Source organism: Halosolutus sp. YCN4 (assembly GCF_059736495.1).
On the sequence record NZ_JCASSM010000002.1, the window covers coordinates 1 to 57133 of the forward strand.

The following is a 57133-nucleotide window of genomic DNA, read 5'->3' on the forward strand; positions in this document are numbered from 1 at the left end:
CTGCTACGAGTCTGAACTCGTGCAACTAGCATGGCTAAATCGGACTCCACTAGCAATGACCTCCGGCAGGATCAACCGGAATGCTATGTACTCCCCCCTGTGGGGGAGGGTCTGTTGGCGGTGAATGTTCGCACACACTCACACAGTTGGGTCCACACGTTCGATGACACTGATCGGAATCGCCGACCGATCGGGCGTCACCGAACTGTCGAAGCTAACATCAGATCCCATCTGTACGGCGGACCGCAGGGGTAGGATCCTCATTTCCTTCGGATCTAAACGTAGGCCGTCTGGGGTACATAACCCCTTCGAACCTCGTTCGATCCGGGCGACGGGACGCGTCGAGCGCCCCGCCGTTCACATCACATCCGAATCCCCTCGTACACTTAAGGGCAACGGATCGCTCCCGCGCCGGAAACCGCATCCGGCGAGGACGTTTTGCGATCCGATCCGAATGCCCGAACGCGTATAAGGCAACGGATCGTCGCGACCGGCTGAGCCGGCCACGAGCACGATCCGAGTCGAACGCCCGTACACGGGTACGATCGTCGGATCGAACCGACGATCGGGACGAGGGTGGATGCAGTGCCTGCCTCCGCGCTGGAATACAGCCGGAGGGAACGTGGCGGCGTGCGCCACGTCGTTCGCATTAGTTTCGAACGCCCGGTTCACATATAAGGCCGTCGAACGAGAGCCGCATCGGAATCCGGTACCATGAGACGATTTTGCACTGGACAGTCACCCGGGTGATACTTATAAAGAAACCAGTAGCTCGACTCATCAGTACGATGGGAGTCGTCGCAGGGACAGGAGTATCACGCGGGCGGAGGTCGGCCGGTCATTCCGCCCTCGCAGACACGGTCGGGCCGAATGAGACCCGCGCGGTTCGCACTCTGGCGTGCACGCGCAAGAAGGCTTCGTGTCCACCGAGGCCAGCGGAGCGCGGACGCAACCGACAACGTGTCACGAGCGTCGATCGACCCGAACTGGTTCGGGGACGGGTCGAGACACCGGCAATCGGGACTTCGCATCGATGCCGATAAACCGTGTGCGTCACAAGGGGCAGGTGAATGGTCCGGGACCCGATCGGTGCGGAGTCGATGCCGTCAGCGGAAGAGATCTGCGCTGCGCTCGACGATCCCGATTGCCGTGAGATTATCCGGAATCTCGAGGACCCAATGACGGCTTCAGAGCTCACTTCCCGGTGTGATATCCCACAGTCGACGCTGTATCGAAAGCTCGAGCTACTGACCGACGCGACGTTACTCGAGGAGTCGACCGAGATCAGGCGCGATGGCCACCACGCGAGCAAGTACTCGGTCGCGTTCGACGAGATCACGCTGGTGCTCGACGACGACCGATCGCTGGCGGTAGAGATCGAACGACCCGCCCGGACGGCCGACGAGCGCCTCGCCGAGCTGTGGTCGGAGGTGCGCAAGGAGACATGAGCCCACTCCCGGGCGGGACGGCCGAAGCGGCGCTCGTACTGGCAGTCGTCAAGACGCTCGTACTCGTGGTCGGCAGCGTCATCACCTTCTTCGCGTTCAAGGCCTACCGACGGACCCGTCAGCGAGCGCTCGGGTTTCTCGCGGCCGGGTTCGGGATCGTAACGCTCGGGCTGGTCCTGGCGGGAATGCTCTACGAAGTGCTCGGCGTTCCCCTCGCGATGGGCGTCCTGCTGGAGAGCCTGCTCGTCCTGATCGGCTTCCTGGTAATCGCCTATTCGCTGTACGTCCAGTAGCCCTCGTACTCAAACTCGTCCGTGACCGCGGCGCATTCGTCGATGTCTATCGCCTCTTCGGAGACGGAACGAGATCCGCCCGGAACGTGCGTACCGTACTGCCAGAACAGCGAGACGGGCCGTCGACCGGCCGTCCCGGGTCGGCGATCGATCGGGAACGCAGATCAGCGGTTCAGCGTGTGGATCGCGTGTCCGAGCGCGTTCTCGGCGGCCTCCATCACCGACTCCGACAGCGTCGGGTGGGTGTGGACGGTCGCCGCGACGTCCTCGACGGTCGCGCCGAGTTCGATCGCCAATCCGAGTTCGGCGATCAGTTCCGACGCTTCGGGCCCGACGATCTGGGCCCCGAGGACGTACCCCTCGGACTCGTCGGCGACGATCTTGACGAAGCCGTCGGTGTCGCCGGTCGTCAGCGCACGACCGCTGGCCCGGAAGGGGAATTGCCCGACGATCGTCTCGAAGCCGGCCTCGGCGGCCTCGGCCTCGGTCATCCCGACGGTTCCGATCTCGGGATCGGTGAAGATCGCGGCGGGCATCGCCTGGTAGTCGATCGCCGCGGGTTCGCCGGCGATCACTTCCGCGGCGACCTGGCCCTCCATGCTCCCCTTGTGGGCGAGCATCGGTTCACCTGCGACGTCGCCGACCGCGAAGACGTGGTCGACGTTCGTCCGCGCGCGCGAATCGGTGTCGATGAAGCCCCGATCGTCAGTTTCGACGCCGACTGCCTCGAGATCGAGCGCGTCCGAAACCGGTTCGCGGCCGACGGCGACCAGCACCTTCTCGGCGTCGAGTTCGAGCGGCTCCGCCTCGACGGCTTCCGCCTGGCCACCATCCGTCGCGGCCTGCTCGGCGGGCTCCGCCTCGATCCGGATGCCGTCGCCGTGGTCGTACCACTTCGAGGCGGTGTAGCCGAAGTGGAACTCGATCCCGAGATCGGAAGCTCGCTGCTTGACGGGCCGTTTGAGATCGTCGTCGTATCCCGGGAGGATGCCGTCGAGCATCTCGATGACGGTCACGTCGGTCCCGAGTTTGGCGAACACGCTCGCCAGTTCCATCCCGATGTAGCCGGCCCCGACGACGACCAGCGAGTCGGGCACCGAGTCGAGCGCGAGCGCCTGTTTCGAGTCGAGCACGGGCTCGTCACTGTAGTCGAAGCCCGGAATCTCGATCGGGCGCGAACCGGTCGCGACGATCGCGTGTTCGAACTCGATGCTCTCCGAGCCCTGTCCCTCACCGCTGTGGGAGATGCGGGCGGTGTTCTCGCCGTCGAACGTGGCCGTTCCCTCGAGCAGGTTGACGCCGTTTGCCTTGCAGAGCTTCTCGACCCCGCCCGTCAGCTGGTCGACGACGCCGTCTTTCCAGTCGACCATCTTCGCGAGGTCGACGGCGGGATCGGCGTGGATCCCCATCTCTTCCGCGTTACCGGCCTCGTGGGCGACGTCGGTCGCGGTGATCAGCGCCTTCGAGGGGATGCAGCCGTGGTTCAGGCAGGCCCCGCCGTAGGCGTCTTTTTCGACGAGCGTTGCGTCCAGATCGAGCTGTCCGGCGCGGATCGCGGCCACGTAGCCGGCGGGTCCGGCCCCGATGACAAGCACGTCCGTCCCGGTGGTGACGTCTCCGACGACCATCAGTTCGCCCCCGTTCTCGTAGTCTTCGTCGTATTCATATTCGTAGTCGTAAGTGGTGTTCGATCACTCGAGCAATAGCAGTTCGGGGTTCTCGAGGTACTCCATCACGGTGTTCGTAAACTGTGCGCCGACCGCGCCGTCGATCAGCCGGTGATCGAACGACAGCGACAGGGTCATCACCGATCGCGGCTCGATCGTCTCCTCGCCGTCCCGCTCGACGACGCGGGGCTTGCGCTTGATCTCGCCGATCGCGAGGATCCCCGACTCGGGGTAGTTCAGGATCGGCGTGGCGTACTCGCCGCCGATGCCGCCGACGTTCGTAATCGTGAACGTCGACCCCCGGAGTTCGTCGGGGCTGATCGATCGCTCGCGGGCCTTCTGGACGAGTTCGTTCATCTCCGAGGACAGTTGCAGGAGCCCCTTCCGATCGGCGTCCTCGAGGACCGGGACCATCAGCCCGACGTCGGTCGCGGTGGCGACCCCGACGTTGTAGTAGTCGCGGTAGACGATCTCCTCGCTCTCGTCGTCGATGACCGCGTTCATCTCGGGGAACTCCTTCAGCGCCGCGACGACGGCCTTCATGATGAACGGCATGTAGGTCAGCCGGATGCCCTGGTCCTCGGCGCGGGACTTGAGTCGATCGCGAGCCTCGACGAGCGCCGTCACGTCCACCTCGTCGTGGTGGGTGACGTGGGGCGCGGTGTACTTCGACTCGACCATCGCGTCCGCGATCGTCTTGCGGACGCCGCGGAACGGTTCGCGGCGTTCGCGCTCGCCGGGTGCGAACGCCGCCCCTTTCTCGCCGACCGGTTCGCCGGCCTCGATCGCCTCCCGGTCGGCCTCCTGGGCCTGTCGCTGGGCCTCGGCGTACTCTTTCACTGCTTCCGGCGTGACGAACGCCTCGCCGTCGCGCTCCTCGTCGGTCGGAACGGCGTCGATGTCGACGCCCTCCTCCTCGGCGAGGCGTCGAGTCGCGGGCGCGGCCAGGGTTTTGTCCCGATCGGCCGATTCGATTCGTGCCGGCCGAGTCTGGGTCCCCTGACCGGTACCCGCGCCACCGGTCGCTGCGCCGCCGGACTCGGTCGCGGACGTGTCCGCGGTCGATTCGGATTCCGCCGTCGCGCCGTCGTCCGGCGCGGCGGTCTCCGTCCCGGCCGCGACTGTACCGCCGCTCGCTGCGGCCTCGACGTCCGCCGCGGTGATCCGCCCGCCGGGACCGCTCCCCTCGATCGTCGAGAGGTCGATCCCCTGCTCGCGGGCCAGCCGGCGCACGCGCGGGGGTGCGAAGACGCGATCGTCGGGCGTTTCGACCTCGGCGGTCTCCGCGCCGGGGTCGCCGGCGACGTCGCCCTCGTCGGTGGCCTCGACCTCCTCGTCGACGGCGGGTTCGGCCGCGGCCTCGTCCGCACCGCTTCCACCCTCGCCCTCGACGTCGAACGTGACGAACACCTCGCCGACGGGGATCACGTCGCCCTCTTCGTAGTGCAACTCGTTGACGGACCCGTTGACCGGCGCGGGCACCTCTACGAGGGCCTTGTCGGTCTCGACCTCGGCGATCGGCTGATCTTCGCTGACCTCGTCGCCCGGCGCGACGAGCCACGAGACCAGTTCGCCCTCGGCGACGCCCTCACCGACGTCGGGGAGTTTGAACTCGCGGACCATGTTAGAACTCCACGGCGTTCCGGATGCCGTCCTCGACCCGCGCGGCCTCCGGCAGGTAGTAGTCTTCGAGCGCGTACAGCGGGAACGGCGTGTCGAAGCCGGTGATACGCTCGATCGGTGCCTCCTGGTGGAGCAGGGCGTTCTCCTGGATCGTCGCGGTGATCTCTCCAGCCAGTCCGCCCGTTTTCGGGGCCTCGTGGACGACAGCGGCGCGGCCCGTCTTTTTGAACGAGTCGACGATGGTGTCCTCGTCCAGCGGCGAGAGCGTCCGCAGGTCGACGACCTCGACGTCGATCTCGCCCGCGAGGTTCTCCGCGGCCTCGATGGTCGGCCGGGTCATCGCGCCCCACGTGAACACCGAGATGTCCGACCCCTCGCGGCGGACGGCGGCCTCGCCGATCGGCACCTCGTAGGGGTCGTTCGGCACCTCCTCGCGGAAGGCCCGGTAGATGAGTTTGGGCTCGAGGAAGACCACCGGGTCCGGCGATCGGATCGCGCTCGTAAGTAACCCCTTCGTGTCGTACGGCGTGGAGGGGATGACGACCTTGAGCCCGGGCTGGTGGACGAACATCGCCTCCGAGGACTCGGAGTGGTGTTCGGGCGCGCGGATGCCCCCGCCGTAGGGTGCCCGGACGACGAGCGGACAGGTGTATCGACCGCGCGAGCGCGTCCGCAGGCGCGCGGCGTGAGAGACGATCTGGTCGAACGCCGGGTAAATAAAGCCCAGGAACTGGATCTCGGGGACGGGGCGCATCCCGTAGGCGGCCATCCCGATCGCGGTCCCGACGATACCCGACTCGGCCAATGGCGTGTCGATCACGCGATCCTCGCCGAACTCGTCGTACAGTCCCTCGGTGGCGCGGAAGACGCCGCCGTTCTTCCCGACGTCCTCGCCCATGACGACGACGTCGTCGTCGCGTTCCATCTCGCTGTGCAATCCGTCGCGTACCGCCTGTACCAGGGTGAGATTTTCCGATTCTGCAGCCATGTTAGCCCTCCAGTAGCGCGTCGTCTCCGTGGCGTTCGCGTACCGATTCGAACCACTCGAGCTGTTCCTGTAATCGTTTGGGCATGCCGTCGTAGACGTGCGCGAAGATCTCCTCTGGATCGGGTCGTTCGACGGACTCCGCCTCGTCGATCGCGTCGGCGACCTCGTCCCGGATCCGCTCCTCGATCGCGTCGACGCGCTCGTCGTCAAGGAGGCCGTGATTCCGCAGGAACGTCTCCATCCGCGGGATCGGGTCCTTCTGCTTCCAGCGTTCGACCTCCTCGTCGTCGCGGTAGACCGAGGGGTCGTCCGCCGTCGTGTGCGCGCCAAAGCGGTACTGGACGGCCTCGATCAGCGTCGGCCGGGTCGCACTCCCGGGCGACTCGTCCCGGACCGCGTCCGGGTTCTTCGCCTTCTCGACGGCGTCGCGCGTGACCTTGTACACCGCGAGCGGGTCCATCCCGTCGACCTGAACGCCCTCGAAGCCGTAGGCGGTGGCCTTCTGGGCGATCGTCTCGCTGGCCGTCTGGCGTTCCCGCGGGACGGAGATGGCCCACTGATTGTTGTTACAGAAGAACACGTTCGGGGTGTCGAAGACGCCGGCAAAGTTCAGCCCCTCGTGGAAGTCGCCCTCGGACGTCGCGCCGTCGCCGAAGTAGCAGATGAACGCCTTCTCCTCGTCCCGGAGTTTCGAGGCCCAGGCCGCGCCCGTCGCGTGGGGGATCTGGGTCGCGATCGGGACGGCGACGGTGAAGATGTTGGCGTCGTCGGGGATCTGGTTGCCTCGCTCGTGGCCCATCCAGTACAGCAGGGTCCGCTTGAGCGACATGCCGCGAACGAGGGAGACGCCGTGTTCGCGGTAACTGGGGAAGAGCCAGTCCTCCTGATCCAGGGCGTGGGCGCTGCCGATCTGGGACCCTTCCTGGCCGGACAGCGGCGGATACGTTCCCATCCGCCCCTGGCGCTGGAGGCTGACCGCCCGCTCGTCGAAGTGGCGTGCCAGGCGCATCTGTTCGTACATCTCGACCAGTGTGTCGTCCGCCAGGTCGGGGACGTCGGCACCCTCGAGAACCCGGCCGGTGTCGTCGAGGATCTGTACTCGTTCTCGGGGGTCGCGCTGTATCGTACTCACGGGTATACCCACCTGCACATACCCAAACGAATTATCGCTCGCGTTAAAGGATTTTCGTAAATAGTTTACTATCAAAGAGATTCTTGCGCCGCATACTGGGAGGTGTCCGGTGATACGATCTCGAATAGCTCGTTCGTCAGAAAATACGACTTCCCGGCGCGGGTTCTCGGAATGTTCGTGAACTAATTATCGGAATAGTGGACGCACGGTCGGTCACGTGAGGCGTACAGGCCACCGATACCGCCGGCAACGCCGGCCAACGTGTCGAGAAGGCGGCGAACTTGGTACGAGACCGTCGATAGTCAGCCGTTACCCGCGCGGTTCAGAAGCGACGCCGGAAGCCACTCCGGGACACCGGGAACCGACGACGGGAGACGCTACTCGGGAACGCCGGTCGCCGTGGATCCGGCGGAGTCGTCGCCACGCGCGTCCGCTCTGGCCTCCTCGACGCTCTTCCCTTCGCGGAGCACGGCGTCGACGAACAACTCCCCGGCCTTGTACGACGATCGAACCATCGGCCCGCTCGCACAGTACAGGAAGCCTAACTCCTCCTCGGCGACCCGTCGCCACGTCTCGTACTTGTCCGGGTGATCGTAGCGCTGTACCTCCAGGTGGGACCGCGACGGCCGGAGATACTGGCCGAGCGTGACGACGTCGACCCCCCGCTCGCGACAGTCGGCCAGCGTCTGGTAGACCTCGTGGTCGTACTCGCCGTGACCGAGCATGATCGAGGTCTTGGTGTAGATGTCCGATTCCCGATCGACCTGTTCGAGCACCGACAGCGACTGTTCATAGCCCGCGCGCCGATCGCGGACGGGGAACTGCAGGCGCTCGACGGTCTCGACGTTGTGCGCGATCACGTCCGGGTCGGCGTCGATGATCTTCCGGACGAGTCGTTCCTCGCCCTGGAAGTCCGGGATGAGGACTTCCACGAGGATGCCGGGGTGGCGATCCTTGATCTCCCGGATCGTCTCGGCGAAGTGGCCCGCACCCTGGTCGGGCAGGTCGTCCCGATCGACGCTCGTCAGGACCACGTAGTCGAGGCCGATCTCGGCGATGGCCTCGGCGACGTTCGCGGGTTCGTCGGGGTCCAGCGGTTCCATCCCGCCGGTTTCGACGTCACAGAAGTTACAGGCGCGCGAACAGCGATCGCCCATCAGCATGAACGTGGCCGTCCCGCCCTCGCCGTTGCCGGTCCCCGCGCCACCGGACCAGCACTCGCCGAGGTTCGGACAGTTCGCCTCCTCGCAGACGGTGTGGAGGTTCCGCTCCCGGAGCGTCTCGCGGATGCCGGTGAATTCCCGTCCCGACGGTGGCCGCATTTTCAGCCAGTCGGGCTTGCGGGCGGTGTTCATACCCGAAAATGGCCGCCGAAGGTGAAAAACCATTGCGATCGGCGGGTCGATGCGAACGGTCACGCAGAAGTCGTCTGAACAGTTCAATCGTCGGAACTATTCGCGTGAACAGTTCGAACGGCAGGAAGATTTATTTAATGCGTTTATGTTGGCGTAGTAGTAGATGCTCGATCTCGATCGCGACGAGATCACGGACGGGCCCATTCCGAAGACCCTCGTGATCCTGGCCGTACCGTTGCTCGTACAGAACCTCGTTCAGGTTCTCCAGCAGGTGATCGACACGCTCTGGCTCGGTCGCCACAGTCTGGAAGCGGTCGCCGCGGTCGGGGTGACGTTTCCGGTCGTGGGCCTGGTGACCGCGGTGGCGGTCGGTGCCGGCGTCGGCACCCAGGTCCTCGTCTCCCAGCGCGTCGGCGCCGAGGAACTCGCACTCGGCCGCCGGGCCGCGGTCAACGGCACCGTCGTCGGCCTCGTCGGCGGCGCGATCGTCGGGCTGGCGGTCTGGGCGCTCGCCGGACGAATCGTGGGCATCTTCGGCGCGCCCGACCTCGTCACCGAGTACGCCACCATCTACCTCGCGACGATCGCGCTCGCGGTCCCCATCCTGAGCGCGAGCGAGGCGATCGAGTCGAGTTTCATCGGCTGGGGCGACACGCGGGCCGCCCTGTACATCAACGTCCTGGCGATCGCGGTGAACCTCGTGCTCGACCCGTTCCTGATCTTCGGCTGGTGGCTGTTTCCCGAACTCGGCGTCGCGGGGGCCGCGGCGGCGACTGGCATCGGCTACGGCGTCGGGATCGGGCTCGGGATCGGCATGGCACTGCGCGGGCGCAGCGGGTTCGCCCTCTCGCGGGCGGACGTCGACCTCCACCTCGACGACTGCCGCGAAATCGTCGACGTCGGCTGGCCGACCGCCGGTCAGTACGTCTCGAGCCAGTCCGCACGCGTCGGGATGGTCTGGCTCGTCGCCCTCGTCGGCGGCGCGGTGGGGTTGGCGGCGTACACGATCGGTGCCCGGGTCGCGACCGTCTCGTTCGTCCCCGCGATCGGGCTCCAGCAGGCCGCCCAGAGCATGATCGGGCAGAACCTCGGGGCGGAACACCCCCTCCGGGCGCGGCGAACGACGTGGACCGGCGTCGCCATCGCGAGCGTCGGACTCACGGTCGTCGGTGCGATCCAGTGGGCGATCCCCGGCGCGCTGTCGGCTGCCTTCGTCCCCGACGCGACGCCGACGGAACTCGCGGTCGCGGCGGAGTACCTGCGAATCCTCGCGTACGGCTACTGGGCGATCGGCGCGACCTACCTCCTGCAGGCGGGGTTCAACGGCGCGCGGCGGACGCGAACGAGCCTGGTCGCCACGCTGTTGCAGTACTGGATCGTCCGGATCCCGGTCGCTGCGGGCGCGGCGTTCCTCCTGAACATGGGCGTGACCGGCGTCTTCTGGGCCGTCACCCTCTCGAACGTCGCGGCGGCGATCGGGCTCGGGGCCTACTACTGGTCCGAGACGTCGACCGGGATGAACGAACGCGCCGCGAAGACCGCCGCCGAGGGAGCCGGAGCCGCGGATTGATCGGTCTGCTGTACCGACGTATCGGTGCAACCGCGATCGTCCCGCGTTGTACCGGAACTGACGCACAGTAGTCCGTCCGACCGATCGTCGGCAACTGACGCGCTGCAATAGTTTTACGGCGACGAACGGAATAGCAGGGGCCCATGTCCCCGACGACCTCGGACTGGCTCCACCTCTCGGACGACGAGGAGATCGTCTGGGAGCGTCGCCCGCACCCGATCGCGATGGGGACCGGCCTCCCGATCGGAGCCGGACTCGTAACGATCGGCGTTCTCCTGCTCGGCTGGGGCGCGATCGCGGGGATCGACCTCCTGACGCTGGTCGGGATCCTCGTCGCGTTCGCCGGCACCGCGCTGGTCCTCGCTCGCTACGTCGTCTGGACGAACACGCGCTACGTCATCACGTCCGACGAACTGTACAAGAAACGCGGCGTCGTCTCGCGCGAGGTCACCCAGTTTCGCCTCGACCGGGTCCAGAACACGAGCCTGCAACAGCCGCCGCTCGGCCGCCTGCTGGGCTACGGCGACCTGACGGTCTACACCGCCGGCTCCGGCGAACCGGAACTGACGTTCGAGCGGCTCCCGAATCCCGATCGGGCCGCGAGCCACCTCAACGAGCAACTCGGCCGACCCGCTGCGGACAGGGACCGGACGACTGTCTGATCCGGTCTGCTGTACCGACGAACCGGTGCAACCGCAAGACGATCGCGATTGCACCGGAACCGACGGACAGGAGTCCGTATGACGGCGATTCCGGAGTCCGACACCGATCCCCGCTGTCTGACCCCGATCCGGCGTCCAGATCCGGCCCCGGTACGTGATCCCGTCCCGATCCCGGACCGAATGACAAGGCCCATTACGGGGAGTGTGGTCCGTCTCCGACACGATGGCACAACAGTCACTGTCGACGACGGGTCGCGCGCGATCGAACACCGCGAGCGTCGCGGCCAGTGCCGGGACCGGCGTCCTCGCCGCCGCGATCGGCTACCTCCTCACGTACGTCCTGATCGCCAGCGAGGTCGGCGAGGAGTTCGGCGACGGCATCGCCGAGTGGAAAGCCGTCGCCTGGTACTTCTACAACGCGCACATGGTCGACGTCGAGGCCAGCGGCGCGATCGGGGGCCTCGGCGGGACGGACACCGTCGACTTCATCGCCCAGTCGAGCAGCACGAGCGCCACGTTGCTGTACCTCGTGCCGCCGCTCGTACTCGTCGTCGTCGGAGCGATCCTCGCCTCCCAGTGGGACGTTCGCGACCTCGGCGCGGCCGTCGTCGCCGGCGCGCCGGTCGCGATCGGCTACGCCGTGGTCGCGGGTCTCGGCGCGGTCGTGGCCGAGTCGAGCGCCGAGCGAACCTTCTTCGGCATCGAGGCGAGCGGGTCGATCGCGCCCGACCTCGTGCCCGCGATCGTGCTGGCCGGCATTCTCTACCCGCTCGTGTTCGCGACCGCGGGGGCGGTCCTGGTGGCGCTCGTGCGATCGCGGTGATCGAGTTACGAGGACCGCCCGACCGACCCACGACTCGAAGGAAACGCCTTTGACCGGTCGCTTCCCGTGTCCGTACGATGGAGGTCGCCGAGGTTCTCCCCGAGTTCGCCGACGCCTTCGCCTTCGAGGAGTTCAACCGGATGCAACGCGAGGCCCTGCCGGCCTTGCTCGAATCGGACGAGAACGTGGTCGCGAGCGCGCCGACCGCCTCGGGCAAGACCGCGCTCGCGGAACTGGCGATCTGCAAGGCGCTCGCCGACGGCGGCACCGCGCTCTTTATCGCGCCGTTGCGAGCCCTGACCAACGAGAAAGAAGACGACTGGGACCGCTTCGAAGAATTGGACTTCTCGGTCTACGTCGTCACCGGCGAGCGGGACCTGAACCCGCGGCGCGCGCGTCACGCGGACATCCTCGTGATGACGCCCGAGAAACTCGACTCGGCGACGCGCAAGCACGACTCGCGCCGGTACGACTTCGTCACCGACGTCGACGTCTGCGTCATCGACGAGGTCCACCTGCTCGACGCTGATCGGCGCGGATCGGTGCTCGAGGTGACGATTTCCCGCCTGCGACGGCTCTGTGATCCCCGGATCGTGGCGCTGTCCGCGACGATGCCGAACGTGGACGACGTGGCGGCGTGGCTGGAGGCCCCCGCGGAGACGACCTTCGAGTTCGGCGAGGAGTACCGTCCCGTCGACCTCAACGCGGGCGTCAAGACCTACACGCACGGCGAGAACACCTTCGCCGACAAGTACCGGCGGCTCTACCGGGCGCTCGACCTCGCAGAGCCACACCTCCGGGAGGACGGCCAGACGCTCGTGTTCGTCTCCTCACGACAGGACACGGTGCAGGCCGCCAAGAAGGCCAGGGACGAGATCGCCGAGCGCGACCTCGAGATCGGCCCGCGCGGCGACTACGACTTCCACGCCGAGTCGAAGGAGGCGCTCGAGAACGACACGCTCCGGAAGTCCGTCCTCGACGGCGTCGCGTTCCACCACGCGGGCCTCTCGAAGAACGATCGCGACCTCGTCGAGGAGTGGTTCAAAGAGGGCCGGATCGAACTCCTGTTCTCGACCTCGACGCTCGCGTGGGGCGTCAACCTCCCGGCGCGCTGCGTCGTGATCCGGGACACGAAACTCCACGACCCGCTCGAGGGCGAAGTCGACATGAGCCCCCTGGACGTGCTCCAGATGCTCGGACGCGCGGGCCGGCCGGGCTACGACGACGTCGGCTACGGCTGGGTCGTCTGCGACACCGCGGAGGCCGACAAGTACCGCCGCCTGCTCCGGGACGGCAAAGAGATCGAGTCGCGCCTCGCCGAAAGCCTCGAGACCCACCTGAACGCCGAAATCGCGATGGGGACCATCGCCGACCTGGAGGACGTGATGGACTGGCTCGAGACGACCTTCTACTACGTGCGAGGCCAGTCCAGGCCGGAGGAGTACGACTTCCCCAATCTCCGCGCGCGCGTCCGAGACTGTCTCGAGGACCTCGTCGATCGCGGCTTCGTCGAGATGGACGACTCGGACCTCTCGATCGAGGCCACGGCGCGGGGGATGCTGGCCTCGAAGTACTACCTGCGTCTCGAGACGGCGGCGGAGTTCGCGGCGCTGTGCGACCGAGTGTCGGAGAAGGGAGACGACCTCGAGACGGGCGATATCCTCGAGACGGTCGCGACCGCCCAGGAGTTCGACTCCGTCTCCGCCCGCCAGTCCGAACGGGACGCGATCGACGCGGTGCTGGTCGGTCAGGACACCGGCGACCTCGACGCGGGCGATCGGAAGGTGCTCGCGATCCTCCGGAGCGGTGCTAACGGCTCGATCCCCCCGGAACTGCGAAGCGACGCGTGGGTGATCCGCCGGAACGCGACGCGACTCGTCTCGGCGCTCGGCGCGTTCCTCGATCGGTTCGCGGGCCCGCACGCGGCGAACCTCGCCCGACGGGTCGAGGCCCGCATCGAGAACGGCGTCGCCGAAGACGCGGTCGGACTGGTCGCGATCGACGGGGTCGCCGCCGGCCGGGCGAGCAAACTCTCGAAAGAGGGACTGTCGACTCCCGGCGACGTCGTGGCGGCGGGCGTCGAGGGCCTCGTCGACGCCGGCCTCTCGGACGGGGTCGCCGAGAGCGTCTACGAGAGCGCCCAGTCGCTCCCCGCGATCGAACTCGAGTGGGGCCAGTTCCCCGACGCGATCGGGACCGGCGAGAACGAGGTTCGCGAGGTCACCGTCAGGAACGTCGGCGAAGCCGCCCGCGCCGGGATCCGGGTGACCGTCAACGGCGTCGAGATGACGAGCACGAACACCTACCTCCGCGACACCGAGACCGTCCCCGTCGGCGTCTTCGGGGCCGACGCCGACGTACTCGAGTTCACCGTGAGCGTCGCCTTCCCCGAGGAACCGCTCGTCCCGATCGCGGAGACGCGGACGGTCCGGGTCGAGTGAGTATCCACCGCGCGATCGATCCGGCCACGAACCGTTTTGACGACGGACCGTCTAGGTTCGCCCGGGTGCTACGATGGACCGAAACGTCGGCGGTATCGACCGTTTAGGGCGGATCGTCGTCGGTGCACTGGCTACGATCGCCGGACTCGCCGCGCTCGCGGGCTACTGGACCGTCGGACTCGTCGGCGGCGTGCTGGCGCTCGCGATCGGGGTGATCCTCCTCGCGACCGGGACGACCCGGAAGTGCCCGATCAACGAGGCCGCCGGGATCGACACGACCGAGAAGTGACATCCTCCCCGCCCTGAAGGGCGGGTTTCCTCACTACCGCGAGATGAAGCGGCCGACCGCGTTCGATCGATAACTCAGTCGGCCAGTCGAAGCACTTCCTCGCGGAGTTCCGCCGCGTCGTCGACGACGACGTCGGCCGGCGAGAGATCGATGTCGCCGTGGGCGTCGATCCGGTAGGCGACGACGATCGTCCCCGCTCGCGCGGCCGCCTCGATCCCGTTTTCGGAGTCTTCGACGACGACGCACTCCTCGGTCGGGACGCCGACCTCGCTCGCGGCGTACTCGAAGACGTCGGGCGCGGGTTTGCTCGCGGCCTCGATCTCGTCGGCGCTGATGACCTCGTCGAACGCGCCCGCGAGGTCGAACCGATCGAGCACCAGTCCGATCCAGTCGTGGGGCGAGGAGGAGACCAGCGCCGTGGGAACGTCCCGATCGTCCAGTTCCGCGAGCAGGTCGTGGAGGCCATCGAGGGAGTCGACGCGCTCGGTGTAGAGCGTCTCCGCGAAGGCTTCGAACCGATCGATCCACTCTTCGCGCGTGATCGCCGTCTCGTACTCCGAATCGAGGTAGTCGTAGATCTCGCGGAAGTTCATCCCGCTCACCTCCGCGAGGTCGACGTCCGCGTCCGGAACCGCGACCGGGAGCAGTTCCTCGCGCTCGAACTCGACCCAGTAGTCTTCGCTGTCGACGAGCACACCGTCCATATCGAACAACACGGCAGTCATGTGGGAACGGCTATTCGCCGCGATCGGATAGCCGTTTGGCCCTATTCGAAGCAGGACGTCTCGGAGGGTGTGAACGAGACGCGTACTCCGATACCGCCGCGAAAGCCCCTTTCACACCCGCCAACGTAGTTTGCCGATCGGCCGATACGGAACGGACGTCCGAGGTGTCTACGGGTACCGGACGGTGATCTCCGCTCCGCGCGGTCGATTACCGACCCGACTTATCCGAAGACCCCACCACGGCGCTCGTGTTCCATCTCCGTCTCGACCGCCGAGGCGATATCGTCGCCGAACTCCCGTTCGAGCAGCCACAGCGCCAGATCGATCCCCGCGGTAACGCCGCCGGAGGTCAGAACGTCGCCGTCGTCCGCGTGCCCGCTGGCACGCGCTGGACTGGCGGCGGTAGCCGCCCCGTCAACCACGCGTTCCTCGACCACGTTCGCCGCGTACTCCTCGAGGTCCTCGATCGCGACCTGGTGCGTGGTCGCCGGCCGGCCCTCCAGCAGCCCCGCCTCCGCGAGGATCATCGCGCCGGTGCAGACCGAGGCGATCGTCGCCCCGTTCGCGTAGCGCTCTTCGACCGCGTCCGGAAGAATCCCGTCCTCGACGACGGCCCGGACGCCCTCGTTCGCGGTCGTCCATCCGCCGCCCGGCACGATCAGCAGGTCCGGGTCCCCGAGCGTGCCATCGGGTTCCACCCGTAGCTCGTGGCTCGCCGTCACCAGATCGGTCTCATCGAGCGTGACCAGTCGGACGTCGATCGACGCACCGGCGCGCGCGCCGTTCTCGAGCACCTCGTAGGGACCGATCGCGTCGAGTTCGTCGAAGCCGTCGAACAGGACGATTTCCGCGGTGATGTCGACCATGTTCGCCTATCGGTCGATCGAGGAATACGTGTTTCGTGGCGTGTGCAACGGCCGCGCGGATCGAGCCGATCGATACGAGCGCGCTGGTCGGCCGATCGAAACCCGCCGGCCGAGAGCGCTCACACGCACGCCGGGCGATCAGAACGCGCTGTCCGGGTGTTCCCAGTCCTCGTAGTACTCGCGCTGGCGATCGGTGAGGTCGTCGACGTCGACGTCCAGCGTCTCGAGTTTCCGGTTGGCGACCGCGCGATCGAGGCGATCCGGCATCGCGTACAGTCCCGGTGTGAGTTTCTCGCCGCGGCCTTCTGCGAGCATGTCGCGTGCGGCCACGAACATCATCGCGAACGTCGTGTCCATCACCTCGGCCGGGTGGCCGCTGCTGTGCGGCCCGGTGAGATTGACGAGGCGACCTTCGGCGAGCAGGTTGATCCGGCGCCCGTCGGCCATGTGGTAGCGAGTGACGCCGTCGCGGGGTTTGGTGACGCGATCGGCGGCGTCCTCGAGGGCCGCGACGGCGATCTCGACATCGAAGTGGCCGGCGTTCGCGAGGATGACGCCGTCGTTGAGTTCATCGAAGTGCTCCTCGCGGACGACGTCGCGGTTCCCCGTCGAGGTGATGACGTAGTCGGCCTCCGAGGCGGCGTCGGCCATGCTGGCGATCCGGTGGCCGTCCATGTGCGCCTCGAGGGCCTTCCGTGGATCGACCTCGGTGACGATCGTCTGTGCGCCCATCCCGCGGGCCTTGCGCGCGATGCCGCGGCCGCAGTAGCCGTAGCCGCCGACGACGACGGTCTTGCCCGAGAGCATCGTGTTGGTCGTGATCATCACGTTCGACAGCGACGATTCGCCGGTACCGTGGACGTTGTCGAAGTAGTGTTTCATCGGCGTGTCGTTGACGCCGTAGACCGGGAACTCGAGCACGTCCTCGTCCTCCATGGCCTCGAGTCGGGTGATTCCGGCCGTCGTCTGCTCGCCGCCCCCGATCACCTGCCGGGCGACGTCGGGGTGGTCAGCGTGGACCTTCGCGATAAGTTCACAGCCGTCGTCGAGGATGAAGTCGGGTTCCGCCTTCAGCAGTCGGTGCTGGCCGTCGGCCCACTCCTCCTCGGTCATGCCGGCTTCGACGAACGTCTCGATACCGTCCTGATCGCGAAGGGCGTCAACTACCTCGCCCTTGGTACTGTAGGGTTCGCTCCCGGTGACGAGGACCTCGGCGCCCGCGTCCCGCAGGGTTTCGATCAGTACGCCCGTCTTTTGCTCGAGGTGAGAGGCCAGCGCGACGCTGTACCCGGAGAGGGGTTCTCGCTCGCCGTACTCGTCGGCGAGCGATCGCAGGATGGGCGTGTAGTCGCGCGTCCAGGCGAGCGGATCGGTCTGGTCTGACATACCGTGGTCAACGTCATTGCACGATCATAAATCCCGCTGACGGACAGTACGATCACCCGACTGCTCGGCGACGAACGAGCGCGTTCAGACGGTTCCGTACCCCTGCAACCGGAGCCAGACCGACGCGACCGCGACCGCGAGACCGAGGACGAGGACCAGCCAGTCGGCCCCACCGAACGGCTGGGTATTGTAGAACGAGCGCTCGCCGCGGGTATCGAAGCCACGCGCCTCGAGCGCCATCGACTGCGTCTGGACGTTCCGGATCGCGGTCATGAACACCGGGATCAGGAGCGGCACGTAACTTCGGAGCAGGGTGATCGGGTTGCGTCCGCCGACCTCGTGGCCGCGCGCGGCCTGGGCCTGTCGCACCGTGTTGGCCGATCCGAGAAACGTCGGGAACAGTCGCAGGGCGGTGCCGACTGCGAAACAGAACGCGTACGGGATGCCGATCGATCGCATCCCGGCGACGATTTCCTCGTTGGAGGTGGTCGTCACGAACAGCAGGCCGCCCACGATGAACGCCGCGATCCGCTGGGATCGGCCGAGCGCGAACAGCACCTCCCGTTCGGTGATCGATCCGAGCGGCGTCGAGAGCAACACGTCCCCGCCGGGATCGGTGAACGCCGGCCAGACGGCGAACCCGACGAGGAACAGCGCGATCACGATGAACGAGAGGCGTTTAAAGTTCGGCCAGCCGCCGACCGCGACGAGCGCGAGAAACGAGGCTGCGAGCGGGACGAACACCCACAGCGGGTCGCCGAAGACGTAGGCCGCGACGAACACGCCCAGAAGCAGCCCCATCTTCGAGCGCGCGTTCAGGCGATGGAGGAACGTCTCGCGATCGACGTACAGCGAGGGTGACGAACTCACGCACCCTCACCCCCGGTGGCGTCGTCAGGGTCGTGTGCCCCGCCGTGGGTGTCATCGTCGGAGCCACCCTCGCCGACGTCGTCGCTGCCGCCGTCGGCGCGACTGTCTGCGTCCCCGCTCGCCACGGAGTCGGCGGCGCGAGCCGTTTCGGACGCCTGCGCGCCGCCGAGCCCCGCGACGACTTCGTCGACCGAGAGCGCGGGCAACGCGTCGTCCTGACCGGTCTCGGCTGCCAACCGGTTCGAGAGCGCGACCGGCTGCGGCGGTTCGAGTTCCCACCGGTCGAGGAGCGACTCGTCGGCGAACAGTTCCCGCGTCGATCGATCGAAGACCTTCTCGCCGTCGGCCATCACGACCGTCCGCGGTGCGTAGCGGGCGACCGTGTGCATGCTGTGGGTGACCATCACGACGGTCACCCCCGACTCCCGGTTGAGACGTGCGACGAGGTCCATAAACCGATCGCGCTGGGTCGCGTCAAGGCCGGTCGTCGGTTCGTCGAAGACGATCGCGTCGGGGTCGGTCGCGAGGATCGACGCCAGCGCGACCCGCTGGCGCTGCCCTTTCGAGAGGGCGAACGGGTCCGCGTCCTCCAGCCCGTCGAGTTCGACGGTCTCGATCGCGTCGGCGACCGCCCGCTCGAGTTCCTCGTCCACCATCCCGAAGTTTTCGGGGCCGAACGCGACCTCCTCGCGGACGGTGTCGGCGAAGATCTGATGGTCGGGATTCTGGAAGACGTAGCCGACCGAGCGGCCGACCTCGCTCATCGAGCGGTCCGAAACCTCCTCCCCGCGCCAGCGCGCGCTTCCCGCATCGGGTTCGAGCAATCCGTTCAGGTGCTTCGCGAGGGTCGTCTTCCCGCTACCGTTGTGGCCGACAATCGCGACGACCTCTCGCTCGTCGATCGTGAGGTCGACGCCGTCGACCGCCCGCACCGTCTCCCGATCGGTCTCGTACTCGTGGACGATTCCCTCGAGTTCGAACAGCGGTCCGCCGGTGTCGCGTCCGGTGTCGGCCGGTGCGCCGGGGAGCGCCGCGTCGCGACGCGCGGGCGGCGTCCACGCGAGGTCGCGATCGAGGATGGCGTCGACAGCCTCCTCGGGGTACAGCGGCAGGTTCTCGCGGGCCCAGCCGAGTCGATCGAACACCTCGACGACCGGCGGCACGGCAACGCGTGCGTTCCGGAGGGCCTCGACGTCGGTGAACACCTCGCGGGCCGGCCCCTCGTGATACACGCGGCCGGCGCGAAGCAGGACGGCCCGATCGGCCAGTAGCGCCTCCTCGATCTCGTGGGTGACCAGCACGATCGTCTCCGGGCCGGTCCATCCCTCGGGAGCGCTCGAGTCGTCGGCGTCCGCGAGCGAGCGGATCACCGACAGCGTGTCGTGACTCCCCGCCGGATCGAGGTCGCTGGTCGGTTCGTCGAGCAACAGCAGGTCGGGGTGGTTCGCGACGACGCCGGCGAAGACGAGGCGTTGTTTCTGTCCGCCCGAGAGGGCGTCCGGCGGGCGTCTGCGCGCGAGGTCGTCGAGTCCCGCAACCTCGAGCGCGTGATCGACCCGGGGATCGATGTCGGCCGGCGGGACCGCGAGGTTTTCGGGGCCGAAGACGACCTCGCTCTGGACGCTCGTCCCGAACAGTTGCGCCTCGTAATCCTGCAAGACCATCCCGACGGCGGCGGCCATCTCCGGCACTCGAGCGGCGGTCGCGTCTCGACCGAGGACCTCCACGTCGCCCGCGAACGAGCCGGTGATGAAGTTCGGGATGATCGAATTGAACGTCCGCAACAGCGTCGACTTGCCGCCACCGCTGGCACCCATTACCACGGTGAATTTCCCGGCGGGAACGTCGAGGTCGAGGCCGCGAAGGACGGCCCCGCCGCGCTCGTCCGGGTCGTAGTCCTCGACGTCGGCGAACGAGTCCGCCGGCGGCAGATCCAGCCCGCGCTCGTAGGCGAAGACGACGTCCCGCAGGACCGCCGCGTCCTCGTCGGTCGAGTCAGTGTCCATGATAACGAATACAGGTAGATTATAGGTTAAAACAGCGTGGTTAGTCGATCAGTTCGGAGAGTCGCTCGCCGGAGATCGAAGTCAGTCCGAGGACGATCAGGAACGCGATCGCTCCGAGAACGATCTGGACGGTCGCACCGCCTTGGCCGAACGTCGCCCCCTGACCCGCGGCGAATGCGACGTCCTGTACGCCCATCGAGATGGCGATCCCGACGACGACCCAGGCGATCGCGACCGCCAGCAGTCCGAGCGCGGCCGTCTGGGCCTGCCCCGAGCCGGTGTCCGGCAGATCCTCGTCGTGGAGCAGATCGGTGTAGAGAAGCCCCATCCGCTTGATCCGCGGGTACGTCAGGTACAGCAGCGGCGGCCCGAGCACGACCGTCGCGAGCGTGTTGTTCAGGAAGATCAGCGTCCCGAGCACCGAGAAGGGGAACAGTCCCAGCACCTCGAGTCCCCAGGCGATGATCGCCGCACAGGCCGCCGACGCCGCGATGGCGACCGCGACGAACTCGACGAACTGGCGACTGGCGTTCTCGCGGAAGTCCGGTTCGACGCCGCTCGAGAGGGGACCGAGGTTCCCCCAGAGCTTGTAGCCGAGCATGCCGAAAAAGAAGTTTCCGATAAAACCGAACAGGCTTCCCGGACCGAAGGTACCGGCGAAAATGTCGTTGATCAGGTTCCCGATCGCCGACCCCCAGGCCGCCGCCGGGCCGAACATGAGCCCAAAGATCACGGGTATGACGTTTCCGGGTCGAACCGCCGTGATCCCCGGAACGAGCACCAGCCCGGCGAAGGGGATCAGCAGTGCGGCGTATACCGCCGCTACGACCGCGACTAGCATGATCATCCGCGTGTCCCGCCACATCGTGACAAGCTCTCGCATTGCATTACAAACCACAGAACTACCACTTAAGCGTACCTATTGTTTGTATTATAGGTTGGTCGGGTTGGGGGGAGATATCGAGCCCGATCGACGCGAGTGCCCGACGGCCACGAGCACGATCGGGTGTCACGAGACGCGTTCGGAGACGAGATCGACGAGTTCCGCGCGCCGATCGGCGGTCACGGCACCGACGAACCAGTCCTCACCACTCGCCGTCCGGAGCCCGCTCTCGGCCGCGAAGAGTTCCCCCAGGAGCTGTTCCTCCCGATCGGGTCGGTAACAGACGACCCCGTCCAGTCGTCCCCGGGCGAGTAGTCCCCAGTGAACCGTCGGACTCCAGCTCTCGAAGCGACGCTTGCAGCGGTCCTCGATCGCGCGGTTGATCGCGTCGGAGACCGCCCGCCGATCGGGCTGGCGTTTCACATCGTGGCCGATGACCGAGACGACCGTGGCGGTCGCGGAATCGACGTCGGGTTCGGCATCGTGGTCGGCACTGACCGGGTGGCCGTTGTACCTGACGCCCTCGCCGCGCCGCCCCACGTACATATCGTCGAGCATTGGGACGTAGGCGACGCCCAGAACCGGGTCGTCGTCGGCGAGCACTGTCACCGCCGAGCCGAACGACGGGAGCCCGGATTCGAAGTTGTTCGTCCCGTCGTGCGGGTCGACGAGCCACTCGTACGCGCCGTTCCCGTCGTGAACGCCGGACTCCTCGGCGTCGATCCGGTGGTCGGGAAACGCCGATCGGACGACCGCGAGCATACGCTCTTCCGCGCCCGTATCGGCGCTCGATTTCACGTCGTGTGCGGACCGATCGGCGGTCGTCCGTCCGGTCCGGTAGCCCTCCCGCAGGTACCGTCCGCCGACGGAACAGGCCTCGATCGCGGAGAGTGACGGCTCCACGAGTTCGGTGCTTGACCGGTACGCCACCATGAATGTTTCTTTCGACAGGTAGAAATCGTGTCATTCTTCGGGCGACCGATCCTCGAACGGGTATGGAAGAGCACCAGCGACAGGTTGCGGACTTCGTCGAGGCGCACGGACTCGAAACGCCACCCGCGTACCGCCTCCTCGATCTCGTCTCGGAGGTCGGCGAACTCGCGAAGGACGCCAACGAGTCGACCGACTACGGGGCCACTCCGGAAACCGTCGCGATCGAACCCGACGAGATCGGCGACGCGCTGTTCGCCCTGCTGGCGCTCGCCGACTCGCTCGATATCGACGCCGAGGACGCGCTCGAGACGGCCATGGCGAAGTACGACGCCAGGATGGACGACCGCGGGTCGCCGGGATCGGGAGCCTGACGGCGAGCGGGCCGATGCGAGTCAGGGCGCAGGGTCGCCGTCGACGTCGAGCGCGTCCCGGACCGCCCGGGCGAGTCGCTTCTCGGCGTGGGTGTAGACGGGAAGACTCCGCTTTACCGGCGCGGGGACGTCCGAGAGGTCCGCCTCCGGGGCGTCGTGGAGCAGGCCCCAGCGCTGGCGGCCCGACTCCCCCCGCGCGCCTCGACCTCGCGACTCACGTGCACCGAGTGGCGTGCGACGCTGTAGAAGCGCGTTCCCTGGCCGGTGAACCGACTGACGTTCGACAGTGCGTGGGCGACGTCGTCCAGGTCGATCGCCGCCGGATCGGGATCGAGCGGGGTAATCGTCTCGCCCGAAATCGTGTCGATCGCGCCGTGACCGCCGTTCGCGGCCGCGAGGAGGTCCTGTAACTCCCCCGCGACGGCCTCGAACCGGGCCCGGAACTCGTGGTCGCCCCCGTCGGCCGCGCGGAGGTCCTCGCGCAACGCTCCCAGTTCCGCCTAAAGTTCGCCGATCCGACGGGAGAGGGACTCGGCGTCGTCCGGTTCGACCATACCGATCGTCAGCGAAGACAGTCAATAAATGTGTTTCGTCACCGGGACCCCAACGTCACCGGGTCGCGGCCGGCCACACCTCCGCCCGCGGGTTTAAGTACCATACCGCGGCCAAACGTCCCATGATCGACGACGCGATTCGCGTGCTCGCCGGCGACTGCACCGTGATCACGGACGGACCCGATCGCCAGGAGTACCGCGGCCGGGTGACCACGATTGTCAAACCCGACAACACCGTGCTGGTCCACGACGTCGACGGCTACCAGCCCGTCGCGTGGCTCACCCGCGCCGACGCGGTCTCCAGCGATCGGGCCGACGGCTTCACCCTCGTCGCGACGAAGGACACCCAGACGCTCCGGATCGCCGCCCACGAACAGGACGGGTTCGCCCACTACCCGAGTTCGGCGGCCGGCACCCCCATCGGCACCTGTCCGTCGTGTGACGGGGCGCTCGTCCGCTCGTCCGGCGTCCACTGCGTCGGCTGTGGCGACCGCTACGGCGTCCCGTCGGATGCGACGATCCGGGACGAGCGCTGTGGCTGCGACTGCGGCCTCCCGAAGATGCGCGTCGAGCGCGGCCTCGCGTTCACCGTCTGTCTCGACCGCGACTGCGAGTCGCTCGACGACGCCGTCCGCGAGGCGTTCGATCGGGAGTGGACCTGTCCCGAAACGGACTGTGACGGCGACCTGCGGATCCTCCGTCGCGGGGGCCTGATCGCCGGCTGCGAGCACTACCCCGACTGTGACACCGGCTTCGCGATCCCCGCCGGTATCGTCGACGGCGAGTGCGCCTGCGGCCTCCCGACGTTCGAAACGCCGAACGGGGCACGCTGTCTCGACGCCACCTGCGAACTGGTGATCGAGGGATCGATCGGGGCCGCGGATGACGATTGAGCCAGGACTGAGCGCCTTCCGGACTGGAACCGATCGTCCACCTGACTGAAACCGCCCGTCCGGTCCACCGCGGGCTTTCGATGTGGTCGGTCACGATCCGGACGATCCATCGAGCGAAGGAACGCGTGGAATCGATCCGCAGTCACTTAGTGCCCGACGGCAAAGCCACTGGTATGTCACTCGAGGGGCGGTTCGACGAGGACGACGGCGTCGTCCGCGTAGGCGGCAACGCACGCCAGCGGTTCTACGATTCTCGGGGCTACGGCTACCCGCTGGAGGGCAACGAGATCGCCCTCGCACCCGTCGAGGCGGCCCACCTGCTCTTTCGCGGGGACCTCGCGGCGGTGGTCGCCGGCGGCGACCGGCTGGATTTCCAGTCGTTCGTCGCCCGCGAACCCGGGACGGACTTCGGGGTTCGGTTCCTGGTCTACGCGGATCTCCGATCGCGGGGCTTCTATCTCTCGCCGGCGGCGGAACCGTGGGTCGCGACTCCCCCGGACGCCGACTTCGCGGTCTTCCCGCGCGGGAAGGGACCGACCGACGGCGAGATCGAGTACCCGTTGCGAGTGCTCGGCGAACGGACCGACGTGCCCGCGAGCGCGCTCTCGGAGGGCGTCCTCGCCGTCGTCGACGAAGAGAGCGAGATCACCTACTTCGAGGTGGGCCGGCGCGACCCCTCGGGCGACTCCGCGACCGCGCTCCCCGAAGGCTGTGAGGCCGCCCTGCTCGCCGATCGAGTCGTCGTCTGGGAGCCGCCGCTGTCCCTGTACGAGGAGACGTTCTACGGTCAGCCCCTGGAGGGCCGGGAGTACGATCGGCCGACGCTCCAGTGTTCCCTGCTCGAGGCGACGTATCTCGCCGAACGCGGCGCGATCGACCTCGACCCGGCGACGGTGCGCGACCGGGGGCGCGACGTCGAGGGCGAGCGGTTCGATCGCCGCCTGCGCGTCTACACCGAACTGCGCGAGCGCGGGGTCGTCCCCAAGACGGGGTACAAGTTCGGCGCGGACTTCCGGACCTACGCGACCGTCGAGTCGGTCGACAACCTCGGGCACTCGGAACTGCTCGTTCGCGTCCACCCCGCCGACGTAGTGTTCGAACCGCGCGATCTGGCGCTCGACGTCCGCCTCGCCCACGGCGTCCGGAAGACGATGGTCTTCGCGCTCGTGGCCGACGACGGGATCGAGTGGTGGTCGATCGAGCGGGTGACGCCCTGAGGGAACCGTTCCAGGGTCCGTCGGCGAGGTCGATTACGGTAGGCGACGAGTCCGGTGAGCGGAATTATAAAAACCCCGACGGACCAGTATCGTCGCATGCAACTCGAGGCGATCGGTGTCGGTGGCGCGGGCTGCCGGATCACCGACGCGATCCAGGCCGCAGAGCCAGCGACGCAGACGTTTCTCACGGACGCCTTCGTGTTCGATACCGACGAGCCGGATCTGCAACGCGGGGTCGTTCCCGAGTCACATCGCCACCAGTACGGACAGGGGACCGGACTCGACGATCCGACCGGGTTCGACGGGAATCTCGAGCGGGGGTTCGAGTTCGGCCCGACGGTCGCCGAGGAACTGCTCGAGGTACTGGAGCGCGGAACGCCGGCGGCGGCCGACGCGTTTCTCGTCACGGTCGGCCTCGGCGGCGTGACGGGTGGGATCACCGCACCCGCGCTCGTCGCGGCACTGCAGCGGCGGTACGACGCGCCGGTGTACGCTCTCGCGACGCTCCCGGCCGATCGGGAGTTCGATCCCGACCCCGCCACGTCCGGAGCGGGATCCCGCGTACGGACGACGACGGGTGCCGAGGGACCACCGCGGCCGAACGCGCCCGCCAACGCGATCCGGACGCTCGAGCGACTGGACGGACTCGCGAACGCGATCGTCCTGTTCGACAACGACGCGTGGCTCCGTCCCGGCGAGACGCTCGCCGACGCCCGCGATCGGTGCAACCGGGAACTGGCACGGCGAATCGCGACCGTCTTCGCCAGCGGCACCGGGGCTGACGGGACGAGATCGCAAACCGTCGTCGATGCGAGCGACATCAACCGGATCGTCGGCAACGAGTCGGACATCGTCACGCTCGGCTACGGGGACCAGGACGTCGAGACCGGCGGCTCGCGGTTCGGTCTCGGACTCCTCTCGTCGGAGGCGGACGTCGAGACGAGCGCGGCGGTCAGCGCCGTCGAGACCGTCGTCCGAAAGGGAATCCGTGGCAAACTCACCCTCGAGTGCGAAGCCGAGAGCGCCGAGCGCGCGTTACTGATCGTCGGCGGTCCGCCCGCGTGGCTCGACCGGCAGGCGATCGCCGAGGGGCGTCGCACGCTCCAGTCGATCGTGGGTGGCAACGGCGTCCTCGGCGGCGATGCGCCGCGACCCGACGGCGAGTCGGTCTTCGCGGCCGTCGTCCTCGCCGACGTCGAACCCGATCGGCTCGAGGCGTTGCGGGCCGCGGCCGGTCGGACGGCGTAATCTCGCGGGCGATCGGGGGAGCCGTCCGTCGAAGACCGCGCGCGATTCGCCGGGCCGGAAGTCACTCGGCCGTTCCGGCGGTCGGTTCGCCCGGAATCGCCGCCCCTTCGTGTTCGAGGAGCCGCCGCTTCAGCGCCAGTCCGCCGCCGTAGCCGGTGAGCGACTCCGCGCCCACGACGCGGTGACAGGGGACGACGACGGGGATCGGGTTCCGACCGCAGGCCTGACCGACCGCGATCGGCGCCGTGTCGAGTTCGGCCGCGATGTCGCCGTAGGTTCGGGTCTCGCCGTGCTGGATTCGGGCCATCGCGCGCATGACGGTTCCCGTGAAGTCGTCGGGGTACTCGATCCCGAGGTCGAACGCGGTGCGCTCGCCGGCCTCGTATTCCCGCAGTTGCTCGCTGACCGTCGCCGGGTCCGCCGTGAGCCGCGACTCGTCGACAGTCAGTTCGGCCCCGAATATGCGAACGCGCATCGGCGCTCACGTTCGCCCCGGACGGACTTAACCGTGCCCCGCGGCGGCCGAAACTCGGCGGCGACGTCGAAGGCGAAGGCTTTTGCGCTCCGGCGCGCCAAAACGCACCTAATGACCGGAGACGACCCACTCGAGGAGTCCGAGTCAGGGGAACCGATGACCGACGGCGGGGCCGCAGGCGCAGACGACGTCGCGCTGGATCCCTGGGGTTCCTCGAGCGTCTCCGACTACCGCAAACTGTTCGAGGAGTTCGGCATCGAGGAGTTCGACGAGGTTCTCGAGGAGGTGCCGAACCCCCACTACCTGATGCGCCGGGGCGTGATCTTCGGCCACCGCGACTACCGGCCGATCGCCGAGGCGCTGCGGAACGACGAACCAGCCGCCGTCCTCTCCGGATTCATGCCCACCGGCGATCCCCACATCGGCCACAAACTCGTCTTCGACGAGATCATCTGGCACCAGCAACAGGGGGCCGACGCCTACGCGCTGATCGCCGACCTGGAGGCCAACTCCGCCCGCGGGATGACCTGGGAGGAGATCGACGAGCACGCGCGGAACTACCTGCTCTCCCTGCTCGCGCTCGGGTTCGACCCCGACGAGGGAGAACTCTACCGCCAGTCGACCAACCGCGAGGTGCAGGACCTCGCGTTCGAACTCGGCGCGGAGGCCAACTTCTCGGAACTCCAGTCGATCTACGGCTTCGACGGCGAGACCGACGTCTCGCACATGCAGTCGGTCGTCACGCAGATGGCCGACATCCTCTACCCGCAACTCGACGAGCCCAAACCCACGGTGATCCCCGTCGGCCCGGACCAGGACCCCCACGTCCGACTGGCTCGCGACCTCGCCGAGCGGATGCGCTTTTTCAAGGTGAGCGAGGCCTACGCGAGCTTCGAACTCGAACCCGAGGAGCGCGCGCTGGTCGCCGACGTCTACGATCGGCTCGATCCCGCCGAGTTCGACGACGACACCCTGCGCTGCGTCCACGTCGCCGAGGCGATCGAGGAGACGCCGCTCGAGGACCTCGCCGTCAGTGCGGACGTCCTGGGGTCGGTCCTGACGAAACTCGAGGAGGCCGGCATGGAGCCGATCCGACCCCGAACCCGCTTCTTCGATCGGCGGGCGACCGACGAGGCGTTCGACGCGCTGATCGACGCGGTCGAGGGGGAGAAGCGCGTCTACGAGAGCCACGTCGACGCATTCGACCTGGACGTCGCCGCGGCGGAGGAACTCGCCCGCGAGGTCGAGGTCGAGAACGGCGGCTACGGCTTCCGGCCCCCGTCGTCGATCTACCACCGGTTCATGACCGGGCTGACGGGCGGGAAAATGTCCTCGTCGATCCCGGCGAGTCACATCTCGTTGCTCGACGATCCCGAGGACGGCTACGACAAAGTCAAAGCCGCGACGACCGGCGGCCGCGAAACCGCCGAAGAGCAACGCGAGAAAGGGGGCCGCGCCGACGAGTGTCCCGTCTACGAACTGTACGCCTACCTGCTGTCCGGCGACGACGACGAGTTCGCAAAGCGCGTCTACGACGAGTGCGTCGGCGGCGAGCGCCTCTGTGGCGACTGCAAGGAACAGGCCGCCCAGCTCATGCGGGAATTCCTCGAGGAACACCAGGAGAAACGCGAGGAGGTCGAAGACCTGCTCGAGGAAACGGACGTCGAACTCGAGTCGCCGCGCCGGCGGTAGCCGGTCCCCGGAGTCGCGGTCCGACGGTGATTCTGCCGCGTTCGACGCATATCGTGACGGTAGCGGCGGAACGTCTCTCCGCGTCGGATCCGCGAGGACGACCGCGATCGATTCAGAGGACGGGAACGGGACGGTCGAGCGGGCACGGGTCTCGAACGGGTCGGCGACCCGACGGATCGAACGGACACCCTGTCACGAACCCGCAAGGTTTTTGTCCCGATCGCGTCATCCATCGCGCATGGCAGCCGAATCCCACGATCCTGCCGGCGTCGTTCGCCAGCCACTGCGACAGCGATCGGGATTCGGCTTCTTCTTCGCCCGGTGATCCGGGCCGGTGGACCCGGCGACGGCCACACCGGCCGTCGGCGGCGAAACCGTCCGCGTCAGTACGGTCGGTGCGGAACCGTCTCGATCGATCGGCCGTCGAGCGTTCGACGGGGCCCGATCGCGAGGCGCGTGCCGGCACCGACCGGAGTCGGAACCGCTAACTGACCCACCCACGGCAATTCAGGTAAGCGAATGCAACTTCCCGAATCACAGGTCGCGGTCGTCGAGGCCGCGAGCGCAGACGAGGCAACGTCCGTCGACGCCCTCGCTGCGGCGACCGAGCTCCCGCCGGAGACCGTCACCGGGGCGGTCTTCGAACTGGAAGACGAGGGACTGGTCGCCGTCGACGAGCGAGCCGACGAAACGATCGCACTGACCGACGAAGGCCGCGACTACGCCGATGCGGCCCTCCCGGAGATCCGGCTGTACGAGGCCGCACTCGAGGCCGGGGCCGACACCGACCCCGTCTCGATGGGACGGGTCATCGGCGCGACCGGACTCGAGGGGCCGCAGGTCGACATCGCGCTCTCGAACTACGCGCGGAAGGGGTACGGCGCGCTCGACAGCGGCGAGATCACGGCCGATCCCGACGCCGATCCGTCGGCTGACGCGGAGGCGAACGCGCTCGACGCGCTCGCCGACGCCGACGACGCGCCGATCGACGCGGTCGACGTGGACGCGGAGACGCTCGACCAGCTAGAGCGGCGCGGCCTGCTCGATCGATCCGAGACGACGGTCCGCGAGGTGACGCTGACCGAACGGGCCATCACCGAACTGATGGCCGGGATCGAGACCGCGGAGACGGTCGGCCAGGTCACCCCGGAACTCCTGACCAGCGGCGAGTGGCAGGACGTGGAGTTCGCCGAGTACAACGTCGAGGCCGACGCCGAGCGGTTCGAGGGCGGCAAGGTACACATCCTGCGCCAGACGGCCGAACGCGTCAAGGACGTCCTCGTTGGCATGGGCTTTCAGGAGATGGAGGGGCCACACGTCGACGCCGACTTCTGGATCAACGACTGCCTGTTCATGCCCCAGGACCACCCCGCGCGAACCCACTGGGACCGGTTCGCGCTCGAACAGCCGACCCACATCGACGAGTTGCCCGCGGACCTCGTCGAGCGCGTCGAGCGCGCACACCGGGAGGGCGTCGGCGAGGACGGAGAGGGGTATCACTCGCCCTGGGACGAGGACTTCGCGCGGGCGCTCGCGCTTCGTGGCCACACGACCTCGCTGTCGACCCGCTACCTCTCGGGCGAGCAGATCGGCGAGATCGAACCGCCAGCCCGGTTCTTCAGCGTCGAGAAGGTCTACCGGAACGACACGCTCGATCCGACCCACCTGCTCGAATTCTTCCAGATCGAGGGGTGGGTGATGGCCGAGGACCTCTCGGTGCGTGACCTGATGGGCACCTTCGAGGAGTTCTACGCCCAGTTCGGCATCGAGGACATCCGGTTCAAGCCCCACTACAACCCCTACACGGAGCCGAGTTTCGAACTGTTCGGCACCCACCCGACGACGGGCGAACTCGTCGAGATCGGCAACTCCGGCATCTTCCGCGAGGAGATGCTCGAACCGCTGGGCGTCGAGTGTGACGTGATGGCGTGGGGACTCGCCCTGGAGCGCCTGCTCATGCTGATGTACGGCTTCGAGGACATCCGCGACATCCACGGCACGCTCTGTGACCTGGAACTGTTGCGGGATACGGAGGTGACCTACTGATGCCAACCGTCGACATCGACCCCGACGAACTGCGCGCGTTGACCGGCCGGGAGGAGAAGAGCGACGACGAACTGAAAGACGACCTGTTCGGCCTCGGACTCGAGTTCGAGGGGCGCACCGAGGACGGCGCGTTCGAACTCGAGTTCGCACCCGATCGGCTCGATCGGCTCTCAGTCGAGGGCGTGGCCCGGTCGATGCGCTACCACTACGGCGATTCTCGAGGCGTCCACGTCCCCTCGACGAATTCGGCGGAGTGGACGATCGAAGTCGACGACTCCGTCCCCGACGAGCGACCGTACGTCACCGGCGCGGTGATCCGGGACGTCGACCTGGACGAGGACGGCCTCGACTCGCTCATCCAGTTGCAGGAGAAACTCCACGCGACCATGGGTCGCAAGCGCGCGAAGGGCGCGATCGGGATCCACGACCTGACGATGCTGAAGGGGGCCGCGGCGTCCGACGGGAACCCGACCATCCGGTACGTCGGCGTCGATCCCGAGGAGGACACGTTCGTCCCGCTCGACGCGGACCGGGAGATGACCCCCGCACAGGTGCTCGAGGAGCACCAGACGGGCCAGACCTACGCCAATCTCGTGAGCGGGTACGATCGCTACCCCGCGATCTACGACGATCTGGGCCTGTTCTCGTTCCCGCCCGTCATCAACGGTCGCCGGACCGAGGTCTCGACCGACTCCCGGGACCTGTTCGTCGAGATGACCGGCACCGACCAGTGGACGATCGACAAGATGCTGACCATCGTCTGCTACGCGCTCGCGGCCCGCGGGGCCACGATCGAGGACGTCGTGGTCGAATACCCTGACCGGGAACTCGTGCGGCCGGACCTCTCGACCAAGACCAAGACCGTCGCCCACGATCGCATCGAGACCATCCTCGGGATCGACCTCGATCCCGACGAGGTGGTCGATCTGGCCGAGCGATCGGGTCTCGAAGCGGAATCGAGCGAGAACGACGAGGGCGACCTCGTCTACGAGGTGACGATCCCGCCGTACCGCGTCGACGTGCTCCACCCGCTGGACGTCATTGACGACCTCGGGCGGGCCTACGGCTTCAACGACCTCGAACCGAAGTACCCCGACGTCGGAACCGTCGGCGGCCGCCACGAGCGATCGCGACTCGAGGACGCCGCTCGCACGCAACTCGTCGGCCTCGGCTTTGAGGACCTGCTGAACTTCCACATGATCAGCGCGGACGAGAACTACGATCGGCTCGAGATTTCGCCCGGCGAGGACGTCTACGGCGCCGGCGAGGCCGCGTCGATCAAAGAGCCCTACAGCGAGGACTACACCATGCTCCGGACGTGGGTGCTCCCCTCCCTGCTAATGGTGCTCGAGAACAACACTCACCGGGCCTATCCGCAGGACCTCGCGGAGATCGGCTTCACCGCCGAAGTCGACGAGAGCGAAAATACGGGGGTCGCCGAGGGGCGACACGTGAGCGCAGTCCTCGCGAGCCACGATGCCGGCTACGAGGACGCCAAGGCCCGCCTGCAGGCGCTCGCCCGCAACTTCGACGTCGATCTCGAGACGCCGCCGATCGAGCACCCGACCTTCATTTCGGGTCGAACGGCGAGCGTTGTCATCGACGGCGAGGACGTGGGGCTCATCGGCGAGGTGCACCCGAAGGTGCTCGTCGAACACGACCTCGAGGTGCCGGTGGCCGCGTTCGAGTTCGATCTGGAAGCGCTGCGCTGAGCGGAGTAGCGTAAGAGAGACTGGGAACACGAAGGCGGTTTTTTCGAGTTCTGACGGTCCCACGGGTGTGATTCAGTTGTACCGCGAGCGAGGAGTGCGCAGCGCGTAGCGCCGCGAAACGGCGAACGGCGTAAGCCGTGAGTCGCCGAGCGAACGGGCTGACGACCGACCCGGAGGAGAGAGGAGTGCTTTTGATCGACCGCTTACCGAGCGACGCGTCGGCGTGCGGCAGCTACACTGCCGTAGCCGGCGCTGAGCGCAGTGGAAAAAGTCGTTCTCTAGAACTCGTGTTCGACCTCTTCCTCGTCGGCCTTCTGGATGATGATCTTGCCGTCTCGGACCCGGACGAAGACCTCGTCGCCGATATCCATGCCCGCGACTGCGAGTTCGTCCTCGTGGAGGTTCAGGTGCACGTTGTGGTAGTTGCCGTCTTCGTCTTTCGCACCGCTTGGACTCAGCTTCTTTTTCCGTACCATCGCGGGATTCTATGACGAACTTCGCCGTAGGATGTACTTAAGTGTTTTCGACGGCGCGACGTTCGTAATCGGTTCACTCGGCCCGATCGATCGGAACGAGTGAAGATGGCGTCCGGCGAGCGGGCAGAAAAGTGAGCGAGACCCCACACTGTCGAGTTACTGCGGATAAGTGGCGGGTCGGATACACTTAAAGATACCGGCGCAGTCGGTCGGTTTTGGGGGATATCTTTATGTCGGACCGTGTGCTGAATTGGCATGGAGGCGAAACCATGGTACGTGAAGACGGTAAACGAAACTTTGCACTGCGCGAGTCGGATGGCGAAGAGTCGAGCGTCTTTTCCGGAAACACGCCACGGCAGGCCGCCCTCAAGGCGGCCCGGCGACTCGACCCCGGATCCAGCGAATCGGACGCCGATCGGGTCGAACTCCGACTCCGGGAGAAAGGGACGGACAAGGTACACATCTACGACGGCTGGGCGTGGGAAGAGACCGCTCCCGACGACAAGCCCGACTGGATGCCGAGCGAGATCACGGAGGCCAACGTCTCGAAGAAAGGAATCGAACACCTGGACGAGTAACGGGCAGTGACGGCGTTTTCTCCCGATCGGTGGCCCTCAGGGACGACTGGCGAGTGAACCGCCGCCGCACAGCGACGGTCGCGCCGAGCGGCGGCTCTCTGCGGACCGCGAACCGCGATCGGCGGATCCGCCCACCGACGAGCGTTACCGGGACCGCGAGGGCGAACAGGTCAGCGACACGACGGGCTTTTGCCCCCGTCCCTGCTACCCGTACTCGATGACTGTAGTCACGCTCGGTCCCGAAGGGACCTACTCACACCGAGCGGCGAGCGCGCTCGCCGACCGGGATGCGATCGAGTTCCGCCAGTCGGTGACCGCGATCGTCGACGCCGTCGCGAGCGAGGACCACGACCGGGGCGTGATCCCGATCGAGAACAGCATCGAGGGAAGCGTCACGGAGAGCCTGGACGCGCTCGCCGAGTACGACGTCGCCGTCGTCAGGGAGATCGTCACCCCGATCCGCCACGCTTTGCTCGCCCAGGGGCCCGGATTCGACACGATCGCCAGCCACTCCCAGGCGCTGGCCCAGTGTCGCTCCTACCTCGAACGGGAGTATCCGGACGTCACGTTAGAAGCCGTCGCCAGCACTGCCCAGGGCGTCGAGTACGCCCGCGAGGACCCCTCCGTAGCCGGGATCGGTCATCCGGCGAACGCGGAGAACGGGACCACCCTCGAGGTGCTGGCCGAAGACATCCAGGACCAGGACTCGAACGCGACCCGCTTTTTCGCGGTCGCACCCGCCGAGGAGCGATCGAAAGGCGGCGGCAAGACCTCGCTGGTCGTCTACCCGAACGCGAACTACCCCGGCCTCCTGCTGGAACTGCTGGAACCGTTCGCCGACCGGGACATCAACCTGACCCGCGTCGAATCGCGACCCAGCGGCCAGCGACTGGGCGACTACGTCTTCCACATCGACATCGAAGCGGGACTGTACGAGGCCCGGACGAACGAGGCGATCGCGGACATCGAGGCGATCGCCGAGAACGGCTGGGTGCGAAAACTCGGCTCGTACGATACCGAACACGTCGTCGAGTGAGACGCGACCACGCGGAGGGGTGCGCGGACGACGACCCACAGAACAGTTTTCCGCGTCCACGCGAGAGGAACGCGTATGGTACTCGAGGAAGGCGCGGCGGCCCCGACCGTGACGGCTCCGAACCAGGACGGCGAGCCGATCGAACTGGCGTTCGAAGCGCCGACGGTGCTGTACTTCTACCCGAAAGACGACACGCCGGGCTGTACGATCGAGGCGAACCAGTTCCAGCGCGAGCGCGAGACCTACCGCGAGGCCGGCGTGGACGTCTACGGCGTCTCGACGGACGACGTCGACTCGCACCGATCGTTTTGCGAGTCCGAAGGACTGGAGTTCGACCTGCTGGCCGATCCCGACGGCGAGGTCGCCGACACGTTCGACGTCGAGCGACGGGACAGCGGCGTGACCGCGCGGACGACGTTCGTCCTCGCCGACGGCGAGGTCCAGGCCGTCTACGAGGGCGTCGACCCCGACGGCCACGCGCGTGACGTACTCCTCGACGCGCTCGACGACGGCCTCGTCACCCTGCCGGAGTGATACGGTCTGCTGTGACGAGTTGCCGGTGCAACCGCGATCCCTGCGGTTGACCGGAACTGACCGCCAGTAGTCCGTCTGAGCCGATCGGGTCGTCCCGTCGAGGCGGGCGCGGCCGAATCGCGACCCGACGATCGATCCGGCCCGTCGTTCTGTTGTCCTATTGCGAGCAGAATTTATCCCACTCGAGAGCGTACGGGGAGGTATGCGAGGAAATCCGTTCGACGAAATCGAGGAGATGCTTGAGCGCGTCAGTCGACAGGTCGAAGAAGGAATGACGAGCGGCGGCCTCCAGGTCCCGGGCTCGGTTCCGGTCGACGTCGCCGATACCGACGAGGAGTACGTCGTGACGGCCGATCTCCCCGGGTACGACACCGACGACATCGACCTGACGCTGTCGGAAGGAACGTTGCGACTCGAGGCGAACCGGGCCGAAGAGGCGGAGTACGCCGAGGGACGATACCTCCGTCGCGAGCGGACGCGCACGTCGGCGAGTCGGCGGATTCGACTGCCCGAACCGGTCGAGGAAGACTCGGTGTCGGCCGGCTACGAGGACGGCGTTCTCACCGTGCGCCTGCCGAAAGTCGGCGGCGGCGAGGGCTCGAAAGCAATCGACATCGAGTGAGCCGTCCGTTCCGATCGGGTGGGATCGCTAGCGATCCGCGAGCAGTCGCTCGATCGCGTGAGCGGCCTCCTCGAACGCGGCGATGTTCATGCTGTCGGCGGTGAGGAGGACGCCGACGTTCCCGACGAGTTTCCTGACCACGAAGCCGTCCTCGTGGAAGCGAACGGTGAACTCGTACTGCCCGATACCCTTCTCGTCGTCCGCGATGGAGAGCGACGAGCGAACGGGTGCCTCGGCGAAGCCGACGAGTTCGAAATCGACGAGCTGCGATTTGACGTCGCGGCTGTCGGTCGGCGAGTCGTAGAGATCCTGGCGAACGTACAGGACGTCGAATTCCGAAGGCGTGAAGTAGACGACCGATCGGAGCGTGTCGCCGAGTCCCGTCCGGATCGTGCTGACGAGGCTGTCGGCGAGATCGTCGGTGACGTCGGTGGTGTAGGAGGAAGTCATGCATGCGAATGGAAGGCCCCGACGATATCAACGGTATCGGTGGGTCCAACGGCGTGATTTGCTCGTCGACACCGCCGATCGACGGTGGCGAGAGTGCGGCGGGAACGGCGGAATCGATCGCCGGCAGGGAAGTGGACGAGCGTCGGAGAAGCGGCCGTTCCGAAGTTCGAGAGCGATCCAGGCGGCGAGAAAGCTTCCAGATAGTAAGCTATAGGGCGCTCTCGGGTCCAACAATAGGTATCCAAATGAGTGACGCGGGATACGACCACGCAGCGGTCGAACGGCGATGGCAGGAAGCGTGGGACGAGGCGAACGTCTACCGGACGCCCGACGACGTCGAGGATCCGACGTACGTCCTCGGGATGTACCCGTACCCGTCGGGCAAACTCCACATGGGCCACGTCCGGAACTACACGATCACGGACGCCTACGCCCGGTTCCGACGAATGCGCGGCGACGAGGTGCTTCACCCGATGGGGTGGGACGCGTTCGGCCTCCCCGCCGAGAACGCGGCCAAGGAGCGCGACACCAACCCGCGAGACTGGACGTTCGACTGCATCGAGACGATGCGCGACCAGATGGACGCGATGGGCTTTGGCTACGACTGGGAGCGCGAGATCACCACCTGCACCCCGGAGTACTACCGGTGGAACCAGTGGCTCTTCTCCCGGTTCCACGACGAGGGGCTTGTCGAGCGCCGGGACGCCGAGGTCAACTGGTGTCCCGAGTGCGAGACCGTCCTCGCCGACGAGCAGGTCGAGGGCGAGGAGGAACTCTGCTGGCGCTGTGACACGCCCGTCGTAACGCGTGAACTCGAGCAGTGGTTCCTGAAGATCACCGAGTACGCCGACGAGTTGCTCGAGGCGATCGACGACCTGGAGGGGTGGCCAAACTCCGTCCGGCAGATGCAGCGCAACTGGATCGGCCGGCAGTACGGGACTGAACTCGAATTCCACGTCGACGGCTACGGAGAGGTCGAGGCCTTCACGACCCGCGTCGACACTATCTACGGCGCAACCTTCTTCGCGCTCGCGCCGGACCACTCGATCAGCGAGGACCTCGCGGCGGAAGACGAGGCGATCCGCCACTTCGTCGAGCACGAGGCCGACCCCGAGGGGGACGAGCCAAACGGGATCGAAACGGACCTGACCGCGACCAACCCCGCGACTGGCGAGGAGATCCCGGTCTTCGTCGCCGACTTCGTCCTCTCGGACGTCGGGACCGGCGCGCTGATGGGCGTCCCCGGCCACGACGATCGGGACCACGCCTTCGCCTCGAAGATGGGCGTCGACATCGAACCGGTCATCGCACCCGAACCCGAGGACTGGGACGGCGAGAGGGCCCCCGACGCGCCGGACGTGAGCGAGGCGGCCTACACCGACGACGGCGTCCTGGTCAACTCCGGCGACTACGCGGGACTGGACAGCGAGACGGCCCGCGATCGACTGACCGAAGACATCGAGAGCGCGTCGAAGGCGAAACAGTACCAGCTTCGCGATTGGGGGATCTCCCGCCAGCGCTACTGGGGAACGCCGATCCCGGTCGTCCACTGTGACGACTGTGGCCCCGTCGTGGTCCCCGAGGAAGACCTGCCGGTCGAACTCCCCGAGTTCATCAACACCACCGGGAACCCGCTGGACGCCGCCGAGGAGTGGAAGCGGACGACGTGTCCGGACTGCGGCGGCGACGCGACCCGCGAGACCGACACGATGGACACCTTCGTCGACTCCTCGTGGTACTTCCTGCGGTACGTCTCGCCCGGCCTGGACGAGGCGCCGTTCGACCTGGAGCGCGCCAACGACTGGATGCCGGTCGACCAGTACGTCGGCGGCATCGAGCACGCCGTGATGCACCTCCTCTATTCGCGGTTCTTCACGAAGGTGCTGGCCGACCACGAGGGCCTGGAGCACCGCGAACCCTTCACGAACCTGCTGGCGCAGGGCATGGTCCAGCTCGAGGGCGAGAAGATGTCCAAGTCCAAGGGCAACGTCGTCTCGCCCCAGCGGATCGTCGAGGAGTACGGCGCTGACACCGCCCGGCTGTTCATGATGCAGGCGGCCCAGCCCGAGCGCGACTTCGACTGGAGCGAGGAGGGCGTCCGATCGACCTACGCCTTCCTCGGCCGGCTGACCGAACTGGTCGAGGACTTCGCGGCGAACGGGGCCGACGGCCCGGACGGCGCCGTCGCCAGCTACGTCGACGCGGAGATCGACGCGACGATCGCGATCGCGACCGACGAGTACGACGACCTGACGTTCAACAAGGCGCTGCGCGAAACCCAGCAGCTGACGCGGACGCTTCGTCAGTACGCCGAGCACGCCGACCCGCACGCCGAGACGTTCGAGCGCGGACTGTCGGCGGTCGTCCGACTGCTGGCTCCCGTCGCGCCCCACGTCGCCGAGGAACTGTACGAGACGCTCGGCCACGACGAGTTCGTCGTCGACGCCGCGTGGCCGACCGCGCAGGTCGATCGCGACCACGTCGAGAAGCGCCGCCGGCTGGTCGAGAACACCCGGGAGGACGTCCGCGACATCGTCGAGGTGGCCGGCATCGACGACCCCAGAGAGATCGAGGTCGTCGTCGCGCCCGAGTGGAAGTACGATGCCCTCGAGGTCGCGATCGAGAGCGACGCCGACAACCTGATCGGCGAACTCATGGGAGAGTCGCACATCCGCGAGCAGGGCGACGCCGCGGCCGACTACGGCCAGGACCTGCAGGCCGAGCGCGAAGCCCTCGAGACGACCCTCGGACCCGACGCGGAGCACGCGGCGCTGGAGTCGGCCGCCTGGCTGCTCGAGCGCGAGTTCGACGCGCCGGTCCGGGTTCGCCGCGCCGACGAGGTCGACGACTCGGTGCTGAAAAACGCCGCACCCGGACGGCCGGCGATCGAGATCGAGGACTGAGACGGCCTGTTGTGATCCGTTCCCGGTGATCGCCGCCCCGGTCGAACGATCACCGGGAGAACGGTACGACGATCCGTATGAGACGGTCGATCGGACCGCGACGCCTCGAGACGGCCGCCGATCGATCGAGACGTCCACCGAAACTGAGACGTGCGATCTCCTGTCCGTCGGTAATTTGTCCCTGAGACCGTCTCGTCCCGCGATCGCACCCGTTCGTCACCGCCCCGAAGAGAGTCATCGGCCGCGACAGTCGTCGTAGTGCTTTATCCCGCTTCCCGTCGTACGACGGAACTCACCCCCGATCGCACGAGATGACTCCCCAACGAACGCGGACGGACCCACTTCGATGGACGTTCTCGGACCGAGATGCGCCGCCGACAGCCCCGCACGTCGTCTCGATGACCTGGCGTGACGGCCTGTTCCTCCACTGGCCGGTCGCGCCCGACGACGTTCGACCGCACGTCCCCGACGAGTTGACTCTCGAAACCAGGGACGGGGAGGCGTGGCTCAGTATCCTTCCCTTCGTGCTCACGAACGTCGGAGTGCGCGGTTCGCCGCCGATCACGCGACTCGCGTTTCCCGAACTCAACGTCAGGACTTACGTCCGGTACCGGGGCGATCCGGGGCTGTACTTCTTCAGTATCGACGTCGGGAGCGCGTTCGTCGCGACGGTCGCCGGCCGCGCAACGAGGCTCCCGGTCCACTACGCGCGGATGCGGGTGAGCGGCGGGGGAACCAACGAGGACGAGGTCGTCTTTTCGAGCGATCGCAACGCGACGCCGACCGACGCGGGGCCGCTGACGGGGGACGGACCGCTAGCCCGCTTTTCGGCGACTTACAGCCCGGACGGCGACAGCTTCACCGCCGAGGAGGGCTCGCTCGAGTACTGGCTCTCGGAACGGCGCCGCTTCTACGTGCCGAGCAACGGCGGCGTGCTGACGGGCGAGATTTCCCACGAACCGTGGCCGCTCCAGCCGGCCGACGTGACGATCCACGAGAACACGATGTTCGCGGCGAACGACCTGCCGATGCCGACCGCCGAACCGCGGGCCTACTTCTGTGACGGCCACCGCATGACCGGGTCGATCCTGCGTCGACTCCGATTGGACTGATCGTGGTCGTCGATCGCGCTACTGGAGGTCGGTCTCGATCATCCCGAACGCGTAGCCGTCGTCGCTCTCCGTCGCGTTCTCGTAGGCGACGTGGGCGGCGGCGACGTCCTGGATCGCGAGCCCGGTCGAGTCGAACACCGTGACACCCGTCTCGTCCGTTCGGCCCTCGAGGTCGCCGACGACCAGCTGGCCGATCTCGCCGTAGATGTCGTCGTCCGACAGGACGCCCTCGCCGTACGGGACGTTGACCTCGCCCGAGTGGGTACACTGCTCGTGGTCGTCGATGACGATCGTCGCCTCGAGCAGGAGGTCGTCCGCGAGTTCGTGTTTCCCCTCGGCGTCGGCGCCGATCGCGTTGACGTGGGTGCGCTCGCCGACGTCCTCGAGACCGACGATCGGGTCCTCGACGGGCGTGACGGTCGAGAGAACGTCGCAGTGGCCGGCCTCCGAGATGGAGCCTGCACGGACGTCGAACCGATCGGCGAAGGTCTCGACGAACCGCTCGATGCGCTCCTCGTCGAGGTCGCTGACGACGACCTCCTCGATCGGCCGCACCTCGCTGATCGCTTCGAGCTGGGTGTACGACTGGACGCCCGCGCCGACGATACCGAGGCTCGTGGCGTCCTCGACGGCGAGGTAGTCGGTGGCGACCGCGGCCGCCGCGCCCGTCCGTTTCATCGTGAGCGCCGTCCCGTCCATGATCGCGAGCGGGAAGGCGGTCTCGGGATCGGAGTAGATCATCGTCCCCAGCACCGTCGGCAGGTCGTGCTTCTCGGGGTTGTCCGGGTGGACGTTGACCCACTTGACGCCAGCGGCGTCCCACTCGCCGGCGTCCAGGTACGACGGCATCGATCGGAAGTCCCCGTTGTACTGGGGGAGGTCGATGTAGGATTTGGGTGGCATCTGCGCGTTGCCGCGTTCGTAGGCCGCGAAGGCTTCCTCGATCGCGGGGACGACGTCCGCCATCCGCGCGTTCTCGTCGACCTCGCCGCTGTCCAGCAGAAGCGTGTTCATGTCGGCGAATATTGCGGGAAGCTACTTAGTTTAATTGAGTTGGCGCTCGGACGGGCGACCCCGTCGCCCGGTCGCGTTCGACCGTTTCGACCGTCTGACGGACGACCGTTTCTCGAAGCAGGAGCGTATCGTGGGTGAACGAAGCTGAAAGAGAGAATATGGGGCCGACTCGAGACGGCGGTCGGGCGGTTCAGACAGCATCACACCTCCCGCGAGGGTCGCAGGCCAGGGCAGGTCGTCAGCCGGAGAACCGTGGCCCGCATCTCGTGTCGGCGAGCGAGCGGTTCGAAGAACCCGAGCGGTGCGCGGTTCGAAGCGAGCGAAGCGAGTGAGAACCGCGGGATTGCGAACGGGGAACGAAGTGACCCGTGAGCGACGCCGTTCGCCGAGCGCTACACGCTCGGGCCGACGACCGATGTGGAGGGACGCCGCGTCCCGGAACGGAGGGAGGAGGCTTTTATACTAAATTTTGCCGAGGGCCGCCTTCGGCGGCCCGCAGAGCAAAATTTAGTGTTACATCATGCCGCCCATGCCACCGCCCATGCCGCCCATGCCGCCGCCCATACCACCGGGGCCGCCGGCGGGCATGTCCTCGTCATCGTCGTCGTCGGAGACCGCGAGGTCGCCGGCGGCGATGACGTCGTCGATGCGAAGCAGCATGACGGCCGCCTCGGTGGCGGACTCGATCGCCTGGGTCTTCACGCGAAGCGGCTCGTAGACGCCCTCGGCGTCCATGTCGATCGTGTCGCCGGTGTAGGCGTCGAGCCCGGCCGCCGAGTCGCCGGCGTCGTGGTCGGCGCGGAGTTCGACGAGCGAGTCGATGGGGTCGAGCCCGGCGTTCTCGGCCAGCGTGCGCGGGATGATCTCGAGCGCGTCCGCGAATGCCTCGACGGCAAGCTGTTCGCGGCCGCCGACGGAGTCGGCGTAGTCGCGCAGGGCCAGCGAGAGGTTGACCTCGGGTGCGCCGCCGCCCGCGAGGACCTTGCCGTCCTCGAGGGTCGTCCGCACCACACCGAGGGAGTCCTCGATCGCGCGATCGACCTCGTCGATGACGTGCTCGGTGCCGCCGCGGAGGATGAGGGTGACGGCCTTGGCGTCGTCAACGTCCTCGACGAAGATGCGCTGGTCGCCGGCGATCTCCTTCTGGGCGACGCTCCCGGCGAAGCCGAGGTCGTCCTCGCTCAGGTCGTCAACGTTCGAGACGGGGCGCGCGCCGGTCGCGCGGGCCAGCTGGGACTGGTCGCTGGACTTGACGCGCCGGACGGCGATGATGCCCTCCTGTGCGAGGTAGTGCTGGGCCATGTCGTCGATGCCGCCGTCGACGAAGACGACGTCCGCACCGGCGTCGACGATCTTGTCGACCATCTCGCGGAGCTGGCGTTCCTCCTGCTCTAGGAACTGCTCGAGCTGGTCGGGGTCGGTGACGTTGACCTCGGCGTCGATCTCGGTCTCCTTGATCTCGAGGTCGCCGTCGACGATCGCCACGTTGGCGTCTTCGGCGAAGTAGGGCATGTTCTCCGAGACGCGCTCCTTGTCGACGATGACGCCCTCGACGAGTTCGGAGTTCTCGATCGAGCCGCCGACGACCTTTTCGACTTTGATGTTGTCGGTGTCGACCTCGCCGTCGTCGGCGACGGACTGGACGGCCTCGACGACGAGTCGGGCGAGCAGGTCGCGGGAACTCTCCGCGCCCTTGCCGGTCATCGCGGTGGCGGCGATCTGTTCGAGGACCTCGTCGTCGTCCTCCTCGACGTCGATCGCGATCTCTTCTAAGGCCTCGGTGGCCTCTTCGGCGGCCTGGCGGTACCCCTGAGCGAGGGTGGTCGCGTGAATGTCCTGGTCGAGGAGGTCCTCGGCCTGGCTGAGGAGTTCGCCGGCGATGACGACGGCGCTCGTCGTGCCGTCACCGACCTCGTCCTCCTGGGTCTCGGCGACCTCGACGATCATGTCGGCCGCGGGGTGGTCGATGTCCATCTCCGAGAGGAGCGTGACGCCGTCGTTCGTGACGACGACGTTGCCCGTCGAGTCGACGAGCATCTTGTCCATCCCCTTCGGACCCAGCGTGGTCCGTACGGACTCGGCGACGGCCTTGCCGGCCTGCACGTTCATCGACTGCGCGTCTTTGCCGGACGTCCGCTGGCTTTCCTCCGAGAGGACGATGAGGGGCTGGTTGCCCATCTGCTGTTGTGCCATAGTCAGCCGAAGGATTGATTGTTATTCTATATAAAAATTCCGGTATCGCACCCCTCAGAGGGGGTGAATCGACCGGGGCTGTGCCGCCGTTCGAAAACGATCGACGGTTATTTAAGAAGAGATTCGTGGCGGCCGGCAGTTCCGACCGGCACCTATCGATCGCTCGCGTCCGTGAGACGCCGGGACAGCAGGTAGGAGATCGTCCCGAGGCCCGCGAGCGCGCCGAGCGCACCCGGTCCCGGGATCCCGTCGGACCCTCCGGAGTCGTCGCTCGGATCGTCGTTCGTCACGGGAAACGCGTCGACCGCGAGGGCGTACAGCGTCTCGTCCCAGCTACCGACGTAGACGATCCCGTTCGCCGTCGTCGGCGGCGATCGAACCGTGTCCCCGGTTGCGAACGTCCACGCCACCTCGCCCGCCTCGGCGTCGATCGCGTACAGGGAGTCGCCGCTGCTCACGATCACGGTGTCGTCGACCAACGCCGGCGCGGTCAGTACGGGGCCGCCGGTGTCGACGGTCCAGCGCACCGTCCCCGCCGTCGCGTCGAGTGCGTAGACGGTGTCGCTGTAGGTTCCGACGTAGACGGTGTCCTCGACGACGGTCGGGGAACCGACCCCGTTGTCAGCGGAGAACGTCCACACCTCGTCGCCGGTTTCGGCCTCGAGGGCGTACAGCGTCTCGTCCGCCGCACCGACGTAGACGACAGCGTCGTTGGTCGCCGGGGTCGTACTGATCGACTCCCCGGTGCCGACGGTCCACACCTCGTCGCCGGTTTCGGCCTCGAGGGCGTAAATCGTCCCGTCGCGGCTCCCGACGTACACGATCCCGTCGGCCACGATCGGCGACCCGCTTACCGAGTCGCCGGTTTCGAACGTCCACTCGTTCTCGCCGTCGTCGGCGTCGATCGCGTGGAGGGCGTCGTCACGGCTGCCGACGTAGACGACGCCGTCGGCCACCGCCGGTGACGACCGGACGGCCAACCCAGTCTCGTAGGACCACCGTTCGTCGCCGCCGTCGGCGTCGATCGCGTACACGGTGCCGTCGTTACAGCCGACGTAGACGGTTCCGTCGACTACCGTCGGGGAGGATCCGTTCATCGTGCCGGTCTCGAACGACCACGTCTCCTCGCCCGATTCGGCGTCGATCGCGTAGATGTGCCCGTCGTTACTCGGTACGTAGACGGTGCCGTCGGCGACGTCCGGGGCGGCCTCGATCACGTCACCGGTGTCGAACGTCCACACCGTGCCGTCGTCGGACGCCTGCGCGACGGTCGGCCTTGCCGTCACTGCACCGCTCCCGACGGCGAACATCCCGCCAGACAGAAGTCTCGAGAGCAATCCTCGTCGATCGAACTGACTCATCGTTCTAGTACGGAACCCATTAGTAGAAAAACACGTTGGTGTCCGTGAACGTTCCCGGGTACGCACGCCCGGACGACACTGAGAGTTCGGAGATCAGGTCGGCCCAGATGGGGAGAACGGCACAGACGGTCTCGCGACTCAGGACGAACCGGACGATCCAGGGAACCGGTGGTACTCCATCCCCCGGTGTTTCATCTCGTTGTGTTTCTCCTCGAGGAAAGAGTAGACCGCGCCGTGTGGTGCCCCGTCCAGCAGCATCTCGGCCGCGCTGCGGACGGCGTCGACCTGCGGCGGCGTCCCGATGATTCCGAGGGTCGTCCCGTAGATGACGACCGACGCTCCGGAGAGTTCCTCCATGAGTTCGCGGGTCCGGCCGCCTTCGCCGATGAGGCGCCCCTTCTGGCGTTTCATGTCGTTCTTGTTGCGCGAGGCCGCGTCGATGTCGACGACGTCGAACAGCATCATGTCGTCCTCGAGCAGTCGGAGTGCTTCTTCGGGCGCGAAGCCGCGACCGATCGCACGGACGATCTCGGGCCCTTTGAGGCCGCGAACGGGATCTCCGACGGTTTCGACGGCGACGGAGCCGTTCTCCGAGTCGATGTCGAGTCGGATCTCGGCCTCCGACTCGATCTCGCGCATCGTCTCGCCGCCCTCGCCGATGAGAACGCCGATGCGGTCCTGCGGAATCTTCACGTGTTGCATATGCCTCAGTATTCGCTCGCCGAGGTTAAGGCCTTGGTCCGCCGGCGACGGGTGTGAGCGGCCCCCATCCCGGAACGGCGTTCGCGATCCGGAAGCGGGACCACGCGTACGGATCGTATCACTCCACGACCGATCGGAACCGCACCGACTCCGAGAGCGTGTCGACGATCGCGACCGTCCGGTCCTCCTCGGAACCGGGCAGGACGTGCGCGCCGGGGTTGAGCACCGTCGTCCGGCCCGCTTCCGAGAGGTCGCGCTCGTGGTGGTGGCCGTAGCAGACGAAGTCGTACGTCTCGCCGGCCGCGATCGCCTCGACCTCCGCTCTCTGCTCCCCGTGGAGGACGGCGAAAGAGAGGCCGTCGAACTCGAGGTCGGCGAAGCGGCCGTGGAGTTCGCTCTCGCCGCCCAGTCTGTCGAAGGCGGCCTGCAGGTTGGCGACGTCGCCGTCGTTGTTCCCCAGCACGCCGTGAAGTTCGAACGCGCCGAAGTACGGGATCATCAGCGGCGCGACGAAGTCGCCGCAGTGGACGACGACCTCGACGCCCTCGGCTTCGAAAATCTCGGTCGCGCGCTCGATCGCCGCGACGTTGTCGTGCGTATCGGAGACGATACCGATGTTCATACGGGTACGCGCGAGGGGAATCGTAAAGAGCGTTGGGCCGATCGGCCGACCCCTATCCGGCGTAGGAACTCTCGCCGACGACCTCGTGGAACTCGCCGCGGCCCGTCGCGTCGGTCTCGTCGAACGACGTCACCGCGACCCGGATCCGCCTGCCGACGTGGTCGGGATCGACGCCCTCGACGTAGAGTCGCGTATCGCCGACGTGCACGAGTCCGACGCCGTCGCCGTCGTACTCGCTGAGGAAGACGTTCACCTCGGTGCCGGGCTCCAGCGAGGGGGTCGTCGATCGGAACGACCACCCGCGGAAGTACTTCCCGAGGAGGCTCATACGCGAGCCACCTCCTCGGACTCGCGATCGATGAGATACTCGCGACCGAAGCCGGTGAACGCCGCGAAGACGAACACCGCGACCAGAAGCCAGCCGTGGAAGACGAACGGGACGACGTCGACCGGGTTGACGACGAGCGACTCGCTGAACCAGGTATATTCGTCCGGCAGGTCCTGCATCGCCGAGAAGCCCACCAGCACCCCGCCGGACCACGGGAAGATGTAGCCGAGCGCGGCCGTCTGGGCGTCCAGGATGTTCGCGCGCCGGTAGCCGTTGATGTTGAACCGCTCGCCGACCTTCGAGATGTAGGGTCCGATCGCGACCTCGGCGGCGGTGTTGATCGTGATCGTCGCGTTGATGAGCGCGGCCGAGCCGACCATCGTGAGTTCGGCGTTTCGGACGTTCGTCGCGAGGTTCTCGAGCGACCAGTCCAGCACCGCCTGGAACGCGCCGCCGCGGATCATGATCTGGGCGGCCGCGATGATGAACAGCACGAGGATCGACAACGTGAAGAACCCGGCTGCGCCCTCGACGAGGCTCCCGGTCACGGCCGGATCTTCGGAGACCACCTCGACGATCGGCAGCGCCGAAAGCTGATCCGCTGCAGGGGCGTCGGCGGGGGCCTCGAAGCGGACCATGGCGCTCGCGGACGCGAGCCCGAAGAGGAGGTTCGCCACCACGGCGACGACGATCCCCCACGAGATCGCTTCCACGATGTGCCGACCGGCGACAGCCGTCGCGATGACGATCCCCATCGAGAGCAGGTGGACGAGGCCGAGCGGATCGCTCTCCGCGACGAAGAGCTGCCTGGCCTCGGCACCGTTGGTGATCTCCGCGCCCGGAAGCACCGAACTCGCGATCACGTAACCGACGAACGCGAGCACCGCGGCGACGATCGCGTACTTGAACCGGGAGGCGACGACGCCCCCGATGTCCGAGTCCTGCGTGACGGCGCTGACGATCGTCGTGTCGCTGACGGGCGCGAGGTTGTCGCCGAAGATCGCGCCCGAGAGGATCGCCCCGAACAGCAACACGGGGTTGGCCCCCAGGAGCACGCCCGCCGGGAAGAACAGGGCGACGAATGCGATCGTCGTCCCGTAGCCCGTCCCGATGCCGGTCGCCAGAAGCGCCGCCAGCACGAACGTGATCGCCGGGAACAGCGCCGCGCCGACGCCCGTGAAGTCGGCCAGCCAGACCAGCCCCTCGACGAAGCCGCCGGTCTGCATCGTCTGGGCGAACATCCCCGCCCAGACCCAGGCGACGATCGCCGTCACCGCGACCGGCTGGGTCATGCCCTCGAAGATCGTGTTCGCGTAGCTCTTCCAGGACCCTCTCGCGAAGAACATCCCGAGGATGAGCCCCAGGAGGATCCCGATGACGAGCCCCTCTTCGCTCGAGATGCGTAACAGCGCCGTCTGGACGATCGCCCAGACGACGAAGAACACGATCGGGAACGCGCTCATTCCGCGCCCGCCGTAGAACGTGAGGTCCGTCTCGTCCGGTTCGGTGTCGAACTCGTCGGTCGGTCCTGTGCTAGATGTACCCATTCGTCTTCCCTCGCTAGAACCCGTCACCGGGGTCGTATTTCAAGCTAATCATGAAAACCGCGCCCGTAATGGGCCCGCGCTGGGACTGATCGGGGGCTAGTCGCCGCTCCGTAGTCGTAAGTGCCGGTTTCGAACGATCACGCCCGATCGGATGGGGGGATCCCGGCTCGATCGAGCGCTCGCCTACGTTCCGTCGGTTCGATCGTCGAGAAACGCCCGCGTGAGCGCGGCGATTTCGGAGCGAACGTCGCTCATCTCGACGCCGGTCTCGCCGTGGTGGAGCCGTCCGTGAGTCTCTCGAAGGACGTTCTCGAGGACGCGATCGTAGAGCGTCTCGAACGTTACGGGCCGGCTCTCGGCCTCGAGTTCCGCCGCGAGTTTCTCGAGCCGATCACGGGTCGCGTACCTCGCTGCCAGTTCCGCGGCCGACGCGTCGATCGGCGTCGGCTCCTCGTCCCCGACATCGGGGTAGAGGAGTTTCGCGCGCTGGCCCCGTTTGTTTCGGATCACGACGCCTTCGGCGGGGCCGTCGTACCACGCCGACTGCGGGACCGCGTACGAGTCGGGGTCGAAGTCCCGGGCGCGGCGCTCTCGTTCGAGGGCGTTCACCGACTCGAGGCCGATCCCGTCGAAAATCGCGTCGACGGCGTCTGGCGGACGGAACGCCTCCGCGTCGGCCGACCAGACGTCGAAGCCAAGAAACGACGGGATGCGATCCCACTCGTAGGCGATCGTCTGGTGGTGAGTCGCCGCCCCGAAGAAGACGACGTCCTCGACGTCGTCGACGGCGTTCCGGAGCGCCTCGCGGTCGAGGGTTTCGCGAACGTGGCGGACGGCGTGCTGGTACGCCTCGGGCACGTCGTCGTAGACGCGGGTTCGATCGCCGAACCGGACGAGTCCCGACTCCTGAAGCTGGAAGCGGAGGTGTGCCCCGTCGATCTTCTCGAGGAGCCACAGATGCCCTTCGAAGAGGTCGTCCGGAGCAGCGTCGACCGGCGGGATGTCGGGATACTCCTTCATCGTCACTCGCGCGACGGGTCCGGATCGGGGCTCGTCACGAACTCGAGCAGTTCGTCGGCGTCGGCGTCGAGCCCCTGCCGGGAGAAGAAACTCGCGACGTTCCGGCAGTCCCGTTCCAGGAAGCCGCGGCTGTTCGGGTGGTGGACCGTGACCGCTTGCCCGAGGTCGATCACCACGAGCTGGCCCTCGTGGAAGACGACGTTGTACTCGCTCAGGTCGCCGTGGACGATCCCCGCCGAGTAGAGCCGGCGCATGTACTCCCGCATGACCTCGTAGGCGGTGTCGGGGTTCTCGATGTGGACCTCGCCGAGTCGCTTCGCGCGGCCGTCCTCGTTGCCGATGTACTCCATGACCAGGACGTTGCGCTCCGACGCGATCGGTTCGGGTACCCGGACCCCGGCCCGTCTGGCCCGCTCTAAGTTCGCCAGTTCCTTCTTCGTCCAGGCGAGCACGACGTCTTTCTTCTTGCCGCCCAGGCCCTCGAAGCGCGGGTCGCCCTCGAGGTAGTCTCGCATCTGCCGGAAGTTCGAGGCGTTGATCCGGTAGATCTTGACCGCGACCTCGCGGTCGTCGCCCAGCGCGTGGTAGACGTTGGCCTCCTTGCCCGTCGAGAGGGGGCCGCCGAACGCCTCGACGTAGCCGTCCTGGACGAGTTTGTAGAGCGCGGCGAAGGTCGCGTCGTCGAACACCGACTGCTCGACCTTGAACTGGTCGGCGTCCGTGATCCGTTCCTCGAACTGCTCGAACTCCCGATCGCGCTTGCGGGCGATCCGATCGGCCTCGGTATCCGAGACGTCGATCTCCTCCCACTCGTCGCCCGGCGTGTCGACCTCCTCGAGGTCGACCAGTCCGAATTCCGTTCCCTCTCCCATCTACTCGATCATAGGCGTCCCAACGGGTAAAGTACCGGGTCCGGTCGGCGAGTCGTACCGGTCACTGCGATGTAGGGTTTCGAATTGGGACATATTTATATCGCTGTAGGAAACACGGACGAGACGCTTTCATGGTACTGGACTTTACCCCGAAAACGTACGACGAAATCCCCCCGGACAAGCGACCGTCCCTGGTGGAGGCGCTCGTTCCGATCGCGGGGATGATACTGTTCCTCTCGGTCGGGATGATCTGGCTGGAGATGGACCCACAGATGCCGCTGCTGTGGGGGATCGCCTTCGCGGGGCTACTCGGACGGTACTACTTCGGCTACTCCTGGGAACAACTCTACGACGGTATCGGTCGGAGTATCCTCACGGGGCTACAGGCCATTCTCATCCTGTTCGTCATCTACATGCTCATCTCGGCGTGGATCGATTCCGGGACGATCCCGACGCTCATGTATTACGGACTGGAGTTCCTGTCGCCGCAGATATTTCTCCCGTTTACCGTCGTCCTCTCGGCTGTCGTCGCCTTCGCGATCGGGTCGTCCTGGACGACGGCCGGAACCCTCGGCGTCGCCATGATCGGGATCGGCTCCGGGCTCGGGATCTCGGAGGCGATGACGGCCGGGGCCGTGCTGTCGGGGGCCTACACCGGCGACAAGAACTCGCCGCTCTCGGATACCACGAACCTCGCCGCTGCGGTGACGAACACGGAACTGATGGACCACATCCGGGCGATGCGCCCCGGCACCCTGATCGCGTTCGGGATCTCGCTCGTGCTGTTCGTCTTCCTGGGCCTGAGCGCGAGCGGGACGGTTCCCGTCGATCGCGTCGCCGAGATCCAAAACGGGCTCGCGAGTAGCTACGTGATCTCGCCGATCACGTTCCTCCCGCTGGTCATCACGTTCGCGCTCGCGTTCTACGGGTTTCCGGCGTTGCCGTCGCTGGGAGCCGGCATCTTCGCCGGCGTCGGGGTCAGCACCGTGGTCCAGGAGGTCGGCTTCGCCGCCGCCTGGGAAACCGTCCACAACGGAACGAGCCCCGAAACCGGCGTCGACCTCACGAACGAACTGCTCGCGAGCGGCGGCCTCTCGGGGTCCGTGTGGGTCGTTTCGATCGTCGTCGCCGCGCTGGCGCTGGGCGGGATCCTGCAGGAAACCGGCGTGCTGGCGGCGCTTGCGTACCACATCGGACGGGCAGTCAGTAGCGTCGCGGGCCTGACGGCCGGAACGGCCGCGGGAACGATCGCGATGAACTTCCTCGCCGCGGAGCAGTACATGGCGATCGTCGTTCCCGGCATGACCCTGCAGAACCTGTACGACGAGTACGACCTCGAGAGCCGAAACCTCTCTCGAGCGGTCGAAGCGTCCGGGACGACGACGTCGGCGTTCGTCCCCTGGGGATCGGGCGGCGTCTTCATGGCGTCCGCACTCGGCGTGCCGGTGATCGAGTACGCCCCGTACTACTTCTTCGGGATCCTCTCGCCGCTGGTGCTGATCCTGATGGGCGCGACCGGGTGGCGGATCTTCTACAAGGAGCACCCCGAAGCGGAATCGGCGCCGGAGACGGCCACGACGCCGTCCGTCGACTGAGATCACCTGCGTCGGGCGGCCCCTCGAGATCGAAGACGGCGACTGTCCCCGGGCATCGCTCCCCCACCCGCTCCAGTCACGGCCCCGGCTAGACTTATTTTCGTGCTCGTGGTGGGTCAGGCCATGAGTGATGCTAGCACAACAGACGACGTCGAACCGGACCACGGCCACGAACACCACCACGACCACGAGGGACCTGGCTACTCGACGCCGCAGGCCGCCATCGAGGAGAGCGAGCGGGAGAAACTGGCGTACGTGATGAGCCTCTACGTCGGCACCGACGTCGACGAACCGGACTTCGTATCGGTCGTTGACCTCGATCCCGACTCGGAGACGTACTGCGAGATCGTCGATCGGATCGAAATGCCCAATCGCGGGGACGAACTCCACCACTTCGGGTGGAACGCCTGTTCCTCGTCCTGTCACGTCGAGGGGCTGGAGCGGCGCCACCTGATCGTCCCCGGCCAGCGGTCCTCGCGGCTCCACGTGATCGACACGAAAGACCGCCGGAACCCCGAACTGGTCGAGGTGATCGAACCCGAGGAGGTCTTCGAGTACGACCTCTCGGCTCCGCACACGGTCCACTGCGTTCCGGACGGGAAGATCCTGATCAGTATGCTCGGCGACGCCGACGGCGACCTCCCCGGCGGATTCCTCGAGTTGAACGACGACTTCGAGATCGAGGGCCGGTGGGAGCCGCCGGGCGAGATCGAGATGAACTACGACTACTGGTACCAGCCCCGCCAGAACGTGATGGTGTCGAGCGAGTGGGCCGCCCCCAAAACGTACTACCCCGGCTTCGACCTCGACGACGTCGAGGCCGGCAACTACGGCCAGCGGCTCCACTTCTGGGACTGGGAGAACGGCACCGTCGAGCAGACGATCGACCTCGGCGAGGAGGGACTGATCCCGCTCGAAGTCCGATTCCTCCACACGCCAGAGTCGACCCACGGGTTCGTCGGGGCCGCGCTGTCGTCGAACATCTTCCACTTCTGGGAAGAAAACGGTGAGTATCACGCGGAGAAGGCAATCGACTTCGAGAGTCGCGAGCACGACGACTGGGACATGCCGGTCCCCGCGCTCCCGACGGACATCCTCATCTCGATGGACGATCGGTACCTGTTCGGTTCGAACTGGCTCCACGGCGAGGTCTGGATGTACGACGTCTCGGACCCGGCGAACCCGCGACGGGCCGACTCGCTCTCGGTCGGCGGTACCTTCGGCGAGGTGCAGGAGGTCCAGGGGCGTGAACTCGCCGCCGGCCCGCAGATGCTCCAGCTCTCGCTCGACGGCGAGCGCCTCTACTTCACGACGTCGCTGTTCTCGTCGTGGGACGACCAGTTCTACCCCGAGGAAGCCGAGCGCGGATCGGTCATGCTGAAAGCCGACGTCGATCCACGCGACGGGACGATGACCCTCGACGAAGACTTCCTCGTCGACTGGGGCGAGTGCCCGGCGGGTCCGGCCCGCGCCCACGAAATCCGCTGGCCCGACGGCGACTGCACGAGCGACGTCTGGCAGTGAGCCCGGCGGTGGCTCGCTACGACGTCACCCTCGACCGGATCGGCGGCCCGACGCGGACGATCGAGGTCGACGAAGACGAGACGGTGCTCGAGGCTTCGCGGCGGAGTGGGGTCTCGTTGCCGTACGGGTGTCGGACCGGCGCGTGCGGCACCTGCGTGGGCCGGTTGCTGGCGATCGAGGGGACGGAGAGCGGCGACGACGCAACCGACGCGGATGGAACGCCGATCGACGTCGCGGACGCGTTCGCGTACCGGCGCGAACCACGGGCGCTGAAACCGCGCCACCGCGACGACGGGTACGTACTCCTGTGCATCGCCAGCCCGCGGGCGAACTCTCGGGTCGCCGTCGGCTCGCGGGTACAGACGGAACTGGTCGACAACCCCTGGAAGTGACGTCGGAGGGGAAAGCGGCGATCGGTTCGGGCGCGTACAGTCTTTTCCCTCCGTCCGCCGTAGAGACGGTATGGACGTAGAGAGCGTGAACGTACGACGGCGACCGAGGACCGGGCGATGACCGGCCACGACGTGACGTTGGAGTGGCCGGACGGCCGAAGCGACGCCGTGACGGTCGAGCCCCGGGAGACGGTGCTCGAGGCGGCCCTGCGGAAAGGGATTCGCTTACCGTACGACTGTCGGGAAGGGACCTGTACGACCTGCGTGGGTCGACTGCTCGCGGTCGACGGGGACGATTCTGTCGCCGCCAGCGGAGAGAGGGCCGACGCCGACGACGCGGAGTCCGGCGACCGCCGATCGATCGACGCCGCGACGGCGTTCGACTACCGACGCCCGCCGGCGGCGCTGACGGAGCGAGAGCACGCGGACGGCTACGTCCTGCTGTGTATCGCCCTGGCACAGGCGGACTGTCGCGTCGCGGTCGGGCCGCGGATTCGCGCCGAAATCGGCGACAGTCCGTGGGGATGAGGACTCTCTCCGGCGCGAGCGTCGGGGTTTCTCGCGCTGCGTCTCGGTTCGGATGACCGCCGGGCGAAGCGACTGCAATACTGTTAACGGGGCGGCACCGTAACGTTCGACCAACGAATGTCTCTCGCCGACGGGAACGCGGACGAAACGAACCCGTACCTTCGCGATCCGCCGACCGACTTCGAGCCGATCGAGGACCTCTCGGAGGACGAGGCCCGCGAGCAGGTCGCACTCCTCCGCGATGCCATCCGCGAGCACGATCGCCGCTACTACGTCGAGAACGATCCGATCGTCGCCGATCGGACCTACGACGCGCTCTTTACCCGCTTGCAGGAACTCGAGGACGAGTTCGGTCTCGCGCACCCGGACAGTCCCACGCGGAGCGTCGGCGGCGAACCGATCGAGGAGTTCGAGACCGTCGAACACGTCGCGCCGATGCTCTCGATCGACGCGAGCGGCGATCCCGACGACGTGCGGGAGTTCGACGAGCGCGTCCGGCGCGAGTTGCGCGAACGCGGGGGTGCGAGCGCCGACGAACACGCGGTCGCGGTCGACTACGTCTGCGAACCCAAGTTCGACGGCGTCTCGATGGAGTTCGTCTACGAGGAGGGGAGCCTCCAGCGGGCCGTCACCCGCGGCAACGGCCGCGAGGGCGACGACGTGACCCGGAACGCGCGGACGATCGGCTCCGTCCCGCAGCGCCTCCACGGCGATCACCCCGATTTCCTCGCGGTTCGCGGCGAGGTCTACATCCCCAAGGACGCCTTCCAGGAGCACAACCGCGAGCGGATCGAACGCGGCGAGGACCCGTTCGCGAACCCGCGCAACGCGACGGCGGGGACGATCCGCCAGCTCGATCCCTCGATCGTCGCCGAGCGCCCGCTCGACGTCTTCTTCTTCGACGTGCTCGACGCGAGCGACCTCGAGGACAGCCACCGCGCGGAACTCGAGCGCTTCCCCGACTGGGGACTGCGGGTGAACGATCGCGTCGCGGTCGTCGACGACGTCGAGGGGGCGATCGACTACCGCGACCGCATGCTCGACGCGCGCGACGACCTGCCCTACGAGATCGACGGCGTCGTCATCAAGGTCGACGACCGCAAGGCGCGCGAGGAACTCGGGCGGACGGCCCGCCACGATCGCTGGGCCCACGCCTACAAGTTCCCCGCCCGATCGGAGGTGACGACGATCGCCGACGTGGCGGTCCAGATCGGTCGAACGGGACGAGTGACGCCGGTCGCCCTGCTCGATCCGGTCGACGTCGGCGGCGTCACCGTCTCGCGGGCGAGTCTCCACAACCCCGAAGAGATCGCGGCGAAAAACGTCGACGTGGGCGACACCGTGCGCGTCCAGCGCGCGGGCGACGTCATCCCCTACGTCGAGGAGGTCGTCGAGAAGGGGAGCGACGGCCACTACGAACTCCCGGACCGCTGTCCCGTCTGTGACAGCCCGATCGAGCGCGACGGCCCGATGGCCTTTTGCACCGGCGGGCTGGCCTGCGACGCCCAGCTGCGGCGATCGATCGAGTACTACGCGAGCGACGACGGCCTCGATCTCGAGGGGCTGGGCGAGAAGAGCGTCCGCCAGCTGGTCGATTCCGGGCTCGTCGGATCGATCGCGGACCTCTACGAACTCGATCGGGAGGCCCTCACGGAACTCGACGGGTGGGGAGAGACCAGCGCCGAGAACCTCCTGGCCGAGATCGAGGCAGGCCGCGAGCCACCGCTGTCGGACTTCCTCTCCGCGCTGGGGATCCCCCACGTCGGACCGGCGACGGCTCGCGAACTCGCCCGAGAGTTCGGGACGTTCGCGGCGTTCCGCGAGGCCGCCGCGGCCGACCCCGATCGGCTCGAGGGGGTCGACGAAATCGGCGCAACCGTCGCCGAGCAAATTCACGAGTTCTTCACGAGCGAGGCCAACGCCGAGGCGGTCGACGCCATCCTCGAACACGTCTCCCCGCAGGAGTCCGACCTCGAGACGGGTGGCGACGAACTCGAAGGACTCACGTTCGTCTTCACCGGCTCGCTCGAGGGCGTCACGCGCAGCGAGGCCCAGGAGACGGTCGAAGCACACGGGGCCAACGCGACGGGAAGCGTCTCGGGCAACACGGACTACCTCGTCGTGGGGGAGAACCCGGGCGCGACGAAACGCGAGGACGCCGAAGAAAACGACGTCCCGATCGTCGACGAGACGGAGTTTCGTGAGTTACTCGCGGGATACGGGATCGACCTGGAGTAGGCGTCGCAGCCGACGCGAGTGACAGTTAGCCGATCCGACTGCCGACCACGACGAGGGAGATCGCCGCGGCGAACACCCAGGATCGTCGGAACGAGTTGACCGCCGCCCCACTTCCAGCCGAAGACCTGGGTGCCGACGATCGCGACGAGCGGGACGGCGATCCCGATCGCGGTGACGAGTTCCCCGTCCGAGGTGCGTCTCGAGGGAGTTCACGTCGATCCGTACCGTGCCGGCTGCGATGCCGGCCACGCAGGAACCCGGTATAAGGTTCGCTAGTATTCAATTTCTAATGATACGAAGGCGGGCAGCATATTGGTCGTTCGCTCCTGTAGTACCATAGAACGGCCAGTGTATCGTTTCCGAACCGGCCCTCTCATCGCAATTTTGACGACTCCCCGATCCGATCAGCTATCGCCGCAAGCGCCTCACGTCCCTGTACCTCGTCCTCGAGTTCGGGTACGATCGTGACCGCGAGATCGGGGAAGGTCTCCCGGATCTCGCCGACGCGGCGTTCGTGACGCTCCCGCCGGGACTGACAGCGCGAACAGCCCTCCGTCGGGTCCTCGAAGACCCGGTTGACGACGAGGCGATCGATCGGGATCTCGGCCTCGCGGAGGCGGTCGACGAGTCGCTCCGTCTCGGCGATCGCCATCCGTTCGGGATGGGTGACGACGCGAAACGTCGTGCGCTCGGGATCGCGGAGGATTTCGCGGGCGCGCTCGAGGCGGTCCTGGAACCGGACGAGGTCGTCCTCGTCGCGATCGGTGCCGGTCATCGCGGCCATCGGGCCGAGGACGGCGCTGCGGGCCGCGGTGCCGATCCGGCGGACCTGCCCCCGGAGCGATCGGGTCGTCTCGAGCGCGAGCCCCATCACCTCGGGCGTGTCGAACAGCCGAAGCGTGTGGCCCGTCGGCGCGGTGTCGAAGACGACGACGTCCCACGCGCCCGAGTCGACGTACTCGACGAGCAGGTCGAGGGCCGCGAGTTCGTCGCTCCCCGCGGGCGCACCCGCGGCGAAGATCCGTTCGACCTCCTCCTCGTCGAGCCTGATTCCGGCGCTTCGCAGATCGGCCGCGAGCGCCCGCGCCAGCGTTTCGTACCGCTCCTTGCGGGTCTCGGGGTCGATCTCGACGGCCCACAGGCCGCTCGACCCGTCGGCGTCGGTGGCCGCACCGTCGCCCACCCCGTCGATCGCCGTCGGCTCCGGCCCGATCGGGGTTCCGAACGAGTCCGCCAGCGAGTGGGCCGGATCGGTCGAGACGACGAGGGTATCCCGACCCTCGTCGGCGAGTCGGAGTCCGGTCGCCGCCGCGCAGGT

General features: G+C 67.1%; 50 protein-coding genes, 1 rRNA gene and 2 pseudogenes (1 of these 53 cut by a window edge). 25 read left to right on the forward strand and 28 right to left on the reverse strand.

Translation table 11 applies throughout. The features are described 5' to 3' along the window. Positions 1 to 82: ribosomal RNA gene (locus AC6I6X_RS06200) — 16S ribosomal RNA — on the reverse strand; the annotation flags it as partial. 988 nt (positions 83 to 1070) lie between these two features. Here AC6I6X_RS06200 and AC6I6X_RS06205 point away from each other — a divergent pair. Both AC6I6X_RS06205 and AC6I6X_RS06210 read left to right on the forward strand, forming a co-directional pair. Then, positions 1071 to 1448: a helix-turn-helix domain-containing protein gene (locus AC6I6X_RS06205; RefSeq protein ID WP_497929653.1), complete on the forward strand. Its 378-nt coding sequence runs from the start codon at positions 1071 to 1073 to the stop codon at positions 1446 to 1448. Next, on the forward strand, positions 1445 to 1741 hold the full coding sequence (locus AC6I6X_RS06210; protein WP_497929654.1) for a DUF7521 family protein: 297 nt from the start codon (positions 1445 to 1447) through the stop codon (positions 1739 to 1741). Before AC6I6X_RS06205 ends, AC6I6X_RS06210 begins: the two co-directional genes overlap by 4 nt. Positions 1742 to 1905: 164 nt before the next feature. On the opposite strand, the gene lpdA is transcribed toward AC6I6X_RS06210, so the two are convergent. From lpdA to lipA, 5 genes are all read right to left on the reverse strand, one after another. Next, on the reverse strand, positions 1906 to 3369 hold the full coding sequence (lpdA, locus tag AC6I6X_RS06215; RefSeq protein WP_497929655.1) for a dihydrolipoyl dehydrogenase: 1464 nt from the start codon (positions 3367 to 3369) through the stop codon (positions 1906 to 1908). Between the two features lie 63 nt (positions 3370 to 3432). Further along, entirely contained in the window at positions 3433 to 5031 is a 1599-nt protein-coding gene (locus tag AC6I6X_RS06220; RefSeq protein WP_497929656.1) for a dihydrolipoamide acetyltransferase family protein, read from the reverse strand. Position 5032: 1 nt separating this feature from the next. Continuing rightward, entirely contained in the window at positions 5033 to 6019 is a 987-nt protein-coding gene (locus tag AC6I6X_RS06225; protein ID WP_497929657.1) for an alpha-ketoacid dehydrogenase subunit beta, read from the reverse strand. A 1-nt stretch (position 6020) separates the two neighbouring features. Beyond that, complete coding sequence (gene pdhA / locus AC6I6X_RS06230; protein WP_497929658.1) at positions 6021 to 7151, reverse strand: pyruvate dehydrogenase (acetyl-transferring) E1 component subunit alpha; 1131 nt, start codon at positions 7149 to 7151, stop codon at positions 6021 to 6023. Positions 7152 to 7528: 377 nt separating this feature from the next. Further along, a complete protein-coding gene (gene lipA / locus AC6I6X_RS06235) occupies positions 7529 to 8506 on the reverse strand; it encodes a lipoyl synthase (RefSeq protein WP_497929659.1) in 978 nt (325 codons plus the stop codon). Between the two features lie 163 nt (positions 8507 to 8669). On the opposite strand from lipA, the gene AC6I6X_RS06240 reads away from it, so the two are divergent. The 5 genes from AC6I6X_RS06240 to AC6I6X_RS06260 all read left to right on the forward strand — a co-directional run bounded on the left by AC6I6X_RS06240 (position 8670) and on the right by AC6I6X_RS06260 (position 14291). Next, positions 8670 to 10076 (forward strand): MATE family efflux transporter, encoded by a 1407-nt coding sequence (locus AC6I6X_RS06240; RefSeq protein WP_497929660.1) that lies wholly within the window; start codon positions 8670 to 8672, stop codon positions 10074 to 10076. A gap of 143 nt (positions 10077 to 10219) precedes the next feature. Beyond that, positions 10220 to 10738 carry a PH domain-containing protein gene (locus tag AC6I6X_RS06245; protein ID WP_497929661.1) on the forward strand — a complete coding sequence of 173 codons (519 nt, stop codon included), beginning with the start codon at positions 10220 to 10222 and terminating at the stop codon, positions 10736 to 10738. A gap of 223 nt (positions 10739 to 10961) precedes the next feature. Further along, entirely contained in the window at positions 10962 to 11561 is a 600-nt protein-coding gene (locus AC6I6X_RS06250; RefSeq protein WP_497929662.1) for a DUF7978 family protein, read from the forward strand. A gap of 77 nt (positions 11562 to 11638) precedes the next feature. Then, positions 11639 to 14002, forward strand: coding sequence for a DEAD/DEAH box helicase (locus AC6I6X_RS06255; RefSeq protein WP_497929663.1), 2364 nt, complete (start codon positions 11639 to 11641; stop codon positions 14000 to 14002). A gap of 73 nt (positions 14003 to 14075) precedes the next feature. Further along, complete coding sequence (locus tag AC6I6X_RS06260) at positions 14076 to 14291, forward strand: YgaP family membrane protein (RefSeq protein ID WP_497929664.1); 216 nt, start codon at positions 14076 to 14078, stop codon at positions 14289 to 14291. 74 nt (positions 14292 to 14365) lie between these two features. Here the strand turns inward: AC6I6X_RS06260 and AC6I6X_RS06265 are convergent, their stop codons facing one another. The 7 genes from AC6I6X_RS06265 to AC6I6X_RS06295 all read right to left on the reverse strand — a co-directional run bounded on the left by AC6I6X_RS06265 (position 14366) and on the right by AC6I6X_RS06295 (position 21930). Beyond that, positions 14366 to 15016 (reverse strand): HAD family hydrolase, encoded by a 651-nt coding sequence (locus AC6I6X_RS06265; protein ID WP_497929665.1) that lies wholly within the window; start codon positions 15014 to 15016, stop codon positions 14366 to 14368. Between the two features lie 221 nt (positions 15017 to 15237). Then, complete coding sequence (locus AC6I6X_RS06270) at positions 15238 to 15882, reverse strand: DJ-1/PfpI family protein (protein WP_497929666.1); 645 nt, start codon at positions 15880 to 15882, stop codon at positions 15238 to 15240. Positions 15883 to 16020: 138 nt separating this feature from the next. Continuing rightward, positions 16021 to 17268, reverse strand: a complete 1248-nt coding sequence (locus tag AC6I6X_RS06275; protein ID WP_497929667.1) for an adenosylhomocysteinase — start codon at positions 17266 to 17268, stop codon at positions 16021 to 16023. 84 nt (positions 17269 to 17352) lie between these two features. Further along, positions 17353 to 18138, reverse strand: a complete 786-nt coding sequence (locus AC6I6X_RS06280) for an energy-coupling factor transporter transmembrane component T family protein (protein WP_497929669.1) — start codon at positions 18136 to 18138, stop codon at positions 17353 to 17355. Next, positions 18135 to 20144 carry an ABC transporter ATP-binding protein gene (locus tag AC6I6X_RS06285; protein WP_497929670.1) on the reverse strand — a complete coding sequence of 670 codons (2010 nt, stop codon included), beginning with the start codon at positions 20142 to 20144 and terminating at the stop codon, positions 18135 to 18137. The genes AC6I6X_RS06280 and AC6I6X_RS06285 overlap by 4 nt, the downstream gene beginning before the upstream one ends. 40 nt (positions 20145 to 20184) lie before the next feature. Then, positions 20185 to 21027 carry a QueT transporter family protein gene (locus tag AC6I6X_RS06290; protein ID WP_497929671.1) on the reverse strand — a complete coding sequence of 281 codons (843 nt, stop codon included), beginning with the start codon at positions 21025 to 21027 and terminating at the stop codon, positions 20185 to 20187. A gap of 126 nt (positions 21028 to 21153) precedes the next feature. Next, complete coding sequence (locus tag AC6I6X_RS06295) at positions 21154 to 21930, reverse strand: inositol monophosphatase family protein (protein WP_497929672.1); 777 nt, start codon at positions 21928 to 21930, stop codon at positions 21154 to 21156. A gap of 92 nt (positions 21931 to 22022) precedes the next feature. On the opposite strand from AC6I6X_RS06295, the gene AC6I6X_RS06300 reads away from it, so the two are divergent. Further along, the gene (locus AC6I6X_RS06300; RefSeq protein ID WP_497929673.1) at positions 22023 to 22331 is read left to right on the forward strand and encodes a MazG-like family protein; all 309 of its coding nucleotides are present in this window, start codon (positions 22023 to 22025) and stop codon (positions 22329 to 22331) included. Positions 22332 to 22370: 39 nt separating this feature from the next. Here AC6I6X_RS06300 and AC6I6X_RS06305 read toward each other — a convergent pair. After that, a pseudogene (locus tag AC6I6X_RS06305) lies at positions 22371 to 22825 on the reverse strand (hypothetical protein); the annotation flags it as partial. A gap of 182 nt (positions 22826 to 23007) precedes the next feature. Here AC6I6X_RS06305 and AC6I6X_RS06310 point away from each other — a divergent pair. The 3 genes from AC6I6X_RS06310 (at position 23008) to AC6I6X_RS06320 (ending at position 26243) form a co-directional block, all read left to right on the forward strand. Continuing rightward, complete coding sequence (locus tag AC6I6X_RS06310) at positions 23008 to 23778, forward strand: DUF91 domain-containing protein (protein ID WP_497929674.1); 771 nt, start codon at positions 23008 to 23010, stop codon at positions 23776 to 23778. A gap of 173 nt (positions 23779 to 23951) precedes the next feature. After that, positions 23952 to 24995 carry a tRNA-intron lyase gene (gene endA / locus AC6I6X_RS06315; RefSeq protein WP_497929675.1) on the forward strand — a complete coding sequence of 348 codons (1044 nt, stop codon included), beginning with the start codon at positions 23952 to 23954 and terminating at the stop codon, positions 24993 to 24995. A 96-nt stretch (positions 24996 to 25091) separates the two neighbouring features. Beyond that, complete coding sequence (locus tag AC6I6X_RS06320; RefSeq protein WP_497929676.1) at positions 25092 to 26243, forward strand: FtsZ/tubulin family protein; 1152 nt, start codon at positions 25092 to 25094, stop codon at positions 26241 to 26243. 61 nt (positions 26244 to 26304) lie between these two features. On the opposite strand, the gene AC6I6X_RS06325 is transcribed toward AC6I6X_RS06320, so the two are convergent. After that, a complete protein-coding gene (locus AC6I6X_RS06325) occupies positions 26305 to 26718 on the reverse strand; it encodes a methylated-DNA--[protein]-cysteine S-methyltransferase (RefSeq protein ID WP_497929677.1) in 414 nt (137 codons plus the stop codon). Between the two features lie 111 nt (positions 26719 to 26829). Between AC6I6X_RS06325 and AC6I6X_RS06330 the strand changes: the two genes are divergently transcribed. The 3 genes from AC6I6X_RS06330 (at position 26830) to pheT (ending at position 32168) form a co-directional block, all read left to right on the forward strand. Then, positions 26830 to 28410 (forward strand): tryptophan--tRNA ligase, encoded by a 1581-nt coding sequence (locus tag AC6I6X_RS06330; RefSeq protein ID WP_497929678.1) that lies wholly within the window; start codon positions 26830 to 26832, stop codon positions 28408 to 28410. Between the two features lie 519 nt (positions 28411 to 28929). Next, positions 28930 to 30456 carry a phenylalanine--tRNA ligase subunit alpha gene (gene pheS, locus AC6I6X_RS06335; RefSeq protein ID WP_497929679.1) on the forward strand — a complete coding sequence of 509 codons (1527 nt, stop codon included), beginning with the start codon at positions 28930 to 28932 and terminating at the stop codon, positions 30454 to 30456. Next, a complete protein-coding gene (gene pheT, locus AC6I6X_RS06340) occupies positions 30456 to 32168 on the forward strand; it encodes a phenylalanine--tRNA ligase subunit beta (protein ID WP_497929680.1) in 1713 nt (570 codons plus the stop codon). The genes pheS and pheT overlap by 1 nt, the downstream gene beginning before the upstream one ends. A gap of 278 nt (positions 32169 to 32446) precedes the next feature. Here pheT and AC6I6X_RS06345 read toward each other — a convergent pair whose 3' ends face one another. Continuing rightward, positions 32447 to 32644, reverse strand: coding sequence for a hypothetical protein (locus tag AC6I6X_RS06345; protein ID WP_006674053.1), 198 nt, complete (start codon positions 32642 to 32644; stop codon positions 32447 to 32449). 269 nt (positions 32645 to 32913) lie between these two features. On the opposite strand from AC6I6X_RS06345, the gene AC6I6X_RS06350 reads away from it, so the two are divergent. From AC6I6X_RS06350 to AC6I6X_RS06365, 4 genes are all read left to right on the forward strand, one after another. After that, on the forward strand, positions 32914 to 33222 hold the full coding sequence (locus AC6I6X_RS06350) for a non-histone chromosomal MC1 family protein (RefSeq protein WP_250138719.1): 309 nt from the start codon (positions 32914 to 32916) through the stop codon (positions 33220 to 33222). A 217-nt stretch (positions 33223 to 33439) separates the two neighbouring features. Further along, positions 33440 to 34258, forward strand: coding sequence for a prephenate dehydratase (gene pheA / locus AC6I6X_RS06355; RefSeq protein WP_497929681.1), 819 nt, complete (start codon positions 33440 to 33442; stop codon positions 34256 to 34258). A 75-nt stretch (positions 34259 to 34333) separates the two neighbouring features. Further along, entirely contained in the window at positions 34334 to 34792 is a 459-nt protein-coding gene (locus tag AC6I6X_RS06360; RefSeq protein WP_497929682.1) for a peroxiredoxin, read from the forward strand. A 202-nt stretch (positions 34793 to 34994) separates the two neighbouring features. Beyond that, on the forward strand, positions 34995 to 35414 hold the full coding sequence (locus AC6I6X_RS06365) for an Hsp20/alpha crystallin family protein (protein WP_497929683.1): 420 nt from the start codon (positions 34995 to 34997) through the stop codon (positions 35412 to 35414). A gap of 27 nt (positions 35415 to 35441) precedes the next feature. Here AC6I6X_RS06365 and AC6I6X_RS06370 read toward each other — a convergent pair whose 3' ends face one another. Beyond that, the gene (locus AC6I6X_RS06370; protein ID WP_497929684.1) at positions 35442 to 35864 is read right to left on the reverse strand and encodes a DUF7522 family protein; all 423 of its coding nucleotides are present in this window, start codon (positions 35862 to 35864) and stop codon (positions 35442 to 35444) included. 245 nt (positions 35865 to 36109) lie between these two features. Between AC6I6X_RS06370 and leuS the strand changes: the two genes are divergently transcribed. Next, complete coding sequence (leuS, locus tag AC6I6X_RS06375; RefSeq protein WP_497929685.1) at positions 36110 to 38767, forward strand: leucine--tRNA ligase; 2658 nt, start codon at positions 36110 to 36112, stop codon at positions 38765 to 38767. 311 nt (positions 38768 to 39078) lie between these two features. Next, positions 39079 to 39879 carry a YqjF family protein gene (locus AC6I6X_RS06380; protein ID WP_497929686.1) on the forward strand — a complete coding sequence of 267 codons (801 nt, stop codon included), beginning with the start codon at positions 39079 to 39081 and terminating at the stop codon, positions 39877 to 39879. Positions 39880 to 39897: 18 nt separating this feature from the next. Here AC6I6X_RS06380 and AC6I6X_RS06385 read toward each other — a convergent pair whose 3' ends face one another. From AC6I6X_RS06385 to rio1, 9 genes are all read right to left on the reverse strand, one after another. After that, positions 39898 to 40893: an ornithine cyclodeaminase family protein gene (locus AC6I6X_RS06385; protein WP_497929687.1), complete on the reverse strand. Its 996-nt coding sequence runs from the start codon at positions 40891 to 40893 to the stop codon at positions 39898 to 39900. A 513-nt stretch (positions 40894 to 41406) separates the two neighbouring features. Further along, on the reverse strand, positions 41407 to 43071 hold the full coding sequence (gene thsA, locus AC6I6X_RS06390; protein ID WP_497930487.1) for a thermosome subunit alpha: 1665 nt from the start codon (positions 43069 to 43071) through the stop codon (positions 41407 to 41409). 167 nt (positions 43072 to 43238) lie between these two features. Then, positions 43239 to 44447, reverse strand: coding sequence for an outer membrane protein assembly factor BamB family protein (locus AC6I6X_RS06395; RefSeq protein ID WP_497929688.1), 1209 nt, complete (start codon positions 44445 to 44447; stop codon positions 43239 to 43241). A 138-nt stretch (positions 44448 to 44585) separates the two neighbouring features. Continuing rightward, positions 44586 to 45149, reverse strand: coding sequence for a KH domain-containing protein (locus AC6I6X_RS06400; RefSeq protein WP_497929689.1), 564 nt, complete (start codon positions 45147 to 45149; stop codon positions 44586 to 44588). 118 nt (positions 45150 to 45267) lie between these two features. Continuing rightward, positions 45268 to 45771, reverse strand: a complete 504-nt coding sequence (locus tag AC6I6X_RS06405) for a metallophosphoesterase (protein WP_497929690.1) — start codon at positions 45769 to 45771, stop codon at positions 45268 to 45270. 52 nt (positions 45772 to 45823) lie between these two features. Then, positions 45824 to 46099, reverse strand: a complete 276-nt coding sequence (locus AC6I6X_RS06410) for a DUF7513 family protein (protein ID WP_497929691.1) — start codon at positions 46097 to 46099, stop codon at positions 45824 to 45826. Continuing rightward, positions 46096 to 47646 (reverse strand): Na+/H+ antiporter NhaC family protein, encoded by a 1551-nt coding sequence (locus AC6I6X_RS06415; RefSeq protein WP_497929692.1) that lies wholly within the window; start codon positions 47644 to 47646, stop codon positions 46096 to 46098. Before AC6I6X_RS06415 ends, AC6I6X_RS06410 begins: the two co-directional genes overlap by 4 nt. Positions 47647 to 47829: 183 nt before the next feature. Then, positions 47830 to 48666, reverse strand: a complete 837-nt coding sequence (locus tag AC6I6X_RS06420; RefSeq protein ID WP_497929693.1) for an RNA ligase family protein — start codon at positions 48664 to 48666, stop codon at positions 47830 to 47832. A 2-nt stretch (positions 48667 to 48668) separates the two neighbouring features. Further along, entirely contained in the window at positions 48669 to 49538 is an 870-nt protein-coding gene (gene rio1, locus AC6I6X_RS06425; RefSeq protein ID WP_497929694.1) for a serine/threonine-protein kinase Rio1, read from the reverse strand. A 131-nt stretch (positions 49539 to 49669) separates the two neighbouring features. On the opposite strand from rio1, the gene arcD reads away from it, so the two are divergent. From arcD to ligA, 5 genes are all read left to right on the forward strand, one after another. Next, positions 49670 to 51133, forward strand: a complete 1464-nt coding sequence (arcD, locus tag AC6I6X_RS06430; RefSeq protein ID WP_497929695.1) for an arginine/ornithine antiporter ArcD — start codon at positions 49670 to 49672, stop codon at positions 51131 to 51133. 123 nt (positions 51134 to 51256) lie between these two features. Then, positions 51257 to 52657: a selenium-binding protein SBP56-related protein gene (locus AC6I6X_RS06435; RefSeq protein ID WP_497929696.1), complete on the forward strand. Its 1401-nt coding sequence runs from the start codon at positions 51257 to 51259 to the stop codon at positions 52655 to 52657. Positions 52658 to 52665: 8 nt separating this feature from the next. Then, entirely contained in the window at positions 52666 to 53049 is a 384-nt protein-coding gene (locus tag AC6I6X_RS06440) for a 2Fe-2S iron-sulfur cluster-binding protein (RefSeq protein ID WP_497930488.1), read from the forward strand. 117 nt (positions 53050 to 53166) lie between these two features. Next, positions 53167 to 53577, forward strand: coding sequence for a 2Fe-2S iron-sulfur cluster-binding protein (locus tag AC6I6X_RS06445; RefSeq protein WP_497929697.1), 411 nt, complete (start codon positions 53167 to 53169; stop codon positions 53575 to 53577). Positions 53578 to 53694: 117 nt separating this feature from the next. After that, positions 53695 to 55815, forward strand: coding sequence for an NAD-dependent DNA ligase LigA (gene ligA / locus AC6I6X_RS06450; RefSeq protein WP_497929698.1), 2121 nt, complete (start codon positions 53695 to 53697; stop codon positions 55813 to 55815). Positions 55816 to 55840: 25 nt separating this feature from the next. Here the strand turns inward: ligA and AC6I6X_RS06455 are convergent. After that, positions 55841 to 55982: pseudogene (locus AC6I6X_RS06455) on the reverse strand (multidrug transporter). A gap of 206 nt (positions 55983 to 56188) precedes the next feature. Next, positions 56189 to 57133: the 3' portion of an ArsA family ATPase gene (locus tag AC6I6X_RS06460; protein WP_497929699.1), read on the reverse strand. 48 nt of this gene lie beyond the right edge of the window; only the last 945 of its 993 coding nucleotides appear in the window; its start codon lies beyond the right edge, outside the window; its stop codon occupies positions 56189 to 56191.

Bases quoted from the DNA above. Each gene is read 5' to 3' on its own strand.
- AC6I6X_RS06250 (WP_497929662.1), top strand. From the start codon at position 10,962: ATGGCACAACAGTCACTGTCGACGACGGGTCGCGCGCGATCGAACACC.
- AC6I6X_RS06270 (WP_497929666.1), bottom strand. From the start codon at position 15,882: ATGGTCGACATCACCGCGGAAATCGTCCTGTTCGACGGCTTCGACGAA.
- AC6I6X_RS06240 (WP_497929660.1), top strand. From the start codon at position 8,670: ATGCTCGATCTCGATCGCGACGAGATCACGGACGGGCCCATTCCGAAG.
- AC6I6X_RS06300 (WP_497929673.1), top strand. From the start codon at position 22,023: ATGGAAGAGCACCAGCGACAGGTTGCGGACTTCGTCGAGGCGCACGGA.
- leuS (WP_497929685.1), top strand. From the start codon at position 36,110: ATGAGTGACGCGGGATACGACCACGCAGCGGTCGAACGGCGATGGCAG.
- AC6I6X_RS06245 (WP_497929661.1), top strand. From the start codon at position 10,220: ATGTCCCCGACGACCTCGGACTGGCTCCACCTCTCGGACGACGAGGAG.
- pheA (WP_497929681.1), top strand. From the start codon at position 33,440: ATGACTGTAGTCACGCTCGGTCCCGAAGGGACCTACTCACACCGAGCG.
- AC6I6X_RS06350 (WP_250138719.1), top strand. From the start codon at position 32,914: ATGGTACGTGAAGACGGTAAACGAAACTTTGCACTGCGCGAGTCGGAT.
- pheS (WP_497929679.1), top strand. From the start codon at position 28,930: ATGCAACTTCCCGAATCACAGGTCGCGGTCGTCGAGGCCGCGAGCGCA.
- AC6I6X_RS06330 (WP_497929678.1), top strand. From the start codon at position 26,830: ATGACCGGAGACGACCCACTCGAGGAGTCCGAGTCAGGGGAACCGATG.
- lpdA (WP_497929655.1), bottom strand. From the start codon at position 3,369: ATGGTCGTCGGAGACGTCACCACCGGGACGGACGTGCTTGTCATCGGG.
- AC6I6X_RS06380 (WP_497929686.1), top strand. From the start codon at position 39,079: ATGACTCCCCAACGAACGCGGACGGACCCACTTCGATGGACGTTCTCG.
- AC6I6X_RS06360 (WP_497929682.1), top strand. From the start codon at position 34,334: ATGGTACTCGAGGAAGGCGCGGCGGCCCCGACCGTGACGGCTCCGAAC.
- AC6I6X_RS06210 (WP_497929654.1), top strand. From the start codon at position 1,445: ATGAGCCCACTCCCGGGCGGGACGGCCGAAGCGGCGCTCGTACTGGCA.
- ligA (WP_497929698.1), top strand. From the start codon at position 53,695: ATGTCTCTCGCCGACGGGAACGCGGACGAAACGAACCCGTACCTTCGC.
- AC6I6X_RS06420 (WP_497929693.1), bottom strand. From the start codon at position 48,666: ATGAAGGAGTATCCCGACATCCCGCCGGTCGACGCTGCTCCGGACGAC.
- AC6I6X_RS06435 (WP_497929696.1), top strand. From the start codon at position 51,257: ATGAGTGATGCTAGCACAACAGACGACGTCGAACCGGACCACGGCCAC.
- endA (WP_497929675.1), top strand. From the start codon at position 23,952: ATGTCACTCGAGGGGCGGTTCGACGAGGACGACGGCGTCGTCCGCGTA.
- lipA (WP_497929659.1), bottom strand. From the start codon at position 8,506: ATGAACACCGCCCGCAAGCCCGACTGGCTGAAAATGCGGCCACCGTCG.
- AC6I6X_RS06225 (WP_497929657.1), bottom strand. From the start codon at position 6,019: ATGGCTGCAGAATCGGAAAATCTCACCCTGGTACAGGCGGTACGCGAC.
- AC6I6X_RS06445 (WP_497929697.1), top strand. From the start codon at position 53,167: ATGACCGGCCACGACGTGACGTTGGAGTGGCCGGACGGCCGAAGCGAC.
- AC6I6X_RS06285 (WP_497929670.1), bottom strand. From the start codon at position 20,144: ATGGACACTGACTCGACCGACGAGGACGCGGCGGTCCTGCGGGACGTC.
- AC6I6X_RS06400 (WP_497929689.1), bottom strand. From the start codon at position 45,149: ATGCAACACGTGAAGATTCCGCAGGACCGCATCGGCGTTCTCATCGGC.
- AC6I6X_RS06265 (WP_497929665.1), bottom strand. From the start codon at position 15,016: ATGACTGCCGTGTTGTTCGATATGGACGGTGTGCTCGTCGACAGCGAA.
- AC6I6X_RS06385 (WP_497929687.1), bottom strand. From the start codon at position 40,893: ATGAACACGCTTCTGCTGGACAGCGGCGAGGTCGACGAGAACGCGCGG.
- AC6I6X_RS06255 (WP_497929663.1), top strand. From the start codon at position 11,639: ATGGAGGTCGCCGAGGTTCTCCCCGAGTTCGCCGACGCCTTCGCCTTC.
- AC6I6X_RS06320 (WP_497929676.1), top strand. From the start codon at position 25,092: ATGCAACTCGAGGCGATCGGTGTCGGTGGCGCGGGCTGCCGGATCACC.
- AC6I6X_RS06345 (WP_006674053.1), bottom strand. From the start codon at position 32,644: ATGGTACGGAAAAAGAAGCTGAGTCCAAGCGGTGCGAAAGACGAAGAC.
- AC6I6X_RS06325 (WP_497929677.1), bottom strand. From the start codon at position 26,718: ATGCGCGTTCGCATATTCGGGGCCGAACTGACTGTCGACGAGTCGCGG.
- AC6I6X_RS06395 (WP_497929688.1), bottom strand. From the start codon at position 44,447: ATGAGTCAGTTCGATCGACGAGGATTGCTCTCGAGACTTCTGTCTGGC.
- AC6I6X_RS06365 (WP_497929683.1), top strand. From the start codon at position 34,995: ATGCGAGGAAATCCGTTCGACGAAATCGAGGAGATGCTTGAGCGCGTC.
- AC6I6X_RS06275 (WP_497929667.1), bottom strand. From the start codon at position 17,268: ATGTCAGACCAGACCGATCCGCTCGCCTGGACGCGCGACTACACGCCC.
- thsA (WP_497930487.1), bottom strand. From the start codon at position 43,071: ATGGGCAACCAGCCCCTCATCGTCCTCTCGGAGGAAAGCCAGCGGACG.
- AC6I6X_RS06405 (WP_497929690.1), bottom strand. From the start codon at position 45,771: ATGAACATCGGTATCGTCTCCGATACGCACGACAACGTCGCGGCGATC.
- AC6I6X_RS06260 (WP_497929664.1), top strand. From the start codon at position 14,076: ATGGACCGAAACGTCGGCGGTATCGACCGTTTAGGGCGGATCGTCGTC.
- rio1 (WP_497929694.1), bottom strand. From the start codon at position 49,538: ATGGGAGAGGGAACGGAATTCGGACTGGTCGACCTCGAGGAGGTCGAC.
- AC6I6X_RS06220 (WP_497929656.1), bottom strand. From the start codon at position 5,031: ATGGTCCGCGAGTTCAAACTCCCCGACGTCGGTGAGGGCGTCGCCGAG.
- AC6I6X_RS06370 (WP_497929684.1), bottom strand. From the start codon at position 35,864: ATGACTTCCTCCTACACCACCGACGTCACCGACGATCTCGCCGACAGC.
- AC6I6X_RS06415 (WP_497929692.1), bottom strand. From the start codon at position 47,646: ATGGGTACATCTAGCACAGGACCGACCGACGAGTTCGACACCGAACCG.
- AC6I6X_RS06310 (WP_497929674.1), top strand. From the start codon at position 23,008: ATGATCGACGACGCGATTCGCGTGCTCGCCGGCGACTGCACCGTGATC.
- AC6I6X_RS06205 (WP_497929653.1), top strand. From the start codon at position 1,071: ATGGTCCGGGACCCGATCGGTGCGGAGTCGATGCCGTCAGCGGAAGAG.
- arcD (WP_497929695.1), top strand. From the start codon at position 49,670: ATGGTACTGGACTTTACCCCGAAAACGTACGACGAAATCCCCCCGGAC.
- pheT (WP_497929680.1), top strand. From the start codon at position 30,456: ATGCCAACCGTCGACATCGACCCCGACGAACTGCGCGCGTTGACCGGC.
- AC6I6X_RS06290 (WP_497929671.1), bottom strand. From the start codon at position 21,027: ATGCGAGAGCTTGTCACGATGTGGCGGGACACGCGGATGATCATGCTA.
- AC6I6X_RS06410 (WP_497929691.1), bottom strand. From the start codon at position 46,099: ATGAGCCTCCTCGGGAAGTACTTCCGCGGGTGGTCGTTCCGATCGACG.